Origin of the sequence: Microbacterium gilvum, from assembly GCF_039543865.1 — a bacterium.
GTDB lineage: Bacteria > Actinomycetota > Actinomycetes > Actinomycetales > Microbacteriaceae > Microbacterium > Microbacterium gilvum.
Map to the genome: position 1 here is coordinate 284,365 of NZ_BAABKO010000002.1, position 56,095 is coordinate 340,459.

The 56,095-nt window shown below is 73.2% G+C and carries 57 protein-coding genes (2 of these 57 running past the window's edge); 14 read left to right on the forward strand and 43 right to left on the reverse strand.

All coding sequences use genetic code 11. The features are described 5' to 3' along the window. The 8 genes from ABD998_RS07125 to ykgO all read right to left on the reverse strand — a co-directional run. On the reverse strand, positions 1–455 hold the 5' portion of the coding sequence (locus tag ABD998_RS07125) for an Ig-like domain-containing protein (RefSeq protein WP_345437474.1). The gene continues 1,147 nt to the left of window position 1, outside the view; 455 of the gene's 1,602 nt are visible here — the first part of the coding sequence; the start codon lies at positions 453–455; its stop codon lies off the left edge, out of view. Further along, positions 445–1,239, reverse strand: coding sequence for a TIGR03943 family putative permease subunit (locus ABD998_RS07130; protein WP_345437476.1), 795 nt, complete (start codon positions 1,237–1,239; stop codon positions 445–447). The genes ABD998_RS07125 and ABD998_RS07130 overlap by 11 nt, the downstream gene beginning before the upstream one ends. Before the next feature lie 7 nt (positions 1,240–1,246). Beyond that, the gene (locus tag ABD998_RS07135) at positions 1,247–2,266 is read right to left on the reverse strand and encodes a permease (protein WP_345437478.1); all 1,020 of its coding nucleotides are present in this window, start codon (positions 2,264–2,266) and stop codon (positions 1,247–1,249) included. Next, positions 2,263–2,667 (reverse strand): Fur family transcriptional regulator, encoded by a 405-nt coding sequence (locus ABD998_RS07140; RefSeq protein WP_345437481.1) that lies wholly within the window; start codon positions 2,665–2,667, stop codon positions 2,263–2,265. The genes ABD998_RS07135 and ABD998_RS07140 overlap by 4 nt, the downstream gene beginning before the upstream one ends. A gap of 23 nt (positions 2,668–2,690) precedes the next feature. Further along, complete coding sequence (locus ABD998_RS07145) at positions 2,691–3,587, reverse strand: metal ABC transporter permease (RefSeq protein WP_345438252.1); 897 nt, start codon at positions 3,585–3,587, stop codon at positions 2,691–2,693. Positions 3,588–3,589: 2 nt separating this feature from the next. Then, positions 3,590–4,420 (reverse strand): metal ABC transporter ATP-binding protein, encoded by an 831-nt coding sequence (locus ABD998_RS07150; RefSeq protein WP_345437482.1) that lies wholly within the window; start codon positions 4,418–4,420, stop codon positions 3,590–3,592. A gap of 67 nt (positions 4,421–4,487) precedes the next feature. After that, a complete protein-coding gene (locus ABD998_RS07155) occupies positions 4,488–5,456 on the reverse strand; it encodes a metal ABC transporter solute-binding protein, Zn/Mn family (protein ID WP_345437483.1) in 969 nt (322 codons plus the stop codon). A gap of 96 nt (positions 5,457–5,552) precedes the next feature. Next, a complete protein-coding gene (ykgO, locus tag ABD998_RS07160; RefSeq protein ID WP_345437484.1) occupies positions 5,553–5,675 on the reverse strand; it encodes a type B 50S ribosomal protein L36 in 123 nt (40 codons plus the stop codon). A 77-nt stretch (positions 5,676–5,752) separates the two neighbouring features. On the opposite strand from ykgO, the gene ABD998_RS07165 reads away from it, so the two are divergent. After that, positions 5,753–6,772 carry a GTP-binding protein gene (locus ABD998_RS07165; RefSeq protein ID WP_345437485.1) on the forward strand — a complete coding sequence of 340 codons (1,020 nt, stop codon included), beginning with the start codon at positions 5,753–5,755 and terminating at the stop codon, positions 6,770–6,772. Between the two features lie 9 nt (positions 6,773–6,781). On the opposite strand, the gene ABD998_RS07170 is transcribed toward ABD998_RS07165, so the two are convergent. The 11 genes from ABD998_RS07170 to fepB form a co-directional block, all read right to left on the reverse strand. Beyond that, positions 6,782–7,423, reverse strand: coding sequence for a GntR family transcriptional regulator (locus ABD998_RS07170; RefSeq protein ID WP_345437486.1), 642 nt, complete (start codon positions 7,421–7,423; stop codon positions 6,782–6,784). A 62-nt stretch (positions 7,424–7,485) separates the two neighbouring features. Then, the gene (locus ABD998_RS07175; RefSeq protein WP_345437488.1) at positions 7,486–7,749 is read right to left on the reverse strand and encodes a helix-turn-helix domain-containing protein; all 264 of its coding nucleotides are present in this window, start codon (positions 7,747–7,749) and stop codon (positions 7,486–7,488) included. Positions 7,750–7,874: 125 nt separating this feature from the next. After that, positions 7,875–9,170, reverse strand: coding sequence for a dihydrolipoamide acetyltransferase family protein (locus ABD998_RS07180; protein ID WP_345437490.1), 1,296 nt, complete (start codon positions 9,168–9,170; stop codon positions 7,875–7,877). Positions 9,171–9,182: 12 nt separating this feature from the next. Then, complete coding sequence (locus tag ABD998_RS07185) at positions 9,183–10,163, reverse strand: alpha-ketoacid dehydrogenase subunit beta (protein ID WP_345437492.1); 981 nt, start codon at positions 10,161–10,163, stop codon at positions 9,183–9,185. Then, complete coding sequence (locus ABD998_RS07190; protein WP_345437494.1) at positions 10,160–11,299, reverse strand: thiamine pyrophosphate-dependent dehydrogenase E1 component subunit alpha; 1,140 nt, start codon at positions 11,297–11,299, stop codon at positions 10,160–10,162. The genes ABD998_RS07185 and ABD998_RS07190 overlap by 4 nt, the downstream gene beginning before the upstream one ends. 116 nt (positions 11,300–11,415) lie before the next feature. Beyond that, positions 11,416–12,480 carry a histidinol-phosphate transaminase gene (locus tag ABD998_RS07195; protein ID WP_345437496.1) on the reverse strand — a complete coding sequence of 355 codons (1,065 nt, stop codon included), beginning with the start codon at positions 12,478–12,480 and terminating at the stop codon, positions 11,416–11,418. Continuing rightward, complete coding sequence (locus ABD998_RS07200; protein WP_345437498.1) at positions 12,477–13,679, reverse strand: enterochelin esterase domain-containing protein; 1,203 nt, start codon at positions 13,677–13,679, stop codon at positions 12,477–12,479. Before ABD998_RS07200 ends, ABD998_RS07195 begins: the two co-directional genes overlap by 4 nt. Next, complete coding sequence (locus tag ABD998_RS07205; protein ID WP_345437500.1) at positions 13,676–14,491, reverse strand: ABC transporter ATP-binding protein; 816 nt, start codon at positions 14,489–14,491, stop codon at positions 13,676–13,678. The genes ABD998_RS07200 and ABD998_RS07205 overlap by 4 nt, the downstream gene beginning before the upstream one ends. Beyond that, positions 14,488–15,531, reverse strand: coding sequence for a FecCD family ABC transporter permease (locus tag ABD998_RS07210; protein ID WP_345437502.1), 1,044 nt, complete (start codon positions 15,529–15,531; stop codon positions 14,488–14,490). The genes ABD998_RS07205 and ABD998_RS07210 overlap by 4 nt, the downstream gene beginning before the upstream one ends. After that, entirely contained in the window at positions 15,528–16,475 is a 948-nt protein-coding gene (locus tag ABD998_RS07215) for a FecCD family ABC transporter permease (RefSeq protein ID WP_345437504.1), read from the reverse strand. The genes ABD998_RS07210 and ABD998_RS07215 overlap by 4 nt, the downstream gene beginning before the upstream one ends. Positions 16,476–16,564: 89 nt before the next feature. Next, positions 16,565–17,557: a Fe2+-enterobactin ABC transporter substrate-binding protein gene (gene fepB / locus ABD998_RS07220; protein WP_345437506.1), complete on the reverse strand. Its 993-nt coding sequence runs from the start codon at positions 17,555–17,557 to the stop codon at positions 16,565–16,567. Positions 17,558–17,755: 198 nt separating this feature from the next. Between fepB and ABD998_RS07225 the strand changes: the two genes are divergently transcribed. Next, the gene (locus ABD998_RS07225; protein ID WP_345437508.1) at positions 17,756–18,445 is read left to right on the forward strand and encodes a helix-turn-helix transcriptional regulator; all 690 of its coding nucleotides are present in this window, start codon (positions 17,756–17,758) and stop codon (positions 18,443–18,445) included. A gap of 63 nt (positions 18,446–18,508) precedes the next feature. Continuing rightward, on the forward strand, positions 18,509–18,907 hold the full coding sequence (locus ABD998_RS07230; protein WP_345437510.1) for a phage holin family protein: 399 nt from the start codon (positions 18,509–18,511) through the stop codon (positions 18,905–18,907). Here ABD998_RS07230 and ABD998_RS07235 read toward each other — a convergent pair. Next, a complete protein-coding gene (locus tag ABD998_RS07235) occupies positions 18,873–20,189 on the reverse strand; it encodes a hypothetical protein (RefSeq protein WP_345437512.1) in 1,317 nt (438 codons plus the stop codon). The two genes, ABD998_RS07230 and ABD998_RS07235, sit on opposite strands and share 35 nt — an antisense overlap. After that, complete coding sequence (locus tag ABD998_RS07240; RefSeq protein ID WP_345437514.1) at positions 20,189–20,449, reverse strand: hypothetical protein; 261 nt, start codon at positions 20,447–20,449, stop codon at positions 20,189–20,191. Before ABD998_RS07240 ends, ABD998_RS07235 begins: the two co-directional genes overlap by 1 nt. 198 nt (positions 20,450–20,647) lie before the next feature. Here ABD998_RS07240 and purB point away from each other — a divergent pair, with 198 nt between their 5' ends. Then, the gene (purB, locus tag ABD998_RS07245) at positions 20,648–22,030 is read left to right on the forward strand and encodes an adenylosuccinate lyase (RefSeq protein ID WP_345437517.1); all 1,383 of its coding nucleotides are present in this window, start codon (positions 20,648–20,650) and stop codon (positions 22,028–22,030) included. 7 nt (positions 22,031–22,037) lie between these two features. On the opposite strand, the gene ABD998_RS07250 is transcribed toward purB, so the two are convergent. Continuing rightward, complete coding sequence (locus ABD998_RS07250) at positions 22,038–22,493, reverse strand: MerR family transcriptional regulator (RefSeq protein WP_345437519.1); 456 nt, start codon at positions 22,491–22,493, stop codon at positions 22,038–22,040. Between the two features lie 59 nt (positions 22,494–22,552). Here ABD998_RS07250 and ABD998_RS07255 point away from each other — a divergent pair, with 59 nt between their 5' ends. Next, positions 22,553–23,440, forward strand: coding sequence for an NAD(P)/FAD-dependent oxidoreductase (locus ABD998_RS07255; RefSeq protein ID WP_345437521.1), 888 nt, complete (start codon positions 22,553–22,555; stop codon positions 23,438–23,440). A gap of 24 nt (positions 23,441–23,464) precedes the next feature. On the opposite strand, the gene ABD998_RS07260 is transcribed toward ABD998_RS07255, so the two are convergent. Genes ABD998_RS07260 through ABD998_RS07275 form a run of 4 tightly spaced genes read right to left on the reverse strand, consistent with a single transcriptional unit; the run spans position 23,465 to position 26,338 of the window. After that, positions 23,465–24,238 (reverse strand): FHA domain-containing protein, encoded by a 774-nt coding sequence (locus ABD998_RS07260; protein ID WP_345437523.1) that lies wholly within the window; start codon positions 24,236–24,238, stop codon positions 23,465–23,467. Then, positions 24,231–25,307, reverse strand: a complete 1,077-nt coding sequence (locus ABD998_RS07265; RefSeq protein WP_345437525.1) for an RDD family protein — start codon at positions 25,305–25,307, stop codon at positions 24,231–24,233. Before ABD998_RS07265 ends, ABD998_RS07260 begins: the two co-directional genes overlap by 8 nt. Before the next feature lie 57 nt (positions 25,308–25,364). Next, positions 25,365–25,997, reverse strand: a complete 633-nt coding sequence (locus ABD998_RS07270; protein WP_345437527.1) for a hypothetical protein — start codon at positions 25,995–25,997, stop codon at positions 25,365–25,367. A 2-nt stretch (positions 25,998–25,999) separates the two neighbouring features. Beyond that, a complete protein-coding gene (locus ABD998_RS07275) occupies positions 26,000–26,338 on the reverse strand; it encodes a hypothetical protein (protein ID WP_345437529.1) in 339 nt (112 codons plus the stop codon). A 217-nt stretch (positions 26,339–26,555) separates the two neighbouring features. Between ABD998_RS07275 and ABD998_RS07280 the strand changes: the two genes are divergently transcribed. After that, positions 26,556–27,191 (forward strand): TNT domain-containing protein, encoded by a 636-nt coding sequence (locus tag ABD998_RS07280; RefSeq protein WP_345437531.1) that lies wholly within the window; start codon positions 26,556–26,558, stop codon positions 27,189–27,191. A 3-nt stretch (positions 27,192–27,194) separates the two neighbouring features. On the opposite strand, the gene ABD998_RS07285 is transcribed toward ABD998_RS07280, so the two are convergent. From ABD998_RS07285 to ABD998_RS07320, 8 genes are read right to left on the reverse strand one after another with little or no spacing between them, the layout of a single operon-like run. After that, positions 27,195–27,767, reverse strand: a complete 573-nt coding sequence (locus tag ABD998_RS07285; protein ID WP_345437533.1) for a hypothetical protein — start codon at positions 27,765–27,767, stop codon at positions 27,195–27,197. Further along, positions 27,764–28,054 (reverse strand): hypothetical protein, encoded by a 291-nt coding sequence (locus ABD998_RS07290; protein WP_345437535.1) that lies wholly within the window; start codon positions 28,052–28,054, stop codon positions 27,764–27,766. Before ABD998_RS07290 ends, ABD998_RS07285 begins: the two co-directional genes overlap by 4 nt. Positions 28,055–28,091: 37 nt before the next feature. After that, positions 28,092–28,739 carry a hypothetical protein gene (locus tag ABD998_RS07295; RefSeq protein WP_345437537.1) on the reverse strand — a complete coding sequence of 216 codons (648 nt, stop codon included), beginning with the start codon at positions 28,737–28,739 and terminating at the stop codon, positions 28,092–28,094. Further along, complete coding sequence (locus tag ABD998_RS07300; RefSeq protein WP_345437539.1) at positions 28,736–29,368, reverse strand: hypothetical protein; 633 nt, start codon at positions 29,366–29,368, stop codon at positions 28,736–28,738. The genes ABD998_RS07295 and ABD998_RS07300 overlap by 4 nt, the downstream gene beginning before the upstream one ends. 49 nt (positions 29,369–29,417) lie before the next feature. Further along, positions 29,418–34,136, reverse strand: coding sequence for a glycohydrolase toxin TNT-related protein (locus ABD998_RS07305; RefSeq protein WP_345437541.1), 4,719 nt, complete (start codon positions 34,134–34,136; stop codon positions 29,418–29,420). Beyond that, positions 34,133–34,444 (reverse strand): WXG100 family type VII secretion target, encoded by a 312-nt coding sequence (locus tag ABD998_RS07310; protein ID WP_345437543.1) that lies wholly within the window; start codon positions 34,442–34,444, stop codon positions 34,133–34,135. Before ABD998_RS07310 ends, ABD998_RS07305 begins: the two co-directional genes overlap by 4 nt. Beyond that, positions 34,441–35,460, reverse strand: coding sequence for a WXG100 family type VII secretion target (locus ABD998_RS07315; protein WP_345437545.1), 1,020 nt, complete (start codon positions 35,458–35,460; stop codon positions 34,441–34,443). Before ABD998_RS07315 ends, ABD998_RS07310 begins: the two co-directional genes overlap by 4 nt. A gap of 54 nt (positions 35,461–35,514) precedes the next feature. Further along, entirely contained in the window at positions 35,515–35,808 is a 294-nt protein-coding gene (locus ABD998_RS07320; protein WP_271172613.1) for a WXG100 family type VII secretion target, read from the reverse strand. Between the two features lie 296 nt (positions 35,809–36,104). Here ABD998_RS07320 and ABD998_RS07325 point away from each other — a divergent pair, with 296 nt between their 5' ends. Beyond that, positions 36,105–37,082 carry a hypothetical protein gene (locus tag ABD998_RS07325; RefSeq protein ID WP_345437547.1) on the forward strand — a complete coding sequence of 326 codons (978 nt, stop codon included), beginning with the start codon at positions 36,105–36,107 and terminating at the stop codon, positions 37,080–37,082. A 195-nt stretch (positions 37,083–37,277) separates the two neighbouring features. Here the strand turns inward: ABD998_RS07325 and ABD998_RS07330 are convergent, their stop codons facing one another. The 3 genes from ABD998_RS07330 to ABD998_RS07340 are packed head-to-tail and all read right to left on the reverse strand — an operon-like array spanning position 37,278 to position 43,542. Next, the gene (locus ABD998_RS07330; protein ID WP_345437549.1) at positions 37,278–38,015 is read right to left on the reverse strand and encodes an FHA domain-containing protein; all 738 of its coding nucleotides are present in this window, start codon (positions 38,013–38,015) and stop codon (positions 37,278–37,280) included. A 9-nt stretch (positions 38,016–38,024) separates the two neighbouring features. Next, positions 38,025–42,335 (reverse strand): FtsK/SpoIIIE domain-containing protein, encoded by a 4,311-nt coding sequence (locus tag ABD998_RS07335; RefSeq protein ID WP_345437551.1) that lies wholly within the window; start codon positions 42,333–42,335, stop codon positions 38,025–38,027. A gap of 34 nt (positions 42,336–42,369) precedes the next feature. Then, positions 42,370–43,542, reverse strand: a complete 1,173-nt coding sequence (locus ABD998_RS07340) for an Ig-like domain-containing protein (RefSeq protein WP_345437553.1) — start codon at positions 43,540–43,542, stop codon at positions 42,370–42,372. Positions 43,543–43,663: 121 nt separating this feature from the next. Between ABD998_RS07340 and ABD998_RS07345 the strand changes: the two genes are divergently transcribed. From ABD998_RS07345 to ABD998_RS07355, 3 genes are all read left to right on the forward strand, one after another. Continuing rightward, positions 43,664–44,212: a hypothetical protein gene (locus ABD998_RS07345; protein ID WP_345437555.1), complete on the forward strand. Its 549-nt coding sequence runs from the start codon at positions 43,664–43,666 to the stop codon at positions 44,210–44,212. Further along, entirely contained in the window at positions 44,209–44,967 is a 759-nt protein-coding gene (locus ABD998_RS07350; RefSeq protein WP_345437557.1) for a hypothetical protein, read from the forward strand. Before ABD998_RS07345 ends, ABD998_RS07350 begins: the two co-directional genes overlap by 4 nt. A 92-nt stretch (positions 44,968–45,059) precedes the next feature. Further along, complete coding sequence (locus tag ABD998_RS07355; RefSeq protein WP_345437559.1) at positions 45,060–46,514, forward strand: DUF5129 domain-containing protein; 1,455 nt, start codon at positions 45,060–45,062, stop codon at positions 46,512–46,514. 14 nt (positions 46,515–46,528) lie between these two features. Here the strand turns inward: ABD998_RS07355 and ABD998_RS07360 are convergent, their stop codons facing one another. The 6 genes from ABD998_RS07360 to ABD998_RS07385 form a co-directional block, all read right to left on the reverse strand. After that, a complete protein-coding gene (locus ABD998_RS07360) occupies positions 46,529–47,356 on the reverse strand; it encodes a nitroreductase family protein (RefSeq protein ID WP_345437561.1) in 828 nt (275 codons plus the stop codon). Between the two features lie 65 nt (positions 47,357–47,421). Further along, positions 47,422–47,727 carry an amino acid transporter gene (locus ABD998_RS07365; RefSeq protein ID WP_345437563.1) on the reverse strand — a complete coding sequence of 102 codons (306 nt, stop codon included), beginning with the start codon at positions 47,725–47,727 and terminating at the stop codon, positions 47,422–47,424. Next, entirely contained in the window at positions 47,724–48,371 is a 648-nt protein-coding gene (locus ABD998_RS07370; protein ID WP_345437565.1) for an acyl-CoA synthetase, read from the reverse strand. The genes ABD998_RS07365 and ABD998_RS07370 overlap by 4 nt, the downstream gene beginning before the upstream one ends. 94 nt (positions 48,372–48,465) lie before the next feature. Next, complete coding sequence (locus tag ABD998_RS07375; protein ID WP_345437567.1) at positions 48,466–50,775, reverse strand: GNAT family N-acetyltransferase; 2,310 nt, start codon at positions 50,773–50,775, stop codon at positions 48,466–48,468. Beyond that, positions 50,772–52,124, reverse strand: coding sequence for a lysine N(6)-hydroxylase/L-ornithine N(5)-oxygenase family protein (locus tag ABD998_RS07380; protein WP_345437569.1), 1,353 nt, complete (start codon positions 52,122–52,124; stop codon positions 50,772–50,774). Before ABD998_RS07380 ends, ABD998_RS07375 begins: the two co-directional genes overlap by 4 nt. Continuing rightward, a complete protein-coding gene (locus ABD998_RS07385) occupies positions 52,121–53,716 on the reverse strand; it encodes a pyridoxal phosphate-dependent decarboxylase family protein (protein ID WP_345437571.1) in 1,596 nt (531 codons plus the stop codon). The genes ABD998_RS07380 and ABD998_RS07385 overlap by 4 nt, the downstream gene beginning before the upstream one ends. Positions 53,717–53,914: 198 nt before the next feature. Here ABD998_RS07385 and purU point away from each other — a divergent pair, with 198 nt between their 5' ends. The 4 genes from purU to ABD998_RS07405 form a co-directional block, all read left to right on the forward strand. Continuing rightward, complete coding sequence (gene purU / locus ABD998_RS07390) at positions 53,915–54,790, forward strand: formyltetrahydrofolate deformylase (protein ID WP_345437573.1); 876 nt, start codon at positions 53,915–53,917, stop codon at positions 54,788–54,790. Positions 54,791–54,807: 17 nt separating this feature from the next. Then, on the forward strand, positions 54,808–55,416 hold the full coding sequence (locus ABD998_RS07395; RefSeq protein ID WP_345437575.1) for a class I SAM-dependent methyltransferase: 609 nt from the start codon (positions 54,808–54,810) through the stop codon (positions 55,414–55,416). 59 nt (positions 55,417–55,475) lie between these two features. Then, on the forward strand, positions 55,476–55,658 hold the full coding sequence (locus tag ABD998_RS07400; RefSeq protein ID WP_345437577.1) for a hypothetical protein: 183 nt from the start codon (positions 55,476–55,478) through the stop codon (positions 55,656–55,658). A gap of 101 nt (positions 55,659–55,759) precedes the next feature. Then, positions 55,760–56,095 carry the 5' portion of a hypothetical protein gene (locus tag ABD998_RS07405; protein ID WP_345437579.1) on the forward strand. It continues 21 nt past the right edge of the window, so only the first 336 of its 357 coding nucleotides appear in the window; it begins with the start codon at positions 55,760–55,762; its stop codon lies beyond the right edge, outside the window.

Consider the following 56,095-nt stretch of genomic DNA (forward strand, 5'->3'; position numbering starts at 1 on the left):
CGCCCGGACGCGTCGACCGTGAAGGGGGTCTCGGGCGTCACGGAGACCTGCGCGGGGTCGATCGCCGCGAGTGCCTGGTTCGCCGTCAGCACGACCCGGCTGCCGGAGACCTCGACGGCCGCGGCGGGATCGACCTGCACGGAGCTGACGCGCGGTCCCTGCGCGAGGCTGAGCGCCGCTCCTCCCGCCGCGAGCACGGCGAGCACGCCGACGACGGCGAGGACGGCCGCGAGGAAGCGGCCGCGCGGGCGCCGCGCGTCGTCGGAGCCCCGCGAGGAGGACTCCCTCCCCCGGGCGCCTCGCTCAACGACCGGAGGAGGGACGGCCGACGTGTCCGCAGGAGGGACGGCCCACGCGGCCGGGGGCTCCGACGTGTCCGGCGGCACCGTGGCATTCGCCGCGGCGGCGCGCTCGCGGAGCTCGCGGCGGCTGAGGGGGCGATCCTCAGTACTCATAGGGGTCCTCCGGCTCCTCGACGACCGTGATCGTCTCGGGCTGGATGGCGAGGGCTCCGGCCGCATCGGCCGTCACGACCCCCTGCACCTCGATCCATTCCCCGACGGGGTAGTCGCCGGCGGCGTCGGCCGCGACCGACACCGGGATCGACGCCGGCTGCGCGTCGATCACGCAGTGCGTGATGACGAGCCGGCCGAGGCGCAGTCCGCCGTCCGAGCCGTCGGCGGGCGCGACGTATCCCGTCAGCGTGATCTCCTGGCCGGTGTAGGCGTCAGGGTTCGTCGCGGTCGCGAACACCGACGACCACTCTCCGACGCCGAACGCGCTCGTGTCCGCGGCGCCGAGGACGACCTCGTCCGCCCCGGCGAAGAGGGGCGGTGTGCCCGTGTCGCGATCCATGGCGAGCTCGACCGACAGCGACGCGGGCGGCAGCACGAGCGCCGCCACGGCGACGGCCGACGCGGCGACGCCCCCCACGGCGACGAACGCCGCCGACGCCCCCCGCGCCATCCGCCTGGGCCGATGAGCCGCCCCGTGGTCGGCGTCGACGTCGTGTGCGAGATCTGCGCCGTGGTCGTGGCCGTGCTCCGACTCCGCGCCGAGCGGGAGCGAGAACGACCACACAGCGCCCGCGAGCACGAGCACGGCCATCCCGACCGTGAACCACGCCTGCGCGGGGTTGATGTACAGCTGCAGCCGGCCCGTGAGGGCGAGGCCGATCGTCACGACGGCGAGGAGCGAGGCGAGGCCCGCGCCGAGCCAGCGCGTGCCGAGGGCGGCCATCCGGTGATCACGCAACGAGGTTCACCCCGATCCCGATGACGAAGGCGGCGAGCAGCACGACGACGACGATGCCCGCGAGCACGCGCGCCGTGAACGTGGTGCGCATGAGCGCGATCATCTTGACGTCGACGATCGGGCCGACGAGGAGGAACGCCACGAGCGACCCCGACGAGAACGTCGACGCGAACGAGAGCGCGAAGAACGAGTCGACGTTGGAGCAGATGGCGACCGTGATCGCGAGCAGCATCATCGCGACGATCGACAGCACGGGGTTGGATCCGACCGCCACGAGAACGCTGCGCGGGATGAGCACCTGCACCGCGCCCGCGATCGCCGACCCGATGACGAGGGCGGGCATGACGGCGCGCAGCTCGACGACGAACTGCGAGAGGCTGCGCCGCGCGCGCCCTCCCGTCTCGTGCGCGACGGCGTCGCACGTGTCGCGGAAGCGCTCCGTGAGCATGCGCTCGGGGTCGGGATGGCGGCTGTACAGCCATCCGACGAGGTTCGCGATCGCGTACCCGCCGAGCAGGCGCGCGACGAGGATGCCGCCATCCCATCCGAACGCCTGGTGGGTCGTGAGGATGACGATGGGGTTCACGATGGGCGCGGCGACGAGGAACGTCAGCGCGTCTGCCGGGCCGAGGCCGCGCATGAGCAGGCCGCGCGCGAACGGCACGTTGCCGCATTCGCACACCGGGATGAGCATGCCGAGCAGCGACAGCACGGCCCGTCGCGCCCAGGCACGTCGCGGCAGCACCCGCTCGATGAGGTGCGGCGGCACCCAGACCTGGATGGCGATCGAGAGGAGCACCCCGAGCACGACGAAGGGCAGCGACTCGATGAGCACGCTGAGCGCCAGCGTGAGACCGTCCTGCGCGCGCGTGGGGAGCGCGTCGGAGAACAGCGAGGGCAGCAGGGCGTCGATGAGGAAGAGGGCCGCGACGAGCGCGACGCCGACCCCCAGCCCGACCGCGACGCGGGCCGGGCGCGACGTGTCGGCGCGCTCGCGGGTCGTGGCCGTCACGCGGTGGCGGCGTCCTTCTCGGCCGCGCACTCCGCGCAGAGGCCGAAGATGTCGACCATGTGCTCCGCCTCGCGGAAGCCGTGACGCGCGGCGGTCTCCTGCGCCCACGCTTCCACGGGCGGCGCCTCGATCTCGACGGCCTTGCCGCAGCGGCGGCAGATGAGGTGATGGTGGTGGCCCTGCGAGCACGCGCGGTAGAGCGCCTCGCCGTCGGGGCTCTGCAGCGTGTCGGCCTCGCCCGTCGCCGTCAGGCCGGCGAGCGCGCGGTAGACGGTCGCCAGCCCGATGCCGGTGTTCTCGTCGCGCAGCAGAGCGTGCAGCGCCTGGGCGCTGACGAATCCGTCGGCGCCGGTGAGGGCGTCGCGCACGCGCTCGCGCTGCCACGTGTTCCGCTGGGCCATACGAGCGATTCTAGGCCGCGCGGCTATCCGACGGCCGGGGCGGGGCTGGACGCGGGCTGTGCGTCGGCGACGCGGACGGCACGGTCGCGACGCCACGCGACGAGACGGCAGACCCCCCAGATCGCGAAGGAGATCGTCGTGATGTAGGGGCTCACGGGAAGCGTCCCCGCGATGGCGAGGAGGATGCCGCCCACGGCCGACACGAAGCCGAACAGCGCAGACAGCAGCGGGACGGCGAGCGGGCCGTGGCTCACGCGCATCGCGGCGGCGGCGGGGGTCACGAGGAGCGCCATCACGAGGAGGGCGCCGATGATGTGCACGGCGACGGCGACGATGAGGCCGAGCAGGAGCATGAAGAGGATGCTGAGCCGCCGCGTCGGAACGCCGCGCGCCTCCGCCGACTGCGGGTCGAGCGAGTCGAACCGGAGCGGGTTCCAGACGAGCAGGAGCCCGACGAACACGACGGCGCTGATGGCGATGAGCCATCCGAGGTCGGGGTTCGAAACCGACACGATCTGCCCCGTCAGGAGGCTGAAGCGGTTCGCCGACCTGCCCTCGTACAGCGAGAGGAAGAGGATGCCGAGGCCGAGGCCGAACGGCATGAGCACGCCGACGACCGAGTTGCGGTCCCGGGCCCTTGCGCCGAGGGCGCCGATGAGGAGCGCCGCGACGACGGCTCCCGCGAGCGAGCCCACGACGACGCTTCCGCCGAACAGCAGCGCTGCCGCCGCACCGGCGAAGGAGAGCTCGCTCACGCCGTGCACGGCGAACGCCATGTCGCGCTGCATGATGAACACGCCGATGAGCCCGCCCACGATGCCGAGCGCGGCGGCCGCGACGATCGAGTTCGAGACGAGCTGCAGCAGCGCTCCGTAGTCATCGAACGAGAACACGTCGCTCCACTCGACGGCGGGGAGGATGGTCACGCGTGGGCCTCCGCGTCGTGGTGGGCATGGTCGTGGTGCTCGTGCGGATGGTGCGGCTCGGCGTCGGGGATGCCGACGACCACGAGGCGGCCGCCGGCCCGCAGGACCTGCACGGGGGCGCCGTAGAGGTCGCTCAGCACGTCGGCGCGGAGGACCTCGTCGGGCGTTCCGAGCGTGAAGCGCCCGCCTGCGATGTAGAGGATGCGGTCGACGGAGTCGAGCACCGGGTTGACGTCGTGGGTGACGAACAGGACGGCGGCCGAGCGTTCGCGCCGCTCACGGTCGATGATGGCGCTCACGGCCTGCTGGTTGGCGAGGTCGAGGCTGGAGAGCGGCTCGTCGCACAGCAGCAGGCTGGGCGCATCGACGAGCGCCTGCCCGACCCGCAGGCGCTGCTGCTCGCCGCCGGAGAGCGAGCCGACGGGGTCGTCGGCGTAGCGGGTGGCGCCGACGGCCTCGAGCAGGGCGTCGACGCGGGCGCGGTCTCCGCGGCGGGGGATCGGAAGGCCGAAACGCGCGCCGTTGACGCCGAGCGCGACGAGGTCGCGCGCGCGCAGGCTCGTGCCAGGCACGAACGGCCGCTGCTGGGGGATGTACCCGATGCGGCGGCTGCCGCGACGGACGGGGCGACCCTCCACGCGGATCTCGCCCGCGCTCAGCTCGCGCAGGCCCAGGACGGCGCGGAGCAGCGTCGTCTTGCCGGAGCCGCTGGGCCCCAGCACCGCCACGAACTCGCCCGGCCGGACGGAGAGGTCGAGCCCCGACCACAGCTCGCGTCCACGCAGGTGCAGGGCGGCGCCGCGGATGTCGAGCACGGGATCGGTCACATCGCTCACCCTATCCCCGGATCGATAATCATTCTCTGCGAGCGGAGCCGGCCCGCGCCCGAGGACCTCATCCCGCGAGAGCGGTCTCCAGCGCGTCGATGTTGGCCGTCATCCACGACACGTAGGTGTCGCCGTCCGGCAGCGTCTCGCCGTACTCGACGACGGGCACGCCCGCCGCCTCCGCGGTCTCGATGACGCGGGTCGACTCGGCGCCCGCCGTCTGCGTGTTGGTCACGAGCACGTCGACCTCGCCGCCCTCGATCGACTCGATCGCGGCGAGGAGGGTCGCGGGCGCGACATCCTGCCCCTCCTCGACCGCCTCGGCGAAGCCCTCGGTCGTCACGTCGTCGAGGCCGGCCGCTTCAGCGAGGTAGCCGCCGACGGGCTCCGTGAAGAACACGGTCTCGCCCTCGTGCGCCGAGGCGACCTCGGCGAGACGGTCGTTCAGTCCCTCGACGTCCGCGACGAGCGCCTCCGCGTTCGCGGAGATGTCGTCGGCGGCGTCGGGCAGGAGCTCCTCGAGCTCGGTCGCGAGCGCCTCGACGAAGTGCTCGACGGCATCGGGGTCGTACCAGACGTGCTCGTTGAAGCCCTCGATGTGGTCATGCCCCTCGTGCGCGTCTTCCTCCTCATCGGAGTGGTCGTGCTCCTCCTCTGCCTCGCCGTCGGCGGGGTAGGCGTGCGAGTACTCGACGACCTCGAGCACGTGCTCGGTGCCGGCCGCCTCGACGAGCTCCTCCATGAAGGAGTCGTATCCGCCCCCGTTGAGGATGGCGATGTCGGCGCCGTCGACGGCGAGCTGATCGCGCGCGGTCGCCTCGTAGGAGTGCGGGTCCTGCGTCGGGGAGTCGATGACGGCCGTGACCTGGGCGGCGTCGCCGACGAGCTGCTCGGCGAGCGAGGCGTACACGCTCGTCGAGGCCACGATCTGGAAGGCCTCGTCGCCGGCGGCCTCGTCGGAGGTCGTCGCGCAGCCCGCGAGGGCGACGGCGGAGACGGCGAGGAGGGCAGGAGCGAGCAGTCGGCGTTCGGGCATGAGGGCGATCATACTCGGAATGAGAATCGTTCTCAAATCGCTCGCACTACCCCGCCGGGACACCCCGCACCCCTGGGCGACCGAGGCAGGCACGCGTCAGCCCTGACGGCCCTTGAAACGCGGATTCAGCCTGTTGATGACGTAGACGCGGCCCCGCCGACGGACGACCTGCGCGCCGGGCTGGTTCTTGAGGGACTTGAGCGATGCACGGACCTTCATGACGACCTCCGTTAGTGAGAATGGTTCTCATTAAGGTAGCGTGTCCCGCAGCCGCCGTCCACAGAGGAGGAGACCGCATGCCGCAGACCGATGTGCTCGCCGTGGTGGGAACCTGCCCGCCCGAACGCCACCGCTACGCGGCGGGCCTCGCCGCCGACACGGCGCGCACGTTCTTCCCCGCGGCCCGTCTGGCGATGGCGCTCGACCCCGTCGACGAGGCCCTCGCGCTCGCCCCGTGGGCGGAGACCTCGGCCGGTGCCGTCGTGGAGTTCCCCACGGGGACTCCCGTCACCGAGGTCATCGGAGAGTTCGCCCACCCGTCATCGCCCGCACGACTCATCGGGATCACGTGCGTCGTCGACGCCCCTCATCTCCTCGACGATCTCGGCCGCGACGACTACTTCGCCCACCGCGCACCGGGCGGCGCCCGCACCTACCGGGCATGCGCCCTCGCTGCCGTCACGCACATCGAGTACGCGTCCACGATCGTCCTCGTCGGGTGGGACGCCCTGACGACGCCCGACCTGTCGCGCACACTCGCCATCCTGAGCGCCCTCAGCCCCCGCGCGCGCCTGCGCCTGCACCCCGCGCCCTTCCCCGCACCCGAGCAGCCGGCCGAGTACGCCGCCGCGCAGGAGCGGCCCGGGTGGATCGCCGTGCTGAACGACGACCACGCACCGCACATGACCGACCAGCGGGTGTCCGCGCTCCGCTACGAGGCGCTGCGTCCGTTCCACCCCGCCCGGCTCGCCGCACTCCTCGACGGGCGGATCGAGTCAGGCGACTTCGGCACCGTCCTCCGCTCCGCCGGATTCTGCCGCCTCGCGACCCGCCCCGGCACCGTCGCCCACTGGGAGCACGTCGGCCGCATGTTGTCGTTCCAGCCCCTCGCGACCGACGCAGAGCTCGGGGCGGACGACGAGCTGCTCGCGGCCGGGCAGGACATCGCCTTCCTCGGCCTCGACCTCGACGGCCGCGCGCTCTGCGCCGCCCTCGACGCCGCCTGCCTCACGGACGACGAGGTCGCAGCCGGCCGCGCTGCGTGGGCGCTCCTCGATGACCCGTTCCCCGCGTGGGAAGAGGCCGGCACCGATTGATGCCGCACGTCAGCGAAGCAGCCTGCGGGCGTGAACCTCGACCCGGGCGGCGTCCCCGGCGTCCAGCGCCGCAATGAGGCTCTCCGCTTCGTGATCGCGCACCATAGGCGGCATCTCCGCGAAGCTTGCACGCTGCAGCGCGCGCCGACAGGCGTTTCGCTCGTCCCGCCACACCTTGCTGAGCTGCACGTTCGACGCGCACTCTACGACGACGTCCATGAGGATGACGGCACGGGCGGCGACGTCGCCCGCGTCGCGGCCTCCCAATGCGGTGGACACCCGCCGGAGCGCCGTCGCGATCGCGCTCTTCTCGCCACGAGTAGCACGCGTGCTGGCGAGGGCGAGACCGAACGCCAGCTCTCTCGCGAGCCACGCCCAGATGGCCTCCGCGGACTCCGCGTCGACCCGCGTGACGCGCGTATAGCGGCTGACGGACGACTCGATGAGCCCCTCGTACTCCAGCCGCATGATCGCCTCGCGCACGGGCATTCGGGACACTCCCAGCCGCTCCGCGATCTCCGCATACCGGATCCGGTAGCCGTCCGGCAGATCCCCGCGCACGATCTCATCGGCGACGAGATCATGTGCGATGTCGCTGATCCTCGTGGGAGAGAAGACCAGCTCGCCGTAACCGGGCTCCCCCTCACCCACAGGCTGTCACGCTACCGTTTATATGCCGCACAGAGGAAGCATGCCCATTTCCGGCGCTGCTGTCAACGCAGGCGCCTCCTCTGCGGGTGCAATGCGCTGGCGTACGGATGGCGGCCGGCGGGAAGCGCGCCCCGATCCGCGCCGTGCACAAGGGCCCCCACCTCCACATCGAGCGCGATGGCGATCTGGAGCAGGGTCATCAGCGTCGGATTGCCGCGGCCTCGCTCGATCCGCTGCAGATGGCTGATGTCGAGGTCGGCGCATGCCGCGAGACTGCGGACGCTCAGGGATCTCGCCGATCGGAGCTCCGCGATCCGGGCGCCCACGATCTCGGTTGCCGACGACGTACTCACCTCGACAACGCTAATCTCCCGCCGATTCCGCGGAGCAGGCTTGACAACGGCCGTCGATGCTCGCGGATGAGGACGGGACCGGGGCCCGACAGCGACGCTCAGTCGAGCAGCAGCGCCGGCTCCTCCAGCACGGAGGCGATGTCCGCGATGAACCGGCTGATCTTGTCGCCGTCGATGATGCGGTGGTCGAACGATCCCGACACCGTCGTCACCCAGCGGGGGCGCACCTCGCCGTCGACGACCCATGGCTTCTGCCGGATGGCGCCCATCGCGATGATGCCGGCCTCGCCCGGGTTGATGATCGGCGTGCCCGCGTCCATCCCGAAGACGCCGATGTTCGTGATCGTGATCGTCCCATCGCGCTGGTCCTCGGGGGTCGTCTTCCCCTCGCGCGCCGTCACCGTGAGGCGTTCCAGCGCCTTGGCGAGATCGTGCATGGACAGATCCTGCGCGTCCTTGATGTTGGGCACGAGCAGCCCGCGCGGCGTCGCCGCGGCGATGCCGAGGTTCACGTAGTGGCGCACGTGGATCTTCGCGCCGTCCGGCTCCTCGACCCACGTCGCGTTGATCATCGGCGTGCGGCGGATGGCCCACATGACGGCACGCGCCACGATCAGCAGAGGCGACACCTTGACGTCGGCGAAGTCGGGCGACGCCTTGAGGCGCTTGACGTACTCCATCGTCCGCGTCGCATCGACGTCGGTCCACACCGACACGTGCGGAGCCGTGTAGGCGGAGCCGACCATCGCGGTCGCCGTCGCCTTCCGCACGCCCTTCACGGGGATGGACTCGAACCGCCCGAGCGCGACCGGCGCCGCCGCGACGGGGATGGTCTCCTCCCGCACCTCCGGCCACTCCGGTGTCGAGATGTTGCGGAAGACGGACGCCTGCTCGGCGTGCTTGACGACGTCGTCGCGCGTCACCTCCCCCGCCTGCCCCGTCGGGCGGATGTCAGAGAGCTCGACACCGAGATCGCGCGCGAGCTTGCGCACGGGCGGCTTCGCGAGGACGCCCACGGTCGCGACCGCGGGATCCTCGGGCTTGCGCCGACGACGCCGCGCACCCGCCGCGGATCCCGACCCGTAGCCGACGAGCACGGACCCGCCGCCCTCCTCTGCGGCGGGCGCCGGGGCTCCCTGCGCGGGAGCAGTCTCTGCCCCGTCGTCGACGATCGTGATGATGGCCGTGCCGACGTCGACCGTCTCGCCTTCGCCCACGAGCAGCTCGCCCACGACGCCCCCGTAGGGCGACGGCAGCTCGACGACCGATTTGGCGGTCTCGATGTCGGCGACGACGTCGTTGACGTCGAGGGCGTCGCCGGGCTTGACGCGCCACGCGACGATCTCGGCCTCCGTGAGGCCCTCGCCGACGTCGGGGAGGTGGAAGGTCTGCATCGGTCGATCCTCTCAGTACGCGAGCGCGCGGTCGACGGCCTCGAGCACGCGCTCCGCATCGGGCAGGTAGGCGCCCTCGAGCTTGGCGGGCGGGAACGGCACGTCGAAGCCCGACACCCGCAGCACGGGCGCCTCGAGCGAGTAGAACGCGCGCTCCGTGACGGTGGCCGCGATCTCGCTCCCGAGGCTCGTGAAGCCGGGCGCCTCCTGCGCGTAGACCATCCGCCCCGTCGCCCGCACCGACTCGACGATGGGGTCGTAGTCCACGGGCGACAGCGAACGCACGTCGACGACCTCGCAGCTCGTGCCGTCGGCCTCGGCGAGCGCGGCCGCCTCGAGCAGCGTCGTGACCATGGCCCCGTGACCGACGAGGGTGATGTCGGCGCCCTTGCGCACGACGCGGCTGGCGTGCAGCGGCGCGGAGCGCGACTCGCGGTCGACCTCGCCCTTCGGCCAGTACCGGCTCTTCGGCTCCATGAAGATCACGGGATCGTTCGAGCGGATCGCGTCCTGGATCATCCAGTACGCGTCGTCGGGCGTCGAGGGGCTGACCACGCGCAGGCCCGGCGTGTGGGCGAAATACGCCTCCGGGCTCTCCTGGTGGTGCTCGACGGCTCCGATGTGCCCGCCGTAGGGGATGCGGATGACGATCGGGAGCGACAGGGCCCCCTCGTGCCTGTTCGTCAGCTTCGCGAGCTGCGTCGTGATCTGGTCGAACGCGGGGAAGACGAATCCGTCGAACTGGATCTCGATGACGGGACGGAACCCGGTCATCGCGAGGCCGATCGCCGTGCCGACGATGCCCGACTCGGCGAGCGGCGTGTCGAGCACGCGGTTCTCGCCGAACTCGGCGAGGAGCCCCTCCGTGATGCGGAAGACGCCGCCGAGGCGGCCGATGTCCTCGCCCATGAGGAGCACACGGGGATCGTCGGCCATCGCCTGGCGAAGGCCCGCGTTGAGCGCCTTGGCGAAGGTCAGGGTCTCCCGGCTCATGCCGTTCCCTCCTCGAAGGACGCCTCGTAGTCGGAGAGCCAGCGGCTCTGCTCGTCCATCAGGGGATGCGGATCGGAGTAGACGTGCGCGAACATGCTCGCCGTCGTCGGCTCGGGAAGCTCGGTGATGCGCGCACGCAGGTCGGCGGCGACATCGGCCCCCTCGGCGTCGACGTCGGCGAAGAACGCCTCGTCCGCGCCCCGGCCGGCGAGGTAGGCGCGCATGCGCGCGATCGGGTCGCGCTCGGCCCAGGCCTCCTCCTCGCTCGACGTACGGTACTTCGTGGGGTCGTCGCTCGTCGTGTGCGCACCGCGCCGGTACGTGACGGCCTCGATGGCACGCGGACCCGGGGTCGAGCGGGCCTCGTCGAGCGCGACGCGCGTTGCCGCGTAGCTCGCCAGCACGTCGTTGCCGTCGATGCGGACGGAGGGGATGCCGTATCCGGCGGCGCGCTCGGAGAACGGCGCACTGGCCTGCGTCGTGACCGGCACCGAGATCGCCCACTGGTTGTTCTGCAGGAAGAACACGGTCGGGCTCTTGTACGACGCCGCGAACACCATCGCCTCGTGCACGTCGCCCTCACTCGATGCGCCGTCGCCGTAGTAGACGATGACCGCCTCGTCGCGCTCGGCGTCGCCCGTGCCCGTCTTGCCGTCGAAGTTCAACCCCATCCCGAAGCCCGTCGCGTGCAGCGTCTGCGACCCGAGCACGAGCGTGTAGATGTGCGTGTTGCCGTTGCGGGGATCGGTCGGATCCCAGCCGCCGTGCGTGAGACCGCGCATGAGCTTGATGATGTCGAGGCTGTCGACGCCGCGGATGCGGGTGACGACGTGCTCGCGATAGGAGGGGAAGACGTGGTCCTGCGGTCGGGACGCCCGCGCCGATCCGACCTGCGCCGCCTCCTGGCCGAGCGACGGCGGCCACAGGGCGAGCTGCCCCTGGCGCTGCAGCAGGGTCGCCTGCTGGTCGAAGGCCCGGATGGTCGACATGTCGCGGTAGAACCGCTCCAGCTCGGCGTCGGGCAGCGCCTCGATGATCGGGAGGTAGCGCTCGGCGGCGGGCGATGGGGCGATCCGCCCGTCCGCGCCGAGGATGCGCACCGTCGCCGGGTCGGTGAGGTAGTCGGGCGAAGTCACGCCCTCCACGCTAGTGCTCCCCGGGGAGCGACGCGTTCGGACGGTGTGAACAACAGGTCACAGGATTCGTCGGGAGGTGTCCACAGTCGTATGCGCGACGGCGGATGCGGCGTGTGTCAGCGGGCGGACTCGGCGACCTGGAGGATGCGCGCGACCGCCTCCTCCTCGCCGACGGAGATGCGCACGCCCTCCGGGAAGGGGCGCACGATGACCCCCGCATCCTCGAACGCGCGCGCGACGTCCGCGGATGCGCCGTCGAGCCACACGAAGTTCCCCTGCGCGTCGGGCACGCGCCATCCGAGCGCGCGCAGCCCGGCCGCGAGCGCGTCGCGACGGACGACGATCTGGCGCACGCGCTCGGCGAGCTCGTCGTGGACCTCGAGGCTCGCGAGCGCGGCCGCCTCCGCGTGGGCCGTGACCGACAACGGGATGGCGGTGCTGCGCGCCGCGTCGAGCACGCGCGGGTGGCCGATCGCGTAGCCGACGCGCAGGGCCGCGAGCCCGTACGCCTTCGAGAAGGTGCGGAGCACGACGACGTTGGGGTGGGTCTCGAAGACGCGCTCGGCGAGCCCGTCGACGGCGCCGTCCGCTGTGACGAACTCGGCGTACGCCTCGTCGAGCAGAACGAGGACGTCGGAGGGGATGCGCGCGAGGAACGCGGAGAGCTCGTCGCTCGTGACGACGGGCCCCGTGGGGTTGTTGGGGGTGCACACGAGCACGACGCGCGTGCGGTCGGTCACGGCCGCGGCGAGCGCGTCGAGATCGTGCCGGCCGTCGGCGAGGTTCGGCACGGGGACGCCCGTCGCGCCGGCGACGAGCACGAGGCTCGGGTACGCCTCGAACGACCGCCACGAGTAGACGACCTCGTCGCCCGCCCCCGCCGCGGCCTGGATGAACGCGGCGAGCAGCGACACGCTCCCGGCGCCGATGACGACGCCGTCGGCCTCGACGCCGTACCGCTCGCCGAGGCGGGCACGCAGCCGCGCCGCCGTCGCGTCGGGGTACCGGTTGAGCGCGTCGGCCGCGTGGACGGCGTCGACGACGCCGGGGAGCGGGTCGAAGGGGTTCTCGTTGCTGGAGAGCTTGAACCCGCCTGCGCCCGCCGCCTTGCCCTGCCGGTACGGCGGGAGGGCGGCGATCTCGGGGCGGATGCGCGGGAGGACGGGCTCGGGGGTGCTCACGGCTCGATTCTAGAGAGCGACCGGCCGAGCACGACGTCGAGGCCGTCGAAGAGCGCGTCCGACCACCACGCGTAGTCGTGACCTCCCGCGCGCTGCTCGCCGGTGACGACGGCGCCCGCGCGCTCCGCCGCGTCCGCGAACATCTCCGCCTGCGCGGAGAGGTCGTGCTCCTCCGCACCCGCCTGCACGTGCACCCTCGCCGTCACGCGGAGCGCGCCCAGACGTCGGATGAGGTCCCCCGGCTCGGTCGCGTCGCGTCGGCGCTCCTCGCCGGCGCGGAACTGGAACGAGCCCGACTGCGCGACCGCGGCGGAGACGAGGTCCGGGCGCAGCACGGCGAGGGAGGCCGCGGCGAGGCCGCCGTAGCTCTGACCGGCGACGACCGTGTCGCGCGCGCGCGGCCAGCGTCGTCGTGCCGCGGGCACGACGACCTCCTCGACGAGCGACGCGATCCGCTCGGGATGCGGGAGCAGATCGGCGCGCTGCGGCCCCGAATCCACGAGCAGGACGGCGAGGGGCGGGCCATCCCGTTGCGCGAGTGCTGCCGCGAGCGGCAGGCCGCGCCACGTCTCGCCGTCGAACAGGACGAGGAGGTGCGCCGGCTCGTCGTCGGGGTCGATCGCCCAGAGCGGATGGCGCGTGTCGAGCCGGACCGGCTGTCGCGCGCCGCCCGCGTCGCGGCGCGCCGCGCGCCATGCCGGGTGCTGCCGTGATGCGGGCATCCGCAGCACGCTGGAGCGGCGCCCGAGCGGGTTGGGCAGCGTCTCCGATCCGAGCGGATCGGGAACGCCCGCCTCGTGGATGCGGAGCCATCCGGGACGGTCGCGGCCCGCATCGACGGGCAGGTGCCCGGCTTCGACGATGCGGTAGCTCGCGACGAGCTCATCGGGGAGCAGCACGCTCACGTGGTGCACGTCGGTGCCGCCGATGCGGGCGAACCGGGCGGCCGTGATGTCCTCGCGGTGCCGGTCGGTCACGGAGTTGATGTGCACCATGGCCTCGGTGCCGCGCCGTGTCGGACGCCACAGGAACGACGTCTCGCGGAAGCCGTCGACGAGCCCGCCGAGCACGGGAGCCGTCGTGTGACGATCCCAGAACCCCGGCGTGCGCGCGTCGGCCAGGAGCGCCTCCGGCTCGACCCGGATGGGCGAGCCGTCGGCTCGGAAGGGGGTGCGCGGCGCACGCGGCCACCTGCTCACCGTGCGCCCTCCTCGGCGAACGACCCCAGGGGGATGACGAGGGGAGTTCCGGAGACCGGATCCGGGACGACGCGGCACGCCAGGCCGAACGCCTCCTCCACGCCCTCCTCGGTCAGCACCTCGGAGGGCGCGCCCTCCGCGAGGACGGCCCCCTCGCGCATGACGACGAGCCGGTCGGCGTAGCGCGCGGCGTGGTTGAGCTCGTGCAGCACGGCGACGATCGTGACCCCGTGCTCGCGATTGAGCCGTCGGCACAGCTCGAGCACATCGATCTGGTGCGCGATGTCGAGGTACGTCGTGGGTTCGTCGAGCAGCAGCAGGGGCGTCTCCTGGGCGAGCACGGTCGCGATCCAGACCCGCTGGCGCTGCCCGCCCGAGAGCTCGGCGACATGGCGGTCGGCGAGGTCCGCCACGCCCGTGGCCTCCATCGCCTCGCGGACGGCGCGCTCGTCGTCGCGCGACCACTGCCGGAAGAAGCTCTGGTGCGGGTAGCGTCCGCGCGAGACGAGATCGGACACCGTGATCCCGTCTGGCGCCGTCGCGGTCTGGGGAAGCAGCGCGAGACGGCGCGCCACCCGTCGTGCCGCGATGTCGGCGAGCGGGACGCCGTCGAGGGTCACGACGCCCGCCGTCGGCGCCAGTACGCGGCTGAGGGCGCGGAGCAGGGTCGACTTCCCGCACGCGTTGGGCCCGATGATCGCCGTGAAGGCGCCGGGCGCGATGTCGATGTCGAGCCCCGTGGCGACCGGTCGGCCGTCGTAGCCGAGGTCGAGGCCCGTACCCGCCAGGCGGGGGATGTCTGCTGTCGTCATATGCGGGTCGTCCTGCGGGTGAGAAGCCAGATGAGGTAGACGCCTCCCACGACACCCGTCATGAGGGCGACGGGGACGCGGAGGCCGAACGGGAGCGACTGCGCGGCGAGGTCCGCGCCGACGAGGAGCGCCGCGCCCGTGAGCGCCGATCCGGCGATCGGCACACCGGGAGCGCGCAGGAGCCGGCGGGCGATATGAGGGGCGGCGAGCGCGACGAAGCTGATGGGCCCGCAGACGGCGGTGGCGACGGCGGCCAGGGCGACCGCGACGAGCAGGGCGAGGCGGCGCACCGCCGCCGTGCGCACGCCGACCCCGACGGCGAGGTCGTCGCCGAGCTCCATCACGTCGAGCCGGCGCGCGAGCACGACGAGCACGGGCGTGAGGACGAGGAACGCGATCGTCGCCGTGAGCGCCTGCGCCCAGGTGCGGCTGTTGAGGGTTCCCGTCAGCCAGATCTGGGCGGCGACGGCCGACTCGGCGGACGAGCGCGTGAGCAGCACGCTGTTGAGCGCGGCGAGGAGCGCGCCGGCGCCGATGCCGACGAGGATGAGCCGATAGCCGGCGTCGCCCCCGCGACCGGCGGCGAGCGCGGCGACGACGAGCGCCGTGACGACGCCGCCCGCGACGGCGCCGAGCGCGACGAGCAGTCCGGTGGCGCCGACGACCGTGATCATGACGACGGCGCCCGTCGCGGCACCCGTCACGAACCCGATGATGTCGGGCGAGCCGAGGGCGTTGCGCGAGAGCGACTGGAAAACCGCGCCCGAGACGGACAGCGAGGCGCCGACGGCCATGCCCGCCACGAGACGCGGCAGGCGCACGTTCACGACGATGGCCGCCACGCGCGCCTCCGCGTCGCCCGCGGCGACCGCCGCGAGGTCGTCCACACCGAGCGGCGTGGTGCCGGTGAGCATCCCGAGGACGCCGAACACCGCGCACGCGACGAGGAGGACGAGCGAGACGGCGACCGAGCGGGGGCGCCAGCGCATCGAGAGGGAGCCCGCGCGCACGACGCGCTCGCCGGGGATGACGACCGTCACAGTGTGGGCACCTTCCTGCGCCGGACGAGCTGGATGAACACCGGCGCGCCGATGAGGGCGCTCACGATCGACGCCTGCAGCTCGCTGGGGAGCACGAGCACGCGCCCGATCACGTCGGCGGCGAGCAGGAGCGCCGCGGCGACGAGGGCGCAGAACGGGACGAGCCGCACGTATCCGGGGCCGACGAGGGCACGGCCGATGAGCGGGGCGGTGAGGCCGACGAACCCGATGGGACCGGCCGCGGCGGTGGCGGCGCCGGCCAGCAGCACGACGGAGACGCCGGCGAGCAGCCAGGTGCGGCGGGGCGAGACCCCCAGCGCCCGACCGAACTCGGCGCCCATCGCGAGAGCGTCGAGCGAACGTGAGATCGCCAGGGCGATGCCGAGGCCCACGACGATCGCGATGGCGACAGGGGGCACCACGGCGCCGTCCCTGCCCTGGAACGACCCGGTGTCCCAGAAGCGGAACCGGTCGAAGACACCCGGGAAGTTCACGAGGACCGCCGACGTGTACGCGCCGAGCACGACGCTCATCGCCGCTCCGGCGAGCACGAGGCGCACGGGGTTCGAGGCGTGCTGCAGGGCCCCGCCGAGCGCATAGACGGAGACGGCGGCGAGAGCGGCGCCCGCGAACGCGAACCAGATGTACGCCTCGATCGTGACGGAGCCGACGACGAGCATGCCGGTGACGACGGCGGCGGACGCGCCCGCGTTGACGCCGAGCAGACCGGGCTCCGCGAGCGGATTGCGGGTCATCGCCTGCATCACGGCCCCCGCGACGCCGAGCGCAGCCCCGACGAGGATGACGAGCAGGGTGCGAGGCAGGCGCAGCAGCTGCACCGTGAGGTGCGCGTCGTCGGTCGGATCGGGCGCGATGAGCGCCTGCCAGACCGTGGCTGGGTCGATCGCGCGCGAGCCGACGACGATGCTCAGCACGGCGAGCACCGCGATGAGCGCGAGGACGGCCGCGAGCCGCCCCGCCCCGCGCCCCGCAGGGCGCCGGGCGGGGCGGGGGCGTTCGAGCGTGTCGATGGTCAGGCGCCGAAGTCGGCGGCGATCGTGTGCACCACGTCGAGCGCGCTGTAGTAGTCGATGCGGAACGAGGTCGCGCCGAGCGGGTGCACGGCACCCGACTCGACGGCGGGGGCGTTGGCGAAGAGGGCCTCGTCGAGCAGGTCCGCCTTCGTGTCGTCGTCGCCGTTGACGAGGAAGACCGTCTCGCCCGTGAGGGTCGCCACGGCGTTCTCGATCGAGACGAATGCGAAGTCCTGGCGCTCCGTGGGCGCCGTGTCGAGCTCGTCCGGCGCATCGGCGATCGTGAAGCCGAGGGCCTCGAGGAGATCGGCGTGAGGGCCTCCGAGCTTGGCGAAGGCGACGTCGTTCTCGGTGCCGTAGTAGACGATCGCGTTCGCCTCACCCTCCGGAACCTCGATCGTGTCGGCGACCTCGGCGACCTCGGCGTCGTAGGACGCGACGGCCGCGTCCGCCTCGTCCTCGAGCCCCGTGGCCTCGCCCAGGATGTCGGCGACGTCCTGCCACGACTTGTCGCCGTAGTTCACCGCGACGACGGGGGCGATCTCGGAGAGCTGGTCGTACGCCTCGGCGGTCGCGTCGGCGCCCGTGGTCGAGATGACGATGAGGTCGGGGGCTGCCGCGATGACGGCCTCCAGGTCGAGCTCGAGGCCGGGGTACAGCACGCCCACACCCCGCTCGTCGGCGACGTCCGCCCACTGGGCGAAGAAGCCCTGGTCGTCGGTGAGCTCGCCGTCGGGGGTCGTCGCCGCACTCGCGGTGAGGGGCGCGTCGATCGCGAGCAGCGTGCCCGTCAGAGTGATGGAGGTCGAGACGATGTTCTCTGGCTGAGCCTCGATCGTCGTCTCGCCGAGCTCGTGCTCGATCGTGCGCGGCCACGACCCCTCGTCGGCGGCGGTCGCCGCGTCGTCGGCGGGGGCGGAGCAGCCCGCGGCGGCGAGGGCGAGGGTGCCCGCGACCGCGAAGGCGGCGGAGCGGCGGATGGTGCGGATCATGGCTTCCTCTCGGGAACGCCCGTGTCGGGCGAAGGGATCTGCGCCGCGCCCACGGCGGTGCCGGCGCGCATCATCGGGCGCTCAGGGCGACGGCGGCAGCGATAGCTTAGGCTTGCCTAAACAGCACTCCGTTGCTCTTGCCGGACAACCGATCCCTCCTCCTGGACATCCATGCGCGCTCCCGCTCTCGTCGATTCCGTGACGCACCGGCACGATGCGCACGAGCTCACCTGGCTCGCGGCGGGCGAGCTGCAGGTCGACATCGGCGGCCGCGCCTGGAAGGTCGACGCGGCAAGGGCGCTCTGGATCCCCGCGGGCGTCGCGCACACGGTGCGTCCGGGCCGCGACGCGCTCGCCCTGCCGCTGTTCTTCCCGGCCGACCGCTGGACGAGCCCGCATGATGCGCCGCGCACCATCCGCCGCAGCGCGCACCTCGACGCCCTCGCCCGCACGCTCGCCCAGCCCGGGCTCGCGACCCCGTCCGCCCTCGCGGTGTGCCGTGCACGCATGCTCGACCTCGTCGCGGAGGGGGACGAGCAGCTGCCCATGCCGCTCGACCCCCGGGCGCGCGAGATCGCCGACGCCCTCGTCGCCGACCCGTCGCGCCCCGAGACGCTCGAGGAGTGGGGACGCGTCGCCCACGTGAGCGCGAAGACCCTGCAGCGCTCGTTCGCGTGCGAGACCGGACTGCGCTTCCCCGAGTGGCGCACCCTGCTGAGGCTGCAGACGGCGCGCCGTCTGCTCGACTCCGATGAGACGGTGGCCGAGGTCGCCGCGCACGTCGGCTATGCGAGCTGCACGGCGTTCATCGACGCCTTCCGCCGCGCCTACGGCACGACCCCCGCCCGGCTGCGACGCAGCGAGCGGGCGCGCGGGCCGCGCAGCTGAGCTCCGCGATCCGTCAGGCGGGTCGCAGGGTCGGGACACAGGGTGCGGTGCGAGACTCGCCGCATGCGCTTCGTCATCCGCGTCGTCGTCAACGCGTTCGCATTCTGGATCCTGGCCGGCATCCCCGTCCTGTCGGTCACGGTGACGCCCTTCGCGCCCGGCGAGACCGTGCAGCTCGTGCTGACGCTGCTCGCCATCGCCGCATTGTTCGCCGTCGTGAACACGATCGTCGGCACCGCCATCAAGATCGTGGCGTTCCCGCTGTTCGTGCTTACCCTGGGTCTCATCTCCCTCCTCCTGAACGGCGTGCTGCTCTGGGTGACCGCCTGGATCATGGGGCCGTGGGGCTGGGGGCTCGCGCTCGGCGGTTTCTGGCCCGCCGTGCTCGCCGGCATCCTCCTCAGCGTCATCAACTGGGTGTTCGGGCTCATCCTCCGCCCGCAGGAGAAGCGCTCCCGCTGACGCCCTCCGCGGCGCGCTCCGACACCCGTAGGCGCTCTGGCAGGAACTCGAAGACCTCGACCGTCTGAGCGCCGCCGAGCTCTGCGATGCGCGCGGCGAGCTCGGCCGCGCGCGGATCGCCCGACGCGTCGAATGCACGGGCCGTCTCGACATAGGCGTCGAGACGGTGCACCGAGACGGCGAGGTCTCGGAGCGCGGGCACCGGCTCGTGCGGATGCGATACGACCACGCTGCCCTCGGCCCCCGTGCGGTAGGGGTAGCCGCCCGCGAGAAGGGCGACGGGGTCCTCCTCATGGCGGATGGTCGCCATGAGCGTCTCGCCGCCGCCGTGCGCCTCGACGGGGGCGCCGAGCGTCACGAGCGTCTGCACGTCGTACCGCCCCTCGGCGGCGAGCCAGCTCGCGATCATCGCCCCCTGCGACAGCCCCGTGGCGTGCAGCACGTCGCCGTCGCGCGCGCCGGCGGCGGCGAGCGCGTCCTCCACGGCCTGGAACGCCTGTGATCGCCCGCCCCCGTACAGCTCCAGGTTCGAGCCCCAGTCGAGCACCGTGCCGCCCTCGCCCTGCGTGCCGGCGACGTACACGGCGAACTCGCGCCGTCCGTCGTCCCAGGTGTAGCGCTCGACGCGGATGGTCGCGGTCCCGCCGTCGGGGACTCGCGCGGCCACGTCGCCGACGGTCGCCGGCGCCGTTCCCGGCACCCCCTGCACGCCGGGGCGCAGGCGCGGGTGCGCCGACGCGCCCCGCAGCTGCGCTCCCCTGTCGATGCGCCCCGCCCCGTGCGCGGTCGGCTGATGGAGCAGGGCTCCGAGGAGGGTCCGTGCCGTGAAGCTCAGCGGAGCGCCGACGGCCGGGATCCAGCTGAGCGGGAGGAACTGCGCGTTCACAGACAGCTCGTCGTCGCTCCGCCACGTGCGCAGCAGTCGCTCCGCCTCGTCGCCGGCGCCCGGGCTGCGCGCTTCGAGCTCGACCATCCGCAGCCGCACCTCGCGGTCGAGGCGCTCGCTCTCCGCACGAGCCTTCAGCTCGACGAGCTCGTAGGCGTCGGCCGCGAACCGGAGCGCCCCGGCGACCCCCTCGATCTGCTCGGCCTCCGCGTCGACGGCGACGGCCTGGGCGAAGAGCCCGTCGAGAGTCACGGGAAGGTGCTCGAGAGCGGCCGCCACCGCGCGCACCCGCTCGCCCGCCTCCGCGACGGCGCGGCCTCGGACGGACACCTCCGTCGCGACACGCCGCAGGTCGGCCGGATCGACCGACACCGCCCCTCCCGATCCGATATCCATCAGCCGATCGGATGCAGGAGCGCGAGCGGAGTGGTGTCGAGCGCCGAGCCCTCCCCCTCGATCCGGTCGGCGAGAGCGTACAGCGCGAGCGCCCGTTCCCTGGCCGTCTCGCGGAACAGCGCGGCCGCCTCCGAGACCCACGCCGCACCGTCCGCGACGGCGCCGAGCGCCGCGGCCGCCGTGCGCAGCTCCTGTGCGGCGGTCGCGGCGCCCGCCTGCGCCGCGCCGATCGCCGCCTGCGCGTCCTCGTCTGCGAACATGCTCCCAGCGTGACGCCGCGCGAGCGGCGGCGGACAGGGCTGCGGGGATCTGTGGACGAGTCGCCGCGTGTCGTCGGGCTGGGCACGGAGCACCGCGCCCCCAGTATGATCGGAGGGCCAGCCGCGCCGCTGCCCGTCCGGTGGATCCGGCCCCGGCCATCCGCACGGGCGCGCGACCGTCTCGATCCGGAGGCCGAAGTGACCGCTTTCCCCATCCAGCCCCTGAGCCCCCTCGACGGCCGATACCAGGGCGTCGTGTCGCCCCTGGGCGAGTACCTCTCGGAGGCCGGCCTCAACCGCGCCCGCGTCGAGGTCGAGGTCGAGTGGATCATCACCCTCGCGAACAACTCCCTGTTCGGCGCGACGCCCCTCACGCAGGACGAGAAGGCGCGGCTGCGAGCCCTCTACCTGACGTTCGGACAGGAGGAGATCGACTGGCTCGCCGAGCGCGAGGCCGTCACACGCCACGACGTCAAGGCCGTCGAGTACCTCGTGCGCGACCGTCTCTCCCAGCTCGGCCTCGACGCCATCGCCGAGCTCACCCACTTCGGATGCACGAGCGAGGACATCAACTCGCTCGCGTACGCCCTCACCGTCAAGCGCGCCGTCGGCGACGTGTGGCTTCCCGCCCTGAAGTCGGTCGTCGAGACGCTGCGCGCGCTGTCGCTCGAGCATGCCGACGCCGCGATGCTGTCGCGCACGCACGGCCAGCCCGCGACTCCCACGACCATGGGCAAGGAGCTCGGCGTGTTCGTCTGGCGCCTCGAGCGCGTCATCGCGCAGCTCGAGGCAACGGAGTACCTCGGGAAGTTCTCGGGCGCCACGGGCACCTGGTCGGCCCACCTCGCGGCGGCGCCCCACGTGGCCTGGCCGAACATCGCGCGCGGCTTCGTGGAGTCGCTCGGCCTGACCTTCAACCCCGTCACGACGCAGATCGAGTCGCACGACTGGCAGGTGGAGCTGTACGACCGCGCGAAGCACGCCGGCGGCATCCTCCACAACCTCGCGAGCGACATCTGGACCTACATCTCGCTGGGATACTTCGCGCAGATCCCCGTCGCGGGCGCCACGGGCTCGTCGACCATGCCGCACAAGATCAACCCGATCCGCTTCGAGAACGCCGAGGCCAACCTCGAGCTCGCGGGAGGGATCTTCGCGACGCTCGCGCAGACGCTCGTGACGTCGCGACTCCAGCGCGACCTCACCGACTCGACGACGCAGCGCAACATCGGCGTCGCATTCGGGCACTCGCTGCTCGCGCTCGACAACCTGCGCCGCGGGCTGGGCGAGATCTCGCTCTCGCGCGACGTGCTGCTCGCCGACCTCGACGTCAACTGGGAGGTGCTCGGCGAGGCCATCCAGACCGCCGTGCGCGCGGAGGTCGTCGCCGGCCGGTCCACGATCACCGACCCGTACGCGCTGCTCAAGGAGCTCACGCGCGGCCGCCGCGTCGGCGCGGCCGAGCTCGCCGAGTTCGTGAACGGCCTGGAGATCGGCGACGAGGCCAAGGAGCGCCTCCTCGCCCTCACGCCCGCGACCTACACGGGTCTCGCGGAGCAGCTCACGCGCACGTATCTCTGAGCCGGGGTCAGGCGCCGGCCCCGGCGCGCGCGGGCCCTCGCTCGTGCGCGCCGAAGGCCATGCCTCGTCGCGTTCCGGCGACGATGTCGGCGACGTTCGCCCGGAAGCCCGGGCAGGTCGAGATGTCGTGCGATCGGCACTCCAGCGCGTGGCGCGCCATCGCCCGCGAGCGCTCGAGCGCCGCGATGCTCTCGTCGATCTCGGCGAGACGGCGTTCGAGCACGTCGTGGCGCCCCGTGGCTCCGCCGTCCACGAGGGCGCGGATCTGATCCAGGCCCATCCCGGCGGCCTTGCTCGCGAGGACGACCGCGACCCGATACGCGTCCGCCTCCGTGTAGCGGCGGCGCCCGGCGCCGTCGCGCTCGGGAGAGAGCAGCCCCCGGTCCTCCCAGTGCCGCAGCACGTGCGTCGCGAGCCCGAACCGCTCCGCGAGCTCGCCGATCATCCAGCCGTTTGACTTCATGTCGACATGAAGTCACACACTGGCCTCCTCCCGCAACCCCGACCGGAAGGAGCACGCACATGCACGACGTCGCGATCATCGGAGGAGGGCCCGCCGGCCTCCAGGCCGCGCTCACGCTCGGCCGGATGCACCGGACCGTCGCCCTCGTCGACTCCGGCGCATACCGCAACGACCCCACGAGCGCCCTCCACAACCTCATCGCGCACGACGGGCAGGCGCCCGCCGACCTGCGCGCAGCCGCTCGCCGCAACCTCGACGCCTACGCGACCGTGGAGGTGATCGGTGCACGGGTCGCGCGAATCTCGGGCGAGCTCGGCGCCTTCTCCCTCGCCCTCGACGACGGACGCGTCGTCGAGGCGGGCCGCCTCGTCCTCGCGACGGGCGTCGCCGACGCGCTCCCGGCCGTCCCCGGGCTCGCGGAGCTGTTCGGCGACCTCGTCGCGCACTGCCCGTTCTGCCACGGCCACGAGTTCGCCGGGCGCCGCGTCGGCATCGTCGGGGCGGGCGATCACGGCCAGCGCCTCGCCGCCATGCTCGCCCCGATCGCCTCCGAGGTGGTCATCCTGCCCGGCGACGGCGAGGCGTCCGAGGCAACGACCTCCGTGCGCCCCGGTCGCATCGAGCGGATGGCCCAGGCCGACGACGGTGTGGAGGTGCGGTTCGCAGACGGCACGCGGGAGGAGTTCGCCGGGCTGTTCACCGCGACGGTCTGGCGGCAGGCCGCGCCGTTCGCGGCGGAGCTGGGGCTCGAGGTCAGCGAGGTCGGAGGGGTCCGCGTGGACGCGTTCGGCCGCACGAGCCGCCCTGGTGTCTACGCCGCGGGCGACATCGCGCAGCCGGCGGGGATGCCGGGGCCGATGCACGCGGTCGCCGCGGCGATCGCATCGGGCCAGCTCGCCGGCGTGGCCTGCGTGCAGGATCTCGTCGCCGAGGCGCTCGCGAGCTGAGCGGGTCGTCGCCGCGCGGACTCGTCAGTCGTCTTCGACGGCGTTGCGCACGGCCTCGTCGTCGAGGAGCGGCAGATCGGCGCGCGTGACGAGCTGCGACGACACGGCGTACTCGACGAGGCGCGCGCGGCGGTTCGTCGCGAGCTTCCCCGGGCCGCCGCGAAGGCCCTGCACGCCCATCCGGTCGAGTTTGTCGCAGACATTGTCGAGCTTGCGGTTGAACTTGCTCATGGTCCAGCCCAGGCGCGCGGCGGCCGCGCTCGACGAGGGCAGCTCGCTGACGCTGACGCCCTCGCGGCGCAGCATCGGCTCGGCGAGCGCCACGATGAGCACGCGCTGCAGGGGCGTGAAGCTCACAGGCATGACGGTCGCCTCGCCGCTCATCGACGCCTGCACCTGGCCCGAGACGGCGTAGTGCGCCTCCTCGGTGTGCAGCGCGATCTCGTAGGTGGTCGGCCCTGCCGTGAACACGATGACGCTCTGCGCGAAGACGACCGGCATGCGCGCACCCGGCGACAGCCACGACTGCACGGCGCCGCCCGCGCTCGACACGGTCGCGGCGAGCCGGGAGCCGACGTTGGCGAGCCACCACAGCCCGTCGTGGAACGACAGCTCCAGGAAGTGCCGGTGGAGGTACTGGTTGTCGTCGACCTCGAGGTCGCCCTCACGGCCGATCGTGAACCGCCCGCGCGGGCTCACGGTGAACCACTCGCCCGCGAACTCGACGCGCAGCGGCCTCTCGGCGCCCGGCACGGTGTCGGTGGGGATCTCTCCTGTCGAGAGGGGATTGTCAGCCATGGAGGACCTCCATCGTGCGGTCGCCGAAGCGAATGCGGTCGCCGGGATAGACGGGGAAGGGGATGTCGGCGACAGCGGGATGCTCGACGCCGGATCGGATGACCGACGTGCCGTTGCCGGAGCGGCGGTCGGTGACCGTCATCCCCGCTGTTCGGACGTCGAGGACGAAGTGGGTCTTGGAGACCGAGCGGGCGCCATCCTGCACGGGCAGGGCGTAGGCGACCGCCTCGCCGGGCTCGGCGACCGGCAGGCGACCGATGAGGCAGCGCCCCGCGAGGAGGTACTCCTCGCCCGTGTCGAGGCGCACGCGGATGCGCGCGGGCGGGAAGGGATCGGGCGCCTCGGGGGCGAGGACGGGCGCGGACGGCGCGGCGCGAGCGGGTGAGGACGGCGCGGGACCGGAGGGCGCGCCTGGATGCGCGGCGCGTCCGGGGACGGAGTCGATGAGGCCCTGCCCGGCACGCCCGGCCGGCGCGGCCTCGACGGCGGCGCCCGCCGGAGCGGCAGGAGCGGGTGGAGCCGAGCTCGCCGGCGTACTCGGCGCGGCCGTCACGCGGGCGCGGGCACGGCCGCGGGCGGCCTCGAAGGCGACGGCGTCGAAAGGGTCGACGGCGCGCAGGTCGATCAGCCAGGCCCGCGCGGCGCGGTCGTGCCATCCGCGCCCGCGCTTCTCGCGGTCCCACAGCGGGGAGAGGAGCAGCACGACGGTGCCGACGACGGGCACGACACCCGACGCCGCGACGAGCGCCGCCTTCTCCACCGCCCGCCAGAAGCCGATCGCCCTCAGCGTGTCGGCGCGCACCGTGCGGATCCGCAGCAGCTGCTTGCCGAAGGTCTGGCCGCGACGGCCGTGCGAGCCGAGCTGCACGAGGCCGTACACGACGAGGAGGAGCGCGCCGATCGCGGCGATGAGGATCCACAGCAGCTCGCCGTCGAGGATGTCGCGGGGCGCGATCGCGACGGGCGCCGAGAAGACGAGCGCCGGCAGGGCGTCGACGAGCGCCGCGGCCATCCGCCGGCCGGTGGGCGCTGGCCGCAGACCGAGCTGCGCGGCGCGCGCGGCGCTCACGGGAGTCGGCTCAGGCGCCGCCTCCCGTGCGTCGATGATCGCCCACCCGCTCATGCGTCAGCGGCCGTCCACGCGCCGCACGGCGTTCGACGCCGGGGAGAACCCGGACCGTCCCCATGCCGCGGCAGCGGGCCCGGAGACCACGGCGGCCGTCGACCGTCCTGACTCGTCCTCGATCCAGACGTGCACGCGGCCCGCTGCGACATCCTCGACGGTCTGCACGACCGTCTTGCCGCCCGTGTGACCCGTTCCGCCCGTCGGGAACGCCGTGAGCGCCCCCGCCTGCAGCCGTGCGGCGAGTTCGTCGAAGTCGGACAGCTCGCGGAAGCGCTCGATGCGCCCCGTCCGCAGCACGCCGCCCGTCGAGCGATCGACCCATTCGTGCGCTCGACGGGAGGCGCCGACGAGCGCCATGACGGCGAGGATCCAGAGCGCCGCCGTCCACACGACCACGCCGACGATGGCGACGGCAGGTCCTCGCGAAGGGCGCAGCGGCTCGTAGCCGTCGGCGATCTGCTGCTGCAGTCCCGCGATCCAGCCCGGCGCGACGATCGTGAAGACGAGGGCCGCGGCGCCGAAGACGCCCGCTCCGGCGAGATACGCGGTGCGCTTGCGACGCGAGGCGCGGCGCTCGAACTGCTCCGGCCGCGCGGCCAGGTACCCCTTCTCGATCTCCTGCAGCTTCGCCACGGTCACCACCCCGGGAAGCCCGCGCAGCCCAGTGCGAGGCGGTAGAAGCCGGTGGCCTGGTCGGTGAAGAGGCGGTACGACTCCGCGGTGTCGCGGCGTTCGAGAGCGGCGATCATCTCCGCCACGGTCGCGCGCAGCGTCGGCAGCCAGTCGGTGAACGCGCCAGGGGCGATGCCGGAGGCGTCCTCGTCGAGGATCGCGCGGACATCGCGCGCGGCGGCCAGGGCGTCGGTGGCGCCCGTCGGGCTGACGGCCGCGCCCAGGCTGACGGCGGCCAGTCGTGTCACGGGCTCGCGCAGGCGCTCGCAGCGCTCCGCCAGGGCTTCCGCTTTCGTGGGCACCGTCCTGCTCCGCTCGCCGAGTCGTGCTCCGGCGGCCGCGCGCGAACGCGATCGACGCGGGAGCACACCGTGAAGCTCCCATGCTAGGCGGAGACCGGTTTCGCTCCCCCGATGGGACATGGGGAGTTCAACCCATCCGGCGGGCACGACGCCGCGACGGGGAGTTCGGCCCATGCGTGCGCGGATGCGCGCGGCGGCCCCTGGATAGGCTCGAGCCATGTTCGACTCCCTGAGGCACGAGCTCGCCCGTCGTCAGATCGCCGCGACGGCGGTCGTCCTCCCGGGAGACTCCGGTCCCGCTCAGGAGGGCGCGCTGCGGCTGCGCGCCGACGACGCACGCGGCGGATGGTCGCTCGAGACGGTCGACTACGGCCGGCCGTTCCCCCTCGGCGCGGCGCACGACGCCGACGGCGCCTCGGCCATGCTGCTCTCCTACCTCGACAGGCCGCTCCCGGAACCGCGCGCACCCGAGGCTCACGAGATCGAGGCGGCCGTCGACGCCGTGACGTCGCACCTCTCGGAGCTGCACGACCGTGCGAGCGCGGAGCCGCTCCTCGCCACGCTTCCGGCGGAGGTGCCGATCGACCGCATCGGCGCCCTCGACGGCACCATGCTGTTCCCGTACGGGACGGCCTACGAGGCCCGTTCGCTGCCTCCCGTGGGCGTGCTCGCACCCGGCTCCGCGCGGCACGCGTTCCTCACGCGCGCGGACATCCTCGTGCGCGTGGAGGTCGCCGCCCCCTGGTTCGGGCAGCGGGGCGGGGGACTGCGTCTCACCCTCGCCGACGACTTCGTCGGAGTGCGCGATCTGGTCGTGGCGGGAGCGCTCGAGCGCATCCGCGTCGAGGCCTGACCGTCATCCGCCGATCGCGGCGACGAGCGCCGAGAGGGCCGACGCCGGGTCGGGGGATCGCGCCAGCTCCCGGTGCATGCCGCGCTCGATGCGGTAGGTGACGAGATCGCCGTCCTCCCGGCGCACGGTCCAACGCAGCTCGCCGTCGCCCACCGCGACGAGCTCGGCCGGTGTCGGACGCAGGATCTCCGAGCCCGCACGGAGGACCTCCTCCGCGATCCGATCGGCGAGATCGTCGACGCCGGCATCCGGCGCGGACGGCGTGCGCTCTCCCCGGAGGAACGCGTCGTACGCCTCGGGAGCAGGCCATCCCGTCGGCACGCGCAGGACGGACTCGTCGGGCGCGACGAGCACGGTCGTCGCCGCCCAGACGGCGGCGAGCTCGTCGGGGCCCCGGGTAACGGCGTAGCGCACGTCGGCCCTGGCATACGGCACGTCGTCCCGCGCATCGCGCTGCAGCACGTCGCGCGCCCAGGCCGCCCGCCGGAGGGCGCCCTCGCCCCACACGGCGAGAGCCGACTCGTCGACGAGGGGCGCGTCGGCGCCGGGCTGCCGCGCCGCGGCGAAGCTCGTCATGCGCGCGGACGGAACTGCTCGGGGGGCGTCCGCCGTCCGGAGCGGAACACCTCGAGCGCCTCGTGCGGGGGCGCCGACGACGCCGCGAAGAGGACCGTCTCATCGGGGGCCACGTAGATGCGCCCGCCCCCGCGGACGGCGTGCGACACGACGACCGCGTCGTCCTCGGGGAGGAGCTGGACGCCGAGCGGCGCGTCGGCCGCGACCATCCGGCGCCAGTAGCCGACGCCCACCTCGATGAGCCGCTGCTCGGCGGCGGACGGCGTCTCGCGGCGGTCTGCCTGCATCAGTTCCTCCTCGGCCGCCCGGCGGCGGTCTCGATCGTCATGGACGGCCATCGTGGACGACGACCCCCTGCGCATCGCGGATCTCGACGACGCCGTGCTCACGGTCGACGACGCCGACGTACCCGACGGGCAGCCCCAGCACGGCGACCGCCTCGGGACGCCGCTTGAAGAGCTCGACGCACCGGGCGATGTCCCCCGCCAGGCGTTCGACGAGCGCGGGGTCGAACGGGCTGCCGCCGACGAACCACTGCGTCGGCGACCCGATGTCGACGCGCCGGCACTCGAGCACCTCCGCCGAGGCGAGCACGTCCACCGACATGTAGAGGGAGTCGCGCCAGTGGGTGGGGACGATCTCGGCGCCGCTGAGGGCCGCCACCCGCCGCCACGCCGACAGCACCCAGAGCAGCTGCGTGACGTCGTCGCGTCGCACCGTGCGGCGCGTGTCGCCGCCGTCCTTCGTCGTCGCCAGGAGACGGTCGCCGTCGGCGTCGAAGCGGAGGCGGTCCCACCCCAGGTCGACCTCCCCTCCCTCGACGGCGTCCACACCCTGATCGGCGAGCCGTCGGACGAGGGCGTCGAGCTCGTCCGCGAGCTCCGGCGCGGCCCGGAAGGCGACCTCCCGCGTTCCGAGGACGACCGTGCGCTCGATCACGGCGTCGGTCGAGGGCGGGCGCACATCGCTCACAGGGGGCCCTCCGCGAGGACGGCGCGGTCGCTCTCCCGCACGAGGGTTCGCACGGCGTCGCCCTCGACGATCGCGGTGACGCCGACGGGGAGGCCGAAGGACCGGGCCACCGCCCGCCGCTCCTGCAGCACCCGCCAGGCCGGCAGCCGGACGAGCTGCTCGGCGCGCCACGGCTCGTCGGATGCAGGAGGGAACGGCTCGACGAACCAGCCGGAGTCGCGCGGAGTGGTCGTGGCGATGCGGGTGAGCGACAGGAGAGGATGGCGCTCCCACTCCTTCACGCAGATCACGTCGTCGTCGAACGAGATCTGCGCGGCTGAGAGGCCGGCCGCGGACGGCAGCGCGTTCAGCGAGACGGCGAGCCAGATGGTCAGGCTGAGGTCCTCGGTGGTGTGCGCCGGATCGCGCGCATAGTCCGGAGCGACGACGATGATCTCCTCCCCGTCGGCGCGCAGTGTGAGCGGCCCCCAGCCGAGCTCGATCGTGTAGCCGTCGCGCCAGGCGGGCGCGTGCTCCTCGAACTCCGTGAGGATCCCGCGAGCCAGGGCCTCGAGGTCGGCGGCCGCGGTCGCGCGGATGGTCCGACCGGTCGCCGATGATCGGATGCTGATGACGTCGACCGCGTTCATCGCGATGCTCCCTTCGGCTCGTCTGCCATGCTAGGTCGTCGCACGGACCTCATCCCGTGAACCCGATGATCTTCTCCTCGAGCGCATCGAGCGCGTCGAGGGAGCGCTCGTCCAGCCATCGGCGCCGCTCCGGCGAGAGGGGCCCGAACTCTGAGTGCCCGTCCCACTCGCCCGGCATCCGATCGCCCTTCGAGGCGTTGACGCGGTCGGAGAGCCCGAGGAAGTTCTCCGGCAGGTTCACGACCTCGAGCATCTGCGACCAGGTGAGGTCGCGGAAGCCGTCCATCTCGACGATCCGACGGAGCGGGATGATGTGGTCCGCCTCCAGCCGTTCCCGCCGCAGATCCTGCTCGTCGGGGTACAGCGGGTCGGGCTGGAGACCGTCGTCGCCGAGCGGCCCCTGCACGGCGTCGCGCATGGCCTGGTCGGGTGTGCGCGCCCTCAGCAGCTCCGCGAGCCGGCGGTCGTCGAGCTGCGACACCTGGTCGCGCCATTCGGCGTCGTCGAGGTCGTCGGGCCGGCGGCCGTCGTCGAGACGCGTGCTCGATCCGGATGCGCCGTCGCCCGACCCCGGGTTCTCGGCGACCCACGTGCCACCCACCTCGTCCCAGCGCATGTGCCAGCCGCGTCCGCCGTCGGCGTTCTCGAGCGCGAGCGGCGTGCCGTCGCGGTGGTCGACGGGCCTCCCGGCATCGTCCTGCGGCGCGCGGTCGAGGGCGGCCTGCACGTCTGCCTGCGTGTACGACTGGCCCGATTCCGTCACCGAGACGGTGGGCGTGGCCGCGGAGGGCGTGAACGTCCCGGGATGGGCGACCGTCGGTCGCGGGGCCGGGCCCGCACCGCGGGCACCGGGATCTCCGTCGTCGGGCGCACTGTCGATCGGCGAGCTGTCGACGGGGGCGCTGTCAGCCGCTGGCGGATCGACGACGTCGGCGGGGTCGATCGAGGCGTCCCAGGTGACGGCGTCCGGCTCATCCGGCGGCCACGGCGATCGCGTGCCGTCCTGGCCGTCGACGACCCACACCTGCTCGCCGTCGTGGACGGCGTTGAACCAGTGTCCGTCAGCGTCTCCTGCGCGGTCGATGCCGACGACGCAGTGAGCGCCCGGTCCCTGCGCGCGCAGGGATGCCTCGATCTGCGCGGGGGTGACGGGTGTCTGCGGCAGGCCCGTGCGCGCCTCCATGCCCGCGATGTCGAGCGTTCCCGTTCCGGCATCCTGCAGCGGCTGCCCGTTCAGGAAGTCGTGCATGTTGGCCGCGACCGTCCCGCAGTTCTCGGCGTAGCCGTTCGAGAGGTCGTATGGGTCGTAGCCCGTATTCGACTGCTGCAGGGCCTGGTCGAGCGCGTCCTGGATCTGCTCCGGCGTGTGGTGCGGTGCCGGCGACTCGAGCGGTGCCGGCTGCGCCGTCGCGTCGTCGGGGGTCGACGACGCGGGATCCGCGGTCGCGTCGTCAGGGCCATCCTGCGGCGCAGGCTCCGCGAGGTGGCCGTCGTGCTCGAGCTGCGCCTGCGACTGCGGGTTGCCGTCGGAGTCGAGGATGCGGATCTGCAGTCCGCCGCCGTCCCGCCCGAATGCGGGCGCGATCTGCGAGATCTCGATGCTGCCGCCGGGCGGGAGGCTCACGAGATCGCGGATCGTGTAGTCGGCGTTCAGGCTGCCGAGCGGCAGGGCGCGCCCTTCGAACGACGTCCCGGGAAGGGAGAAGTAGTCGCCCTTCGGGGAACCCATCCGGTCGATCTGCTCGCCGAAGTGGGTGTGGAAGACGTCGATGTCGGTGATGCGACGGAACGACCCCGGCTCGCCGCCCGCGTTGCCGGGGTAGACGGGGTAGCCGTTCGCATCGGTGTACCGGGCCTCCCACGCCGCCTGATCGGGCAGCGGCACACCGTTCTCGTCGCGCCCGAACGGTGCGGAGGGGTCGCTGATGAGGTGGGCGATCTCCGGACGCACCGTTCCCGGATGACCGTACGGCGGGGCGAGGTGACCGCTGGTCCCCGGTGCGCGCGGCAGGCCGTATGCGGGGTCGATCGGGTTCGACGAGGCAGGGCTCTCCGCGCGCTCCCAGCCGTCGCCGAACTGCGCGTCCGAGTCCATCGGATGGTCCGCGTGCGCCGGCGAGGCCTGCCCTGCCGTCGACGCGGGCGTGCCCGTCCCGGCCGTGGTTCCCCGGGGAGTCGCGGGCGCGAGCCCCGGGGCGGCGAGGACGCCCGCACCGGCCGCGCTCGCGGCGGCGGCCGCCGCTGCATCTTCGGCGTCGACCTCCGCGTCGGGGTCGTCGGCGGGCGCATCGGGCTGGTCCGCGTCGTCCGCTGTGGGCGCCGTCTCCGCCGCCGACTGCTCGACGCCCGCCTGATCGGTGTCCGGCTGCTCGGTGTCTGGATGCTCTGAGGATGTGTCCGTCCCGGTCGACGCCTCGTCGACGGACGCGGATTCGCCGGGCGTCGCGTGGTGCGCGGGGGCCGCGTGGCCGGTCGCGCCCGCGGGCGCGGCGTCGGCCGGCGCGGTGTCGTCGGGGGTCGCGTCCGCGGGGGCGGCGTCGGCAGGAGGAGCGTCCGCAGAGGCCCCATCCACAGAGGCGCCGTCCGCAGGCGCGGTGTCCTCGGGAGTCGCGTCCGCAGGCGTGCCATCCGCAGGCATGCCATCCGCAGGAGTCCCATCCGCGGGCGTGCCGTCCGCAGGAGTCCCATCCGCGGGCGTGCCGTCCGCAGGAATCCCGTCCGCAGGAGTTCCATCCGCGGGAATCCCGTCCGCAGGCGCGCCATCCGCAGGCGTGCCATCCGCAGGCGTGCCATCCACAGGAGTGCCATCCACAGGAGTCCCATCCACAGGAGTCCCATCCGCAGGCGTCCCGTCCACAGGAGTCCCGTCCACAGGAGTCCCGTCCACAGGAGTCCCGTCCACAGGAGTCCCGTCCACAGGAGTCCCGTCCACAGGAGTCCCGTCCACAGGAGTCCCGTCCACAGGCGCGCCATCCGCAGGCGCGCCATCCGCAGGCGCGCCATCCGCAGGCGCGCCATCCGCAGGCGCGCCATCCGCAGGCGCGCCATCCGCAGGCGCGCCATCCGCAGGCACGCCATCCGACGGCAGCTCCGACGGGGCGTCGGGGGTCGCGTCGGTCGGGACGTCGACGGAGCCGCCGTCGGCTCCGCCGCCGCTGCCCGCGTCGGCGCTCCCCGGCGTGGGACCGTCGTAGTCCGAGGTCCCGGCCGCGCCGCCACCCGAGGACGAGCCGCCGCTGCCGACGCCGCCCGGCGTCGGTCCGTCGTAGTCGCCGACTGATGCGCCGCCGCCTCCCGGCGACGTCGCTCCGACGCCTCCCGCCGCCGGAGCGGGACCGTCCGGCAGCGACGTCGTCGATCCCGCGTTCTGGCTCGGCGAGGCCGTGCCGCTCTGATCTCCCGCGGCGTTCGGCAGCACCGATCGCGTGTCGATCCCGAGCGCCCTCCCCCCGAGATTGAGAGCCGACGAGCCGCCGCGCATGCCCGTGGAAAGGCCCGCTCCCAGCAATGCGCCCCCGACAGCAGCGCTGAGCGGGTTGAACTCCTGCCCGTTCACGGCCGTCTGGTAGGTCGCGTCGACGATGCCTTCTGCGGCACCCGCGACGGTCTCTCCGCCGACCTCGCGCGCGCCCGCCCGGAACCCCGGTCCCCCGGGCCCTCCGATGCGATTCGCGATCGGGCTCGCCACCATGCCGCCGACGCTCGCCGAGATGAACGCGTCCAGGACATTCTGCTGCTGGTATACGCCGTCAGGCTCTGCGTGCATGACGTTCATCGCGGTCGTCGAGATCGCGCTCGCGACGCCGCCCTGCGCACCCTCGATGAGCGCGCGCTTGAACATCGCCCGGCCGCCTCGCGCGGCGCGCAGCGCGCGGAGCATGTCGCGCAGGTTGTCGATGAGGTCCTTGATGCGGTTGCACCACTTCACGACGGTCGCCATGGCCTTCGCCGCCCCGGCGAGCGCGCCGAGACCGAACGAGAGGGCGCCCAGGAGGCCGGACAGCGCGATATCGGCGGCGATCTCGATCGCGAGCTGCTGGAGGAAGTCCTTCAGGCGCTCGCGCATCTTGCCGAGCTCGGTGATGTAGTCGCGCACCCACCCGGCCATGTCGCCGGCCGACGTCTGCAGCTGGAGCGCGGAGATCTGGATGCTCGAGTGCGCGTTCTGGATGCTCGCGACCTGCGGGATCGACATCCCGCCCATCCAGTCGGTGCCGCTCGACGCCGTCGTGTGCGCCGTGCTCACCGCGTCGGCGAGCGCGTCCCACGCCTCCGCTCCGCCGCGGAGCTTGTCCTCGTCTCCGGTCGGGATGACGACTCCGACCTGCTGGAGGCCCCACTCGATGATCTCCTGGAACTCGCCGAGCGGGCCCGGCCATCCCGCGCCGAGAGCCGTGGGCGCGTCGGGGGCGTCGCCCTCGACGACCTCCGGCGCGGTCGACTGCACGATCGCGCGCGTCTCGCCCGCGCCGGCGCCCTCCGCCGCGACGTACGTGCGCGACACGTTCTCGAGCATCGCCGCGAGGATGTAGTACGCGTTGGCGATCGACTGCGCCGACTGCAGCGTCGCGGTCGCGCAGACGTCGTAGCCGTCGTCGCCCTGGGCGAAGTCCTCGGCTGCGTTGTCGTCGCCCGCCATCCCCTGATTGGCGGAGAGAGTGCTGCGGGCGGCCGCGATCGCCCCCTCGAGCTGCGTCGCCGCCGTGCGGTACGAGATCGCATCCGCTTCGATCGTCGCCGCGGTGATCTTGACCTGGGTGCCGCTCATGCCGACATCGCCTGCTCGATCGCGGTCGCGTACTGGTCGAGCGAGGCGATGGCGCCCTCGTACGACGTCTTCGCCGAATGGACCTGCTGCTGCAGTCCCTCGGCGCTCATCCGCATCGCCTCGGCGCCCAGTGCCCACGCGTTGAACGCACCGAGGAACGCCTGCATGGCAGGGCCCTGCCAGTCGTTCGGGAGCATGTACGCGAATCCGGACGCACCGCTGCGGAGCGCGTCGCAGTAGCCCACGAGCGCGGTCATCGCCTGCTCGAGCGCCTGCAGCTCCGCCACATCGGCCTGCTGGTCGGTCATCGGTCCCCCTTGCCGCCTGACGCGTCCATCGCGTCGACGCTGAACTCGAACACGGGCGCGTCGCCGTCGCGGAGAACGGCCGGAGCGATCCCGTCGGGCGTCGCCGTCAGCAGATCGACGTCGATGCCGCCCGTGTGGTCGCCGCGCATGTCGTGCGCGGCATACGCGGTCTCGCCCGATGGCTGCGGCTCGAACGCGGCGGGCGTCGCCTCGATCCGGGCCTCGTGGATCGACGAGTCGGGCGCGGGTGGCGCCTCCGCCGGAAGCGACTCGACGACCGTGGCGTGAGCATCCGGAGCCGTGCCGTCCGCGCTCTCGGCAGGTCCGCCGTCCACCGGGGACGCGCCGTCTGCCGGGGACGCGCCATCCGCCGTGGCCGCGCCATCCGTGACGTCGTCCGGCGCCTGGACGATGCCGTCCTGCGTCTCGATGAAGCCGTCGCCGGAGGCGTCGTCACCCGTCAGCTCCTCGACCGACTCGTCCGACAGGAACGGCGTCGTGCCGATCCCGTCGTCGTCGCCGTCGCCGTCGGTGTCGCCCGCTCCCCCGCCGCTGTAGCGGCCCTTCGAGCCCGTGACGGCTCCGCCGCCGAACCGCTCGACCTCGTCGTCGCCCGCGTAGTCGCGTCCGAAGAACTCGGCCATGTCCTCGGCTCGGGCCTCGCCGCGGGCGACGCCCTCCTCGAACTGGACGGCGTGCTTGCGCAGTCCCTGCATGGTGGGGATGGTCTGGGTCATGGCCTTGCGCAGGCCGGCCTCGGTGGTGTCGTAGCCGGCGCCCGCCGCGACGAGCCCGCCCTGCAGCCCGGTGAGCGCGAGGCGCACCTGTTCCGAGAGCGCGACGAACCGCGTCCAGTTCTGCTGGAACGAGTCGGCGTCGGCGCCCTTCCAGTTCTGCAGAGCGTTCTGCACCTGGGCATCCGCCCCCGACACGTGCCCGTCGAACGTCGCGATGACGGAGCCGAGCAGCCCCGCCACCTCGGCGAGCGACTCGGCCCGAACCCTGAACTGCACCATGTCGTCCCCCTCCGCAGGCGCGGTCGGCAGCGCAGAGCCGCCGACCGCGACGGGTCAGCCGTTGAAGGTCGCCGCGATGGCCGACTCGCTGTCCTCGTACGACAGTGCGGCCTGGTTGAGGAGGTCGCTGATGCCCTGGAGCGACTCCTTCAGCTGGATGCCCGCCTGGTCCCACTGCGAGTACAGCTCGTTGAAGCTCTGCGACGCCTGGCCGTTCCAGTCGCCCGCGATGAGCCCCTCGACGAGCGACTTGAGGTTCGACAGCTGCGACTCGATCGACTGCGATCCGCTCGAGAGCTGCCCCGCGACGCTGGCGAGCGACTCGGATGTGACCTTGATCTCTGCCATTTCGTTCCTCCCGGTGAAGACGATGATCCCCCGGCCCGGTGCGCGGGCCTCCTTCACGGTAACCACGGGAGTCCGATCCGTCTGTGGGGAGGAGTGCCCAACCGGCGGCGGCCCGCCATCCTCTCGCCCGGAATCCGCCCGCCCTCTCTTGTCCCTTCCCGCCCAGGTCGCAATTCGCGGCCCCATTCGGGCGATCGAGGCCGGAAACCGCGACCCGGACGGGCTTCGCGGACGACGGCTCAGCGGCCTGTGGACAACTTCCGAGGCGCTGCACGCGGACGTGCCACGGTGTCGGCATGACGCGACGACGGAGAGACATCCCCATCCATCTCGGCGACGCGTTCGCGGTGCGCGACGCGGTCGCGGCGGGGGTCGGCGAGAAGCGTCTCCGCGCCGCCGACCTCGAGCGGCCGTTCCGCGGGGTCCGCAGGAGGCCCAGCGAGCCCGTCCGGGTCGACGACCCGTACGAGCGCCAGCGCGTAGAGCGGGTGCGGATGGCCCGCGCCTACATCCCCCGGCTGAAACCGGGCCACTTCTTCTGCCGGGAGACGGCGGCGTCGGCCTGGGGCGGCCCTCTTCCCGTCGGATTCACGCCGGATGGCCGCGTCGCCCAGGAGCGCGAGCTCGGCGTGCACGTCGGAGCGTTCGAGCCGGATGCGCTCCCGCGGGCGGCGGGCGTCATCCGACATCGGATGCAGGCCGAGATGACGCAGCTGCGCGAGCACGATGGGCTCCTGCTCACGTCGCCCGCGACGACATGGGCGAGCCTCGGCACCTTGCGGATGCCCGATCTCATCGCCCTCGGCGATTACTTCTGCCGCGTGTGGCGTGAGGGCGTCGGGCGTCCCGATGCGGGGCGTGCGTCTCTCGCGACGATCGCCCAGCTGCGACGCGCCATGGATTCCGGGCGATGGAGGGGAATCGTCGCGCTGCGCGAGGCGATCGGATGGATCCGCCTGGACGCCTGGTCTCCGCGGGAGTCGATCGTCCGCTTCGAGCTCGTCTCGGGAGGCCTTCCCGAGCCCGAGCTCAATGTCGACGTGTTCGACGACGCCGGGCGCTTCCTCGGCTGCGTCGACATGGCCTACCGCGCACAGCGCGTGGCGGTCGAGTACCTCGGGATGATCCACGGTGCGGCGTGGGCGGCCGACGTCGAGCGCATCGCGGCTCTCCGGGCGGCGGGCTGGATCGTCATCGAGGTCACGGCGCCGCTGTTCGCCGAGCCGCGCGAGCTCGTCCGCCGCGTCCGCGCCGCGCTCCGTGCCCGGGCCTGACACCGGCCATCCCGCCCTCATACCGGCGGCAATGGACCCGAACTGCAACCCCGGCGAGAAGAGACCCCGTCCAGGTCGCAACTCCCGTCCCCAAACCACCCGTAGACGCCGTGAACTGCGACCCAGAGGAGAAGGAACCCCGGTGGGGCAGACCCGCGCGGGGAGAGGACCGCACCGACGCCGCGGCCGGCGGCCTCAGGCGGGGGTCGGCGTCGCGAGCACGTCGCCGATGCGCACGACGTCGCCGGGCTGCAGGTCGAACCGGTCGCCATCGGCGGGCAGCGGGATCGTCCGCTCGCCGCGCAGCACCGACGAGCCGTTGCCCGATCCGGCGTCCGCCGCGCGCAGCGCGCCGCGCTCGTCGAGGTGCAGATAGAGGTGCACGCGCGACATCGAGCGCGTCGCATCGGCGATCTCGACCGCCTGGGCTCCGAGCGTCGCCGCCGTCTGCTCGGGCTTGCGCCCCACCACGGCGTCGCCCGCGATGACGACGTCCTCACCCGTCGAGAAACGCAGCCGTACGCGCTCGCCCCACGTCGTCCGCGAGCGCGCCGCCGCCCGGGACAGCGGGGCGGATGGCCCCGCGCCCCCGGGTCCCGCATCTCCTGGCACGGCGTCCCCCCGCACCGCGGCCGGAGCCTCCGGATGCCCCGGCGCAGGCACGGCATTCCCCGGCGCCGCGGCCGAAGCGCCCGCATAACCCGCCGCAGGCACCGCTCCCGCAGGCACCGCCCCCGCCGCCGCACCACCCGCCGACGCACCACCCGCCTGAGCACCGCCCGCTCCCGCGCGCGGCTTCGGCGCCACGGCCCAGCCGTCGTCCGGGGCGTCGGCGCCGTCGCGCGCCGCGAGGATCAGCTGCCCGCAGCCGAGGCAGTACATGCTGCTGGGTTCGAGGGTCGCGGCGCAGTACGCGCACCGGGCGGAGGCCATGTCAGCTCCTCACTGCAGGATGTCGGGGACGCGCACGGGCAGCCATCCGCGGGGCGTCGCGAGCACGCCGCCACCGGTCGGCACCTGTCCGAGCAGGAACTTCGGGATGGCCGCGCCCGCCACCTGCGTGCCGTAGAGCGCCGCCTCCGGGCGCAGCACGAGCGCGCGCCGCGAGCGCTTCGCCTCGACGAACGGCCCGCCGAACAGCGTCGACGTCGACTCGGCGTCGACCGAGACGATGAACGCCGCCCGGTGCCGGATGCCCGTGAGGGCGTGGTCGAGTGGCGCGTTCTTCAGCTGCTCGACGTCGTCGACGACGACGGTGACGAGACCCGTGTACGGTGCGAGCACCTCCTCGAGCTCCATCGGCGTGAGATCCGTGCGCGTGACGACGGGCACCCCTCTCGATGCCGCGAGCTCGGTGAGCACCGACGGGCGCGGCGCGACGACGACCGTCGCATCGCCCCGGTCGGCGAGCTGGCGCACGATGTGCGCGAGCGTCGACGACCGGCCGGAGCGCCGCGTCCCCGACACGACGAATCCGCCGTCTGCCGGCCACGCGAGCGTGTACCGCGCGAGCCGGTCGCCGCCGACCGCGATGACGACGCCCGCCGCATCATCGCCCTCCGCGATCGGCAGGTCGCGGATGGCCGACGCCGCCAGGTAGCGCGGCAGCGGATCGACGCGGAACGGCTCGGATGCCCGCACCGCGCCGGCGTCGTCGAACGCATCCCGCACGCGCTCCACGACGCGGCGGAGCGCCGTCGTCTGCGCCTCGCCTCCCGTGTCGCGTCCGAGCACGGCGAGCTGGGCCTCCGCCGCGTCGGCGCCGAAGAGCACGCGGCCGGGCGGCAGGTTCAGCGGCACGTCCTTCGCATGGATGCCCGCGGCGCGGTAGTCCGAGATGTCGCGCACGGGCAGCACGTACTGCGCGTCGATGAACGCGGCCACCTTGTCTCCGAACACCCCGCGATCGCCCGTCATGACGATGCGCACGCCCACGGCCGGGCCCTCGCGCAGCAGCCGGATGAACTGCTCGCGGAAGGCGAGCAGCTGCTCGGGCGTCATCGACGACAGCATCCGCTCCCATCCGTCGACCGCGACGATCGCATACGGCAGCGCCTTCCCCGTCGCGGCGGATCGGCGCTGCTCCGAGATGTGGCCGACACCCGCCGCAGACAGCACGGCCTGCCGGCGTGCGAGATCCTCCAGCAGCCGCTGCATGAGCCGCGGCAGCCGGTCGGCGTCGAGCTGCGTGACGACGGCGCCGCAGTGCGGGGCGTCGGCGAGCGGCAGCAGTGCGCCGTTGCCGAAGTCGGCGACGTAGAGGTGGACGTGGCCGGGGTCCATCCGCTCGACGACCTGGGCGAGCACGGTGCGCAGGGCCGTCGTGCGCCCCGACATCGCCCCTCCCGCGAAGAGCAGGTGCGAACCGGAGGCGACGTCCCACACGAGCGTGCGCTGCGCCTGCGCCTTGGGCACGTCCTCGAGGCCGAGCACGACCTCCGTCTCGCCGCGCGGCTCCGCCTCGAAGCGGTCCACGGGCAGCGTGAGCGGCAGCGGCATGAGCCACGGGCTGGAGTTCTTCGCGATCCCGAGCGCATCGGTCGCCGCGGCGACGAGGCCGACGAGGGCCCGCAGGTCGGTGTCGTCGTGATCGTCGTTGTCGGCGTGCGCGCCCGACTCGGGCGGGTACTTCACGGGGAACCCGAGCGCGTCCCACGTGAGGGGGGCCTTGGGCGGCAGCACCTTCGCCGTGCGCACGGCGCCGGGGCGGATGCCCGCGACGCGCGCCGTCTGGAACCCCGCGGGCGCCGTCGACGGACCGAGGCGCACGAAGCCGCGTCCCGGCGTCGACGGGCTGATGAGCGCCGCCTCGCCCGAACCGAGCACATCCGACGAGTCGCCGCGGTCGGTCACCCGCAGGGCGACGCGCAGGTTGATGTTCGACTGCATCTCGGGCGTCACGACGCCGGATGGCCGCTGCGTGGCGAGCACGAGGTTGACGCCCAGCGAGCGTCCGACGCGCGCGATGCGCACGAGGCCGTCGATGAACTCCGGCAGCTCGGTGCGGAGCTCCGCGAACTCGTCGATGACGATCATGAGGCGCGCGAGACCCCGACGGGCCGCGGTCTCGGCGTCCTTCGCCCATGCGGCGTCGATGTCTTTCGCGGCCATCTCGCGCAGCACCTGCTCGCGGCGCTTGAGCTCGGCGTCGAGCGAGGCGAGCGCGCGCTCCGTCTCGCGCGCGTCGAGGTTCGTGACCATGCCGACCGTGTGGGGCAGGCGCTCGCAGTCCGCGAAGGCCGATCCGCCCTTGTAGTCGATGAGCACGAAATTCAGAGCGTCGGGCCGGTTGGCCATCGCGAGTCCGACGACGAGCGCCTGCAGGAACTCCGACTTGCCGGAGCCGGTCGTGCCGGCCACGAGCGCGTGCGGGCCGTCGCGCGAGATGTCCAGCGCGAACTCGCCGTCGGCGTTCGCGCCCACGACGACGTACGTGTTGCGCGGCTGCGCCGTCCACCTCCGCACGAGCGGCGCCGCGTCGTCGAGGTCGATGCCGAGCAGGTCGACCATCCGCACGCTCGTCGGGAGCATCGCCTCGTCGCCCACCCCCGACACGTGCTCGAGCGCGCACAGCGCCCGCGCCATCCGCTCGCAGGAGGCGACATCGGCGCCGTCGAGGAGGACGGAGGGGAACCATCCGCCCGGTCGCTCCAGCGACGCCATCGACGGGTCGGCCGGGTCGACGACGACGACGCTCGTCGCCTCCTCGGGCAGGCGCGACCGGTCGCTGTCGAGGGCGAGCACGTGGATGCCGTGCTGCGCGCCGTGCTCGAGCAGCGGCACCATGCCCGGCAGCATGCGGAAGCGGCGGGCGCCGTCGACGACGACGAGCACGTCGGTGGGCGCCTCGTAGCCGCGCTGGCCGGCCATCCGCATGCGGACGTCGAGCGCGACGGCGATCTCGCGCAGCCGCTCGCGGCGCGTGTCGTCGTCGTTGCCGACGAGCGCGGGCACGTGCGAGGCCGACTGGGCGTGCGGCAGCCACCCCGCCCAGCCCCAGTCGTCCTCGCCGCCGTCGTCGCACAGCACGATGATCTCGGCGTCGCGTGGGCTGCGGAGCGCGGCGTAGGAGACGACCATGGAGCGGGCGAGGGAGCGCACGGCCTCTGCGGGTCCGGCGATGCCGATGACGCCGGCGCGCGCGTCGACGGCGACGGGGGCGGGGCCGACGCCGACGCGCTGCTCGGCGCCGCGGTCCCGGCCGCCGCCCTCGAACCGGACGTCGAGGTCGATCTCGGTGACGCCCACGCGCAGCGCCATGGCGTCGACGTCGGCCTTGCGCCGCTCCCACAGGCGGGAGAGGGGACGCAGCACGATGTCGCGCACGACGACGGGGTCGGGCAGCCGGTACCAGGCCGACAGGCGCTGCCGCTTCACGAGGTCGCGCACGCGCTCTCCCGCGCGCTTGACCTCCTCGATCCACTGCTGCTCGGTCTTGAGGCCCTTCTTCTTCGCGAGCTTGCGCTGCGTGAGGAACGAGCCGACGACCATGATCGGGCTCGCGGCCGCCATGAGCAGCATGACGGGGCGCTGGAAGAGGATGGCCATGGTCACGCCGAGCACGACGGGGATGACGGCCGAGAGCCACGGGAGCGGCGACTGGTCCTGATCCTCCGGCTTGTCGCCGGGCAGGGGGATGGCCGGCTGCGCGGCCTGGGCGGGCACGCGCGATGGCCGGTTGAAGCCGCGGACGCCGGCGGCGTCGGTGAGGTCGGCGTCGGAGCGCGGCGCGATGCCGATGCGCACGACGAGGCTGCCGAGGTGGACGAGGTCGGCGGGCACGATGCGCTCGGGGGCCGTCACGAGGGTGTCGTTGACGCGGACGACGGCACCGGGCGCAGGGGCGATCGTCGCGAGCAGGGGGTCGGATGGCTCGCCGAGCCCGATCTGGATCGTCACGTGCCCGGTCGCGAGCGACGGGTCGGCGACGCGCACGTCGTCGCCCTCGCCGCTGCCGACGGTGAGCGACTGGCCGCGCTCGAGCGGGATCGACCGCCCGGCGAACGGACCGCCGACGATCTCGAGGCGCACCGTGCCGGCCGGCGGATCGTCGGCCCCGGGCGGCGGGACGATCGCGCCCGACACGAGCGCCGACGCCGCGAGCGGCGTCGTGTCGCCGGCTGCGGGGTCGAGGAGCTGCGGGCTCACGCCGAGCGACTCGGCGACCTCGCCGACGGTCGTGGCCTCGTCGACGTCGAGCATCCACGAGGTGTCCTCGGTGGGCGACGTCCGCAGGGTCAGGCGCACGGTCATCCGTTCGCGTCCTCTCGTCGATGGCGTGCGGGGGTCATCGCGCCCCCACCCGGTCGAGCAGCGACCGCAGCGCGTCGAAGACGCCGACGGCCTGCCCTGTCTCCTCGACGGGCGTACGGGGCTGGAGGCCCAGGGGGACGCGCAGGCCGACGAGCGCGACGTCCTCGTCGTCGGCGGGCGGCTCCTCACCCGCGGCCTCCGCGGCCTCCGCCTCCTTGTCGCGCTCGGCCTGCTGCGCCGCCTCGAGCTCGGCGCGCGGCACGCGCTCCGCCGGTTCGACGGGCCGGGTCGCGGCGAGGCCGTCGTCGGGGATGCCCGTGTCGGGCCCGACGAAGGTGACGGAACCGGTCGCCTGCGCGCCGGCCTGTGCGATGTGGAAGGAGAACTGGTCGGCCGAGACGCCGGGGCGCGGCGTGTAGCGGGCGGTGCCGTCGGCACCGCACACGACGACGCCGTGCAGCGCCTCGCCGCAGCCGACGAGCGACACGGGCCCGTCGGCCGTGGTCTGCACGAGCGCGGCGAGGTCGATCGCCGTCGTCTCCGCGGGCAGCGGGAGTCGCACCGCCTGGGCGACCGGCGCGCCGTCTGCCCGGTAGACGGGGATGGCGATCGTCGCCGGCTCCGACCACGTTCCGAACTCGTCGGCGACGCGGACCGTCACCTCCAGGGGACCGTCGAACGACGCGCGCGGGCGGACGACGAGATGGGTCTCGGTCGCCGTGACCTCGGCCGCCGCGGAGGGGGAGACCGAGAAGACCTCGAGGCGCGCTCCCCCTCCGCACACGAGGCACGCGGCATCGAGGTCGCTCAGCGGGAGGAGCAGCGCGCCGCCCGCCGCGACGGGATGGGCGTACGACAGGTCGGCGACGGTCGGCTGCTCGGGGGCCTCGAGCGTGACCACGTACTCCATGGTCGTCGTCGTGCGGCCGTTCGTCATGGGAACGGGCACGACGTCCTGGCCGTAGTCGGGGTCGTAGGAGTCGGCGCGCAGGAGGAACCCGTCGGCCGCGCAGGCGACGACGAGCGGCGACGCGGCGGTGATCGGCGCGCAGTCGGTGATGGTCCACCCCTGCGGCAGGGAGACCGCCTTCTCGTCGAGATACGGCACGGCCACGGCGTTCGGGCCCGTGTAGGCGGCGACGGGTGTCGCGGCAGCCGCGGAGACGAGCACGGCGGCGAGCGCGAGGACGGCGAAACGGCGGCGCATGCCACGCTCCTTCCTCGACCGACCGGCGGTGTCCCATGCTAGGCGGGTCTGCCCGGATCGGAACGGGGCACTACTCCCCACCGCGATGCCCCTCCGGGTGCGCGAGAATCGTCGCGATCCTATGAACGCGCCATCCGACACCCGAACCGCGACGGTCGGCGACGAGCCCGGCCGCACGCGCCTGCGCGCGGTGGACGCGAAGCCCGCGCTGGGACGCGGCGGATGGCCGCTCCCCGAGCTCACGGCGCGGCAGCAGCGCGCGAAGCGCTGGTGGCTGCACCCCGCGTTCCTCGTGTCGAGCATCCTCACCGTGCTCGCGATGGGCGGGATGGCGGCCTGGATGATCGTGGGCGCCGTCACGTCGAGCGCGATCGTCGTCTCCGACATCGCTCTCGCGCTCGACGGCGGCAATGCGCACGTCGACTGGTCGGGCCCCGATGCGGCGTACAGCCTGTACGCGGTGCACGGCGACGGCACGGCGACGGATCTCAGCCAGCTCGTCGTGCGCAGCACGGAGGCGTGGCTGCCGCAGTCGGCCGGGTTGTTCGAGAGCGACACGTGCTTCGTGGTGCGCAGCGCCGCCTACGCCGACCAGCCGGTCGCGCTCGACGCGGCGGCGCTCGCGCGCGAGGGGGCGCAGAGCGTGTGCGTGGCCCAGGCGGCACGATGACACGCGCGACCCGGTGGGCGGCCGCCGCGGGGCTCGCCGCGACCCTGCTGCTCGCGGGATGCTCCGGGCCGGCGGGGGTCGAGGCCGAGCCCCCGGCGGGCGTCGACATCGAGGCGTACGATCCCGACCATCCGGGCAACGGCCTCTGGCTCGTGTCGGGAGACGCGGCAGTCGCCGAGATCGCCGAGGCCGTGCGCGCAGCCGGCGACGTGACATACGAGGGCGCGTTCACGGAGCTCGTCGTGCCCGACGATCCGGAGGCGGCGCCGTCGACGGGGCGCGCGCTGACGGTGTCGTTCGCGGGCGACCCGGAGCGCTTCCGCGCCTCGCTCGCCGCGGGCGACCTCGCGGTCGACGTCGTGGTCTCGGATGGCGCGACCTACGTGCGCGGCAACGACGCGTTCGCCGAGCGCAGCGGCGTCGCGGCCGCGCGCGACGGCTACGTGTGCCTCGCCTCCACGGCCGCTCTCGACGACTGGCAGCCGCTGCTCGATCCGTCGCGGCTCGTCGCCGAGCTCCTGCGCGGCGCCGAGGAGGTGTCGGTCATGGTGCCGCCTGCCGACGCCGCGACCACCGACGTCGTGGTGGGCGGAAGCGAGACGCCGACAGGCACCATGACCGTGGCCGCCGTCGGGGCCCCGCTGCCGCAGGAGTTCGTCGCGGGCGATGCGTCGGGCGACGGCCGGTTCGCCTTCGCCGGATGGGGCGAGGACGTGCCCGTGTCGGCTCCCGCCGACATCGCGCAGGGCTGCTGAGCTGTGGTCGATCGCGGCCTCCGTCGCACGGCGGATGCCCCCGCTCGCCCGCCCGCCTAGGGTGGAGGCGACGGCGACCAGGGGGAGGTCTCATGTTCCGATGGACGCGAGCGGTGCTGGCGGCCGCGATGCTGGTGCTGCTCGGTGCGGCGCCGGCGCAGGCGGTCTCGACGGCCGACGGCGACCTCGTCGTGGAGGACACGGCGGGGACGCTGTACCTCCCGCAGATCGAGGAGGAGCTGGCCGAGGTCGACTTCCGCGTGCCGACGACGGTCGTGCTCTACACGTACCGCGGCGCGGCCTCCGACAACATGAACGAGCTCGTGCTCGCCTACGCGCGCGACAGCCATCCGGAGTGGATCTCGGACGACGGCCAGAAGTGGGCCGACGGCCTCTTCATCCTCGCCCTCGATCCCGACGGCCGGCAGGTCGGCACCTACTTCGGCGAGGATCTCGCCGTCGCGCAATCCGACCAGACCGCCATCCAGGACGCCGCCAAGGAGGAGTTCGCCTCCGGCCGGTGGACGGAGGGGATGATCGCGGGCGTCGAGTCGGCCGCCGACATCGTCGCGCGCCCCTGGTACGCCTCGCCCGCCGTCATCGGGACCGCATGGGTCGGCGGGGGCGCAGCGGCGGCCACCGGCATGATCGTGCTCTTCGTCCGCGCCAGCCGGCGTTCGCGCTTCGCGGAGCAGCTCGAGCGCGGCACGACGCACCTCACGACCGTCACGATGGACCTCGACACGACCGAGCTCGCGGCACGCACCCTGCCGGCGGAGTCTCCGTACGCGCAGCGGCTCGAGCAGCGGTTCGCCGACTTCTCGCGCCGCTACCACGCGGCCGTGGAGGAGCGGAACCGCCTCGACGGGCTCGTGAAGAAGGAGCGATCGCGCTCGGCCGCCGTGCGCACCGCCACCGCCTTCGCCGACGAGACGGCCGACATGGACTTCGTCGACGACGCGATCGTGAACGCCGCCGCCCTGCTCACGAAGGCGCCCACGTGGGAGGGCGCCTGGGCGGCGCAGGTCGCGCCCGTCCGAGACGATCTCGCCGCGATCCCCGACCTCGCGCAGGAGGAGGGGGCGGCCGAGCTGCCGTCGATGCAGGCGCTCACGGCGTTCGCGGCGACGGCCGACACCGAGATCGAGCGCCTCGGGGCGGGGCTGCGCGATGCATCCCTCGAGCCGGGCGACGCCATGCGGGCGCTCGAGACGCTGCGCGAGCGCCTCTCCGAGCTGCTCATCGAGCACTCGCGCGCCATGATCTCCGTCTACGCCGACGACGAGGCCGAGCGCGAGGCCATGGAGGAGCAGTTCGAGCAGCAGCGCCGCACGGGCCGCGCGAGGTCGGGCTCGATCCTCGACACCGTCTCGGCCCCCGGCTACTACTGGAGCCCGGTGTCGTTCGCGGCCGGGTACTCGGCGGGCGTCAGCGAGGTCGAGACGTCGCGCAACGCGAGCTCGTCGTCGTTCGGGGGCGGCAGCGCGATCGGCTACGGCTCGAGCGGCGGCAGCTTCTCGGGATCGGGCAGCTCCTCCCGGTTCTGACCGGGGGCGCTGTCTCAGCGCGAGGGCAGGCCGCGGCGCTCGAGCGCGGCGCGCGCGTTCTCCCGGCCGTGCAGGCCCCTCACGTCGCGCACACGCGCGACGACCTGCGCGATCCAGCTGCCCGCACGACCCTGCGTCGCGTTGTAGGCGGCGAGCTCGCGCTCGTACGCGTCCACGTCCTCCCGCGCGATGGGACGGTAGCGCTCGCGCGAGCGGACGGCGCGCTGCGGCAGACGCGGCTTGATGCCGGCCGTGTCGGCCGGGTCGGGCCATCCGATCGCGACGCCGAAGGCGACCGCCGCCCCCTCGGGCAGGCCGATCTCGTCGGCCGAGACCTCGGGTCGCGTGCGCAGCGAGCCGAGGTAGACCGTGCCGAGCCCGAGCGCCTCGGCTGCCACGACCGCGCTCTGCGCGGCGATGCCGGCGTCGACGAACCCGACGAGCGTGCTCTCGAGGTATGCGGCCGCCTCGGCGGGCTCGCCGTGCCATCCGGCGATGTCGGACGCCCGCGCCCAGTCGGCGACGAACAGCAGCACGACCGGCGCATCGGCGATGAGCGCGCTGCCGCCGGCCTCCGAGACCAGACGGGCGCGGCGGTCGGCGTCGCGCACCTCGACGACGCTCCACGACTGGTTGTTCGACGAGCTGGCGGCCGACTGCGCAGCGGCCGTGATCGCCGTGACGTGCTCGTCCGTGACGGGCGCGTCGGCGAACGATCGCACCGAGCGGTGGCGCAGGAGCAGGGCGAGCGCCTCCGACGAGAGGATGGCCGGGTCGGCCAGCACGGGAGCGCTCGCGCCGTAGCGCTGACGGAGGAGGGCGTTGACGTCGGGGGCGGTCACCCACTCAGGCTATGCGCGTCCGCGTGGCCCCGGCCGCGGCCGCGTCACACGCCGTCTCGAGCGGATCAGCCCTGCCGGCTCTCCGGCTCGTCGTCGTCCGGCAGCAGCACGGGCCGGTCGATCGTCTTCGTGACGTCGGCCGGGTCGACGACGAGCAGCAGCATCGCGACGACGAGCAGCACGACGATGAACACGACGCCCGCGATGATCGACGCGACCGTCCACGCCTGCGCGATGACCTCGCCCGGCTGCGCCGTGAAGGCGCCCATCGACATCGCCCCGACGAGCAGCGCGAACACGGCCGAGCCGAACGCGACGGCGAGCAGCTGGACGGGGCGCATGAGGGCGCGGCGGGTGGGCTTGTCGGTCACGGACGGTCCTCCGGGGTGCGGGCCGGCGACCCGCTGACGGGTGCGGCGTTCGCCGCGACGGCAGGCGAGAAGCCGGCGATCGCGAGGAACACCGCGACGATGGCCGCGTAGCCCCCGAACAGGCCGACGGCGATGATCTCGCCCGTGAGGGTGAAGCTGCGTCCTGCATCCTCGATGAAGTACTCGAGCGAGTATCCCGAGGGCACGAGGAGTGTCGCTGCGGCGACGACGATCGTCAGGATGCCGATCGTGAGCGTGTCGCGCGCGGCCGCCCCGTCGCCTCGGCGGCGCTGCGCGATGCCGAGGCCGGTCTCGAGGGCGCCGGCGACGACGCCCCACGTGACGAGCACGACGAAGTAGAGAAGCGTGCCGCGCATGCTCGAGACGCCGGCGGACATCCCCGCGACGAGGTACGCGACGGCGAGCAGCGTCGGCACGGTGCGTGCTCCCGCGGGCACGACCATCCAGGCGCCGAGCCCGAGGACGACGGCGGTCGCGATGGCCCATCCGCTGAAGACCGAGAGCCCCACGGTCGCCGAGTGGTCGGGCGAGAACGTGATCATGAGCGCGGCGAGCGCCGCGATCAGCGCGCGCAGCATCTGCACGTGGCGCGTGCTCGGCGCGAACGGCTTGCCTGCGGGCATGGTGGGACCTCGTACGTGCGAAGGGACGAGTCCCAGTCTAGGGAACGTCCCCCTGGGAACGTCCCCCGGGGGGCCGTCCCCGGGGGACGCAGCCTCACACCCGTGCGACGGGGTTCGGCATCTCGCCCGCGTAGAGCAGCGACTCCGACTGGTTGGCGATGTCGACCATCTGCAGCGTGTTGCGCAGCTGCAGGCGGTTGAGGCACGAGTGCGCGAACGCCTGCGCGCGCAGATCGACGTCGCCCGAGAGACCGAGAGCGCCATCCGGATGCTCGGCCTCGTAGCCGTCGAGGCACTCGGCGACGAGCCGCCAGAACGCGTCGGCCGGCAGCACGCCGTCGGCGTCGAGGATGCCCGACAGATGGCGCAGCACGCCGTCGAACACGTCCGTGAAGATCGCGAGCGCCTTCTCCCGCCCCGGGGTCTCGTGCACGATGCGGTCGATCCCCGGCGGGAGGGCGCGCGCTCCGAGCACGGCGACCTCCTCGCCGATGTCCTTCATGAACGCGCCCGACACGGCGTGATCGGTCAGCACGAGGATGAGGTTCTCGCCGTGCGGCATGAATGCGAGGTCGTGGGCGAGCAGGGCGTGCACGAGCGGGCGCAGATACGCGCGGAGGTAGGCCCTCACCCAGTCGGATGGCGCGAGCCCCGACGCGCGCACGAGCGCCGTCGCGTAGGCGCTGCCCTCGTGGTCGCGGTGCAGCAGCGAGGCCATCGTGACGAGGCGCTCGCCCTCCGCGAGCAGGGTCACGGGGCTCTCGCGCCACAGCGCCGCGAGCATCTTGCGGTGCGGGTTCGTCGCCCGGGTGGCGTGGTAGACGTCGCCCGTGTAGCCCACCGCCGCCCGCTCGCGCAGAACGCGGAACCCCGCGTCGGCGAAGCCGCGGTCGCGCGCGACGAGCCGCGCGACCCAGTCGTTGATGGCGGGCGTGTCGCGCATGTACTGCGGCGACAGCCCGCGGAGGAAGCCCATGTTCTGGATGGCGAGCGCGACCTTCACGTACGGGGCGCCCGGCCGCGTGCGGTTGAAGAACGTGCGGATGGACTGCTGCGGCTGGTACTCGTCGGCCGTGCGACCGAGCGGCACGAGATCGCCGCGCGCGACGTCGGCGGCGAACGTGATGGGCAGGCGGTGCTCGGCCTGCCACGGATGGACGGGCAGGAAGTGGAAGCCGTCCGGGTCGTGCCCGCGGTCCGCGAGGCGCTCGGCGAAGACCCTGCGCTCGTCGGGCGTGAGCGCCGCCTCGAGATGGGATCGCTCGTCGAGCCCCTCCCCGAGGGCGAGGTGCGCGTGCTCGCGCGCCGCCGCGACCCACACGAGCCGCGTGCGGGCTCCCGTCTCGGGCGCGTAGGCGCGGTAGTCGGACAGGGAGAACCCGATGCGGCCGTTGTTCGCGAGGAATCCGGGATGGCCTTCCGTCATGGCCGCCTCGACCTCCTGGAACGAGGCGTCGAGCAGGTCGGCGCTCGTCGCCGCGGCGCCGTGGCGCTTGGCCGCGGCTCCCGCGAGCGTCGACGCGAGCTCCTCCAGGTAGGTCGAGAGCAGGGCGTCGGGGATGCCCAGAACATCCTGCAGCTCGACGACGAGCTCGAGCACGTCGAGGTGCGTGCGCGCGCCCTCCCGGCGGATCGACTCCGCATCCAGGAGCCAGTGCTCGAGGGGGAGCACGCGCGCGCGGAAGACGTAGGTCGACGCGCCCGCGGTGAGCCGATGCCATCCGTCGCCGAGGTCGGCCGCCGGCTCCGGCGCGAGGAGGCGCTCGTGCGAGAGCTCGGAGAGGGCCTTCGCGACGAGGTGCCGATGCGCCGCCTCGGCGAGGTCGGGGCGCAGATGCGGGAACGGGTCCTCTCCGCCGCCGAGCGGGCTGGCCGCGAAGTCGTCGCGCGAGCACACGCTGAGCGCCGCGCGCTTCGCGTGGCCCTCCGTGACGAGGTCGATCTCGCCGAGGACGCGGAACCCGGCCGCGGCGTTCTTCGCGAGGATGGCCGTGTTGCGCGCATCCGGCTCGACGACGACGCGGTCGACACCCTGCGCGAAGCAGTGCCGCATGACGGCGGCCATGACGGCGGAGGTGAATCCGGGAACCGGGTCGGCGGCCGGGGGCGCGACGAGGAGGTGCATGCCGAGGTCGCCGGGGCGCGCGTCGAACGCGTCGGCCGGGATCAGCGAGGCCGGCGCGTACGTCTCGACGTAGAACGCGGGCTCCCCGTCGACGCGCCCGAGCCATCCGCTCTGGGCAGGATCCGACACGACGGACGCGAGGTAGGCGCGCACCTGATCGGGCGTGCGGTCCGTCATCTCCCAGAACGGCGCGGCGGCGAGCCACGCCTGCACGTCGGCGGCGTCGCGTGCGGGATCGACCGGCTCGAGCGTCGGGGCGAGGATGGTCGTGAGGGTCATCGTGCGGCCTCCAGGAGCAGGTCGGCGGGATCGTCTTCCGGTGCGCCTTCCGGTGCCGTGTCGGGCAGCCCGAACGTCTGGAACGCGATGCGGCGCTCGATCGCGTAGGGCTCGCGGCCCGTGACGGCGGCGAGCACCACCGACGCGCGCCACGGCCCGAACCCGAGGTCGGGCGCCGTGACGCCGTGCGTGTGCTCCTCGCCGTTCAGCACGTGGATGCGGTGTGCATCGTCGACCGCGTAGTCGCGCGACACGTCGAGCCGGCCGAGATCGTCGACCCGCACGCGATGCGCGACGGGCGCGAGGAACGGCGGCGTCGCGGCGCGGTATCCCGTCGCGGCCACGACCGCTCTCGTGCGGTGCTCGTGGCGGCGGTCGAGCTGCGCATGGTGCAGCTCGAGCACGGTATCGCCCGTCGCGGCGTCGCGGCGTGCGGCGACGACCTCGGTGTCGGTGAGGAGGGTCGTCGGCACCGGGCTCCCGCCGACCGAGAGCCGGTAGAGCGTGTCGTAGATGTCGTCGACGAGGTCGCCGCTGATGCCCTTGTACAGGCCGCGCTGCTCGCGCGCGAGCCGCTCGCGGAGCGCCCCCGGCAGGGCGCGGTAGTGGTCGGTGTACTCGGGCGACGTCATCTCGAGCGTGAGCTTCGTGTACTCCATGGGGAAGAAGCGCGGCGAGCGCGTCACCCAGTCGACGCGCACGCCCGTCTCGAGGAGGTCGCGGTAGACCTCGGCCGCCGACTGGCCGCTGCCGACGACCGTGACGGCGCCGCTCGCGACGAGCGCGTCGCGGTGCGGCAGGTAGTCGGCCGAGTGCACGACGGGATGGCCGTCGGCCGGCAGATCGCGGATCGTCGCGGGCAGCACGGGCTTCGTGCCCACGGCGAGGACGACGTGCCGCGCCCTGTGCGTCTCGACGCCCGTGACCGCGCCCGCGGCGTCGAGCACCTCGGCGCGGACGGCGAGCAGGTCGCCCTCCTCCTCCACGGCGACGACCCGGCGGCCCCAGCGGAGCGACGGCAGCTGGGCGGCGACCCAGCGGCAGTACTCGTCGTACTCCGCGCGGAGGGGGTAGAACGACTCCCGGATGTAGAAGGGGTACAGCCGCCCCGTCGCCTTGAGGAAGGCGAGGAACGAGTAGCGCGAGGTGGGGTCGGCCATCGTCACGAGATCGGCGAGGAACGGCACCTGGATCGTCGCGCCGTCGATCATCATGCCGGGGTGCCAGTGGAACCCCGCGGCCTGGTCGAGGAAGACCGCGTCGACGTCGGGGAGCGGGTCGGCGAGCGCGGCGAGCCCGAGGCCGAACGGCCCGATCCCGACGCAGACGAGGTCGTGCACGGCGGTCATCGGCCATCCCCCTTCGCCTGATCCGTCGTGCGCTCCGTCGCGGCGTCGACGCGGCGCAGGCGCGGATGGACGTCGCGGCACGGCGGCTCGTCGCGGGTCGCGAGCTCGTCGCCCGCGAGCAGGCCGTGCGCCGTCGCCCGCACGAGGTCGAGCACCGCGGCGATGTCGTCGATCGTCGCGTGCGGGTTGAGGAGGGTCAGCTTGAGGCACGGCGCCCCGTCGACGACGGTGCGCGCGACCATGGCGCGCCCCGACTGGAAGAGGACGCGCCGGATGAGCGGCACGAGCCGGTCGGCCGTCGCGGCGTCGAGACCTTCTGGCTCGTACCGGAAGAGGACGGTGCTGAGGTCCGTCGTCCCGACGGCTCGGAGCTCGGCGTCGGCGTCGAGGAGGGCACGGACCTCGATCGCGAGGTCGCACACGTCGTCGAGCAGGCGGCCGATGCGGTCGGGGCCGAGTGCGCGGAGCGTCGTCCACAGCTTGAGCGCGTCGAAGCGGCGGGTGGTCTGCAGCGAGCGATCGACCTGGTTCGGGTCGGCGTCGTCCTCCGCCGCCTCGGCGGCGGGGTTGAGGTAGTCGGCGTGCCACGCGGCGGCGGCGAGGTCGGCGGCGTCGCGGACGATGAGCGCGCTCGACGACACCGGCTGGAAGAAGGTCTTGTGGAAGTCGACCGTGACCGACGTCGCGCGCTCGATCCCGTCGAGGAGATGACGCCGGGTCGGGGAGACGAGCAGGCCCCCGCCGTATGCGGCGTCGACGTGGAGCCAGAGGTCGCGCGGCGCACACAGGTCGGCGGCGGGCGCGATCGGGTCGATCACGCCCCGATCGGTCGTGCCCGCCGTGACGACCACGGCCATGACGTCGCGGCCGTCGGCGTCCGCCTGCGCGAGGGCGTCTGCGAGCGCGAGCGGATCCATCCGGCCGTCGGCGTCGGCGCCGACCGGGACCACCGCGTCGGCTGAGAGGCCGAGCAGGTGCGCGGAGCGGGCGATCGAGAAGTGGCTCGTCGCCGTCGTGAGCACGCGCAGGTCGCTCATCGTCGCCGCGCGGGCGAGCGCCCGCTCACGGGCGAGGTAGAGCGCCTGCAGGTTCGACTGGGTCCCGCCCGACGTGAAGACGCCGTCGGCGGCGGCGAAGCCGATGCGCTCGCCCGTCCAGGCGACCAGGCGCCGCTCCATGAGGGTCGCGACGAGCGACTGGTCATAGGTGTCGACCGAGGTGTTGATCGACGCGAGCATCGTCTCGGCCGCGACGGCGGGCAGGACGACGGGGCAGTTGAGGTGCGCGGCGTAGGCCGGCAGATGGAACCACACGGCGTGCTGCGCGTACAGCTCGTCGGCCTCGGCGAGGGCCGCGGCGTTCCCGATGCCGGGGCCGTCGAGGTCGACGGCGCCGACGAGGGCGTCGAGCTCGCGGCGCTCGGCTCCCGACGAGGGATGGCGCACCGTCCGGAACCGGTCGGCGACGCCCGCGACCACGCTCCGCACGAGGTCGGAGTACTCCTGCGCCGATTCGCCCGTGAGGAGTGCGGTCGGCCCGCCTCCGCCGTCCGGCCGTGCGTTCTCGTGGGTGCCCGGCAGAAGTGATGCCATCGTGTCGTCGACCTCCAGGAAAATGAATGAGGATTGCCTAACCTAATCCGTCCGCCCCGTTATGTCGCGCGGATGACGAACTCTGTCGCGCGGAGGCCGGGCGCATCGCCCTCCCGACGCCCCTCGGACGCGTCGGCCCCTCCCTCACCTGGCCCGACGAGGACGACCCCGCCGTCGCGGGCTGAGAGAATGGGGCGCATGACGCCGCAGAGGGAAGACCTGATCGATCACGCCTGCCTCATCGTCGACGGTCCCGATCAGTTCGGAGTGGTGGCGGCGATCGCAGCGCTCATCACGCGCAACGAGGGCAACATCATCTCCCTCGACCAGCACTCCACCGACCCGTCGGGCGGCCGGTTCTTCCAGCGCGTCGTGTTCCACCGGTCGAACTTCGCCGTCGCGAAGGACGAGATCGAGTCCGATCTCGCGGCGACGCTCGCGCCCTACGGCATGAACTGGTCTCTGCGCGATCTCTCCGTCCCGAAGCGGATGGCCATCCTCGCGTCGAAGGACGATCACTGCCTGCTCGACCTGCTCTGGCGGCACCGCCGCGGCGAGCTGCCCGTGAGCATCCCGATGGTGATCGCGAACCACACGACGACCGCCGACGACGTGCGCTCGTTCGGCGTGCCGTTCTTCCACGTGCCTTCGCAGATCGGGCCCGACAAGTCGCAGTCCGAGGCCGAGATCGTGAAGCTCCTCACGGGCAACGTCGACTTCGTCGTGCTCGCGCGCTACATGCAGATCCTGTCCAGCGACTTCCTCACGCAGGTCGGCGTGCCGGTCATCAACATCCACCACTCGTTCCTGCCGGCGTTCATCGGGGCGAACCCGTACCGCAAGGCGAAGGAGCGCGGCGTCAAGCTCATCGGCGCCACGAGCCACTACGTGACCGAGGATCTCGACGAGGGGCCGATCATCGAGCAGGACGTCGTCCGCGTCACGCACGCCGAGACGGCCGACGATCTGCGCCGCCGTGGCGCCGACGTCGAGCGTGCCGTGCTCTCACGGGCCGTGCTGTGGCACGCCGAGGACCGCGTCGTCCGCGACGGCAACCACACGATCGTCTTCTGAGCGGGTCGGCGTCCGCCGTGTCCGGCGCCACCGTCGTCGCCGCCTATGGAGGCCGCGCCGTCGAGTACGCCGCCGCGCTCGGCACGATGGCGTCCGTCCATCCGTCCGACCGGGAGCTCGTGATCGGCTGGGCCCGGGCCCTGACCGGGCGCGTGCTCGATGTCGGCTGCGGTCCCGGACATTGGACGGCGCACCTCGCCGCGACCGGAGCAGACGTCGAGGGAATCGACCCGACGCCCGCGTTCGTCGACCATGCCCGGCGCGCGCATCCGGGTGTCGCATTCCGCGTCGCCGATGCCGAGCACCTCGAGGTGCCGCGCGGCTCGCTCGGCGGCGTGCTGGCGTGGTATTCGCTCATCCACCACCACCCCGACGACATCGACGGCGCACTCGCCTCCCTCGCCGACGCGACCGCGCCCGGCGGCGGACTCCTCGTCGGGTTCTTCGGCGGCGACGCCGTCGGCTCGGCCGAGCCGTTCGACCACGCCGTGGTCACGGCGTATCGCTGGCCCGCCTCCGCACTCGCCGCGCGCATCGCCGCGGCGGGCTACGAGGTGCTCGAGACCCACACGCGCACGAGCCGAGACGACCGGCCGCATGCGGCCATCCTCGCGCGCAGGACCTGACCGGAACCGTCGCACGATCGTCACGACGTCCTCCCGCCGCATCCTGAGAGGATGTCGGCATGGCGCTGCGCGGATCGACGAGGGTCGCGATCAGTCTCGTGCCCCTCGCGGCATGGGTCGTGTTCCTCGGATGGCTTGTCGCGAACGGACCCGTGGCATCCTCCGACTCCGAGGAGTGCTGGACGAGCGTCGCGTCGACCGAAGAAGGCAGCACCCCGATGGAGGTCACCACATGCGAGTGAGACGGACGATCATCGCCGTGGCGGCAGTCTCCACAGCGCTGCTGCTCGGGGCATGTGCGCCGATGCAGTTCCCTGAGGCGACTACGACCACATGCTCGCCTGTGGGAGCGGACGGCAGCGCGGGGATCGGAATCGCCCTTCCCGCTTTCGACGTCGACATCGAGATCACGGATGTCCGGCCATCCGACACGGACGCCATCGAGGTGACCGGATGGCACCGGGCGGCACCGGGCGATGAGATCGGAGGGGCTTATCCGTACGCCGTCCCCGCCGACGCCGAGCACGCGGTGCCGGCGGGAGAGCATCGGTTCGTCAACGTGGGCCTCCGCCTCGTCGACCCGGCCGCGAAGGCCGAGACGGCCGCCATCGACATCGAGTACGTGGCGTCGGGGACGACGTGGACGACCACGCGGCACGACCGCATCATCCTCCTGCCC

Coding starts and splice junctions, on each gene's coding strand:
- ABD998_RS07280 (WP_345437531.1), top strand. CDS start 26,556: ATGTTCGACTCCCTGAGGCACGAGCTCGCCCGTCGTCAGATCGCCGCG.
- ABD998_RS07140 (WP_345437481.1), bottom strand. CDS start 2,667: ATGGCCCAGCGGAACACGTGGCAGCGCGAGCGCGTGCGCGACGCCCTC.
- ABD998_RS07355 (WP_345437559.1), top strand. CDS start 45,060: ATGTTCCGATGGACGCGAGCGGTGCTGGCGGCCGCGATGCTGGTGCTG.
- ABD998_RS07180 (WP_345437490.1), bottom strand. CDS start 9,170: ATGCAGACCTTCCACCTCCCCGACGTCGGCGAGGGCCTCACGGAGGCC.
- ABD998_RS07340 (WP_345437553.1), bottom strand. CDS start 43,542: ATGCGCCGCCGTTTCGCCGTCCTCGCGCTCGCCGCCGTGCTCGTCTCC.
- ABD998_RS07315 (WP_345437545.1), bottom strand. CDS start 35,460: ATGGTGCAGTTCAGGGTTCGGGCCGAGTCGCTCGCCGAGGTGGCGGGG.
- ykgO (WP_345437484.1), bottom strand. CDS start 5,675: ATGAAGGTCCGTGCATCGCTCAAGTCCCTCAAGAACCAGCCCGGCGCG.
- ABD998_RS07320 (WP_271172613.1), bottom strand. CDS start 35,808: ATGGCAGAGATCAAGGTCACATCCGAGTCGCTCGCCAGCGTCGCGGGG.
- ABD998_RS07330 (WP_345437549.1), bottom strand. CDS start 38,015: ATGGCCTCCGCCCGGTGCGCGTACTGCGCCGCGACCCTCGAACCCAGC.
- ABD998_RS07310 (WP_345437543.1), bottom strand. CDS start 34,444: ATGACCGACCAGCAGGCCGATGTGGCGGAGCTGCAGGCGCTCGAGCAG.
- ABD998_RS07400 (WP_345437577.1), top strand. CDS start 55,476: ATGGCGCTGCGCGGATCGACGAGGGTCGCGATCAGTCTCGTGCCCCTC.
- ABD998_RS07260 (WP_345437523.1), bottom strand. CDS start 24,238: ATGGCTGACAATCCCCTCTCGACAGGAGAGATCCCCACCGACACCGTG.
- purU (WP_345437573.1), top strand. CDS start 53,915: ATGACGCCGCAGAGGGAAGACCTGATCGATCACGCCTGCCTCATCGTC.
- ABD998_RS07380 (WP_345437569.1), bottom strand. CDS start 52,124: ATGACCGCCGTGCACGACCTCGTCTGCGTCGGGATCGGGCCGTTCGGC.
- ABD998_RS07235 (WP_345437512.1), bottom strand. CDS start 20,189: ATGGATATCGGATCGGGAGGGGCGGTGTCGGTCGATCCGGCCGACCTG.
- ABD998_RS07240 (WP_345437514.1), bottom strand. CDS start 20,449: ATGTTCGCAGACGAGGACGCGCAGGCGGCGATCGGCGCGGCGCAGGCG.
- ABD998_RS07165 (WP_345437485.1), top strand. CDS start 5,753: ATGCCGCAGACCGATGTGCTCGCCGTGGTGGGAACCTGCCCGCCCGAA.
- fepB (WP_345437506.1), bottom strand. CDS start 17,557: ATGATCCGCACCATCCGCCGCTCCGCCGCCTTCGCGGTCGCGGGCACC.
- ABD998_RS07155 (WP_345437483.1), bottom strand. CDS start 5,456: ATGCCCGAACGCCGACTGCTCGCTCCTGCCCTCCTCGCCGTCTCCGCC.
- ABD998_RS07290 (WP_345437535.1), bottom strand. CDS start 28,054: ATGCAGGCAGACCGCCGCGAGACGCCGTCCGCCGCCGAGCAGCGGCTC.
- ABD998_RS07325 (WP_345437547.1), top strand. CDS start 36,105: ATGACGCGACGACGGAGAGACATCCCCATCCATCTCGGCGACGCGTTC.
- ABD998_RS07335 (WP_345437551.1), bottom strand. CDS start 42,335: ATGACCGTGCGCCTGACCCTGCGGACGTCGCCCACCGAGGACACCTCG.
- ABD998_RS07205 (WP_345437500.1), bottom strand. CDS start 14,491: ATGACGACAGCAGACATCCCCCGCCTGGCGGGTACGGGCCTCGACCTC.
- ABD998_RS07385 (WP_345437571.1), bottom strand. CDS start 53,716: ATGGCATCACTTCTGCCGGGCACCCACGAGAACGCACGGCCGGACGGC.
- ABD998_RS07350 (WP_345437557.1), top strand. CDS start 44,209: ATGACACGCGCGACCCGGTGGGCGGCCGCCGCGGGGCTCGCCGCGACC.
- ABD998_RS07285 (WP_345437533.1), bottom strand. CDS start 27,767: ATGACGAGCTTCGCCGCGGCGCGGCAGCCCGGCGCCGACGCGCCCCTC.
- ABD998_RS07255 (WP_345437521.1), top strand. CDS start 22,553: ATGCACGACGTCGCGATCATCGGAGGAGGGCCCGCCGGCCTCCAGGCC.
- ABD998_RS07130 (WP_345437476.1), bottom strand. CDS start 1,239: ATGGCCGCCCTCGGCACGCGCTGGCTCGGCGCGGGCCTCGCCTCGCTC.
- ABD998_RS07370 (WP_345437565.1), bottom strand. CDS start 48,371: ATGCCCGCAGGCAAGCCGTTCGCGCCGAGCACGCGCCACGTGCAGATG.
- ABD998_RS07375 (WP_345437567.1), bottom strand. CDS start 50,775: ATGACCCTCACGACCATCCTCGCCCCGACGCTCGAGCCGGTCGATCCC.
- ABD998_RS07300 (WP_345437539.1), bottom strand. CDS start 29,368: ATGAACGCGGTCGACGTCATCAGCATCCGATCATCGGCGACCGGTCGG.
- ABD998_RS07230 (WP_345437510.1), top strand. CDS start 18,509: ATGCGCTTCGTCATCCGCGTCGTCGTCAACGCGTTCGCATTCTGGATC.
- ABD998_RS07345 (WP_345437555.1), top strand. CDS start 43,664: ATGAACGCGCCATCCGACACCCGAACCGCGACGGTCGGCGACGAGCCC.
- ABD998_RS07185 (WP_345437492.1), bottom strand. CDS start 10,163: ATGAGCCGGGAGACCCTGACCTTCGCCAAGGCGCTCAACGCGGGCCTT.
- ABD998_RS07250 (WP_345437519.1), bottom strand. CDS start 22,493: ATGAAGTCAAACGGCTGGATGATCGGCGAGCTCGCGGAGCGGTTCGGG.
- ABD998_RS07305 (WP_345437541.1), bottom strand. CDS start 34,136: ATGAGCGGCACCCAGGTCAAGATCACCGCGGCGACGATCGAAGCGGAT.